The sequence below is a fragment of the Pontixanthobacter sp. genome, from assembly GCF_049682855.1.
Lineage (GTDB): Bacteria > Pseudomonadota > Alphaproteobacteria > Sphingomonadales > Sphingomonadaceae > Pontixanthobacter.
In genome coordinates, this window is sequence record NZ_JBAUIK010000008.1 from 1 (window position 1) to 57,671 (window position 57,671).

Sequence of the window (57,671 nt, forward strand, 5' to 3'; positions counted from 1 at the left end):
GTTAAGCCCTGAAAGAGAACGGAAAAGAAGAGCCGAGACAATAGTTTGGAGAACCAATGTGAGTCCTCAAAATTTGCCATTTTCTTGTTATATTTCAATAGCTTAAGTCGATGGTGCCCAGAAGAGGACTCGAACCTCCACATCCTTGCGAATACATGCACCTGAAGCATGCGCGTCTACCAATTCCGCCATCTGGGCACCGGAGCAAGACGCGCGTAGTGCGGCGTCTTGTGATAGGAGCGCGCCGATAGCTGGGGCGGCGCGTCTGTGTCAACGTAAATGCGACTCTCTTGCGCGGCTCAATGCGCGGCCCAATCCGCGGCGCGGTGCGCGGCGCGGTGCCGTATCCGGGAACTGTTGCAGCGCGCGGGGGATTACGGCATGGGGCACGCATATGAGATGCGGCGCTGGCGGCGCTATTGAAAGAGCAGGTTTCAGGCATGGCAGGCAATAAGAATTTTGACGGTAAACTGGTCGTCATGGTTGGCGGCAGCGGCTATTTTGGCAGCCATATTGCCCAGGACCTGCTGAAGCGCGGGGCGCGGCTGCGGATTGCCAGCCGGAACCCGGAAAAAGGACTCAAGCTGAAACCGCTCGCCAATCTGGGGCAGTTGCAATTTGCCCGCTGCGATGCGACCAATCCCGGCAGTGTTTCCGCCGTCATGCAAGGCGCCGATCTGGTGATCAATCTGGTTGGCAGTTTTGATGGCGATCTGATGCAGCTGATCGGCAAGGGGGCGGGCAATGTCGCACAGGCTGCGGCTGCGGCCGGGGCCTCTGCTATGGTCCATGTCAGCGCAATTGGTGCAGATGCCGAGAGCGAAGCGGAATATGCGCAGGCCAAGGCGCTGAGTGAGCGGCTGGTTCATGACGCCTTCCCCAAAGCGGTTATCCTGCGCCCATCCATCCTGTTTGGTGAGGAGGACGCGTTTATCAACATGTTTGCAGGCATGATCCGCATGTTGCCCGCCTTGCCGGTATTTGCGCCCCATGCACCGATGCAGATGATGTGGGTTGATGATGCCGCCGATGCGGTTGTGACGGCGCTGGCCAACCCGGCCAAGCATGGCGGCAAGACCTTCGAAATCGCCGGGCCAGAACCGATTACCATGCTCGAACTCCACCAGAAAATTGCCGATGCGCAGGGGCGCACCCGCGGATTTATCGAAATGCCCGACACGGTTTCGGGCCTGTTTGCTGCGATGCCGCTGACCCCGATGGGTCGTGACCAGTGGATTTTGCTGAAAGCAGGCAATGTCCCGTCTGGCGATTACCCCGGCATGAAGCAGCTGGGTCTGGACCCGAAACCGCTTGATCTGTTTCTCGAGCGATGGATGAAGCGGTACCGCAAATATGGCCGCTTCACCGTTTCCAAATAAAGACTAAGCAGCCGTGCCGCCGCCCCCTGTTTCGAGTGCGGGAGCGGCATTGGCCGCAACAGCTTCCACTGTCAGAATTGGTCCCTTGGTGGCGGTGATGACAACGCGGGTGCCCACCGCACAGTCCGCACCTCGGCCAATCCATTCGCTGTCGCCCAGCTTCACGCGGCCCTCGCCGCCCTCAATTGCCTGCACCACAACCGCGCTTTGACCGATCAGGCTGCCGCCGCGATTGTTCAGCATCGGGTTGGAGCTTTCAATCGGGCGGTCGCGCAAGAACCGCTTGGCGGAATAGGCCGCGATCAGAGCCAGAAAGACGAAATTGATGACCTGGTAGGTCGTGCCCCAATCGAGCACGAATGTCAGCGCGCCGGTGGCGATCGCAGCGACAGCCAGCCAGATCAGATAGACACCCGGCACCGCAAGTTCGAGCGCAGCGAGCGTCAGCCCCGCCGCCAGCCACGCCCACGCCGCGCCCAGATCACCAAAGAAATCCATCAGCTGTTCCCGGTGCTGCGCGGGACGGCCGCGCGCGGTTTGCTTGGCGCGATCGGCGTCCCCGATCCGCCCATTTCGCCCGACACCGCATCCTTGACCAATTCGCCAATTCCGCCGAGCGAACCGATCAGCTGGGTGGCCTCGACCGGGAACAGGATTGTCTTGGCATTGGGACTGTCGGCGAATTTACCGACAGCTTTGGTATATTCCTGCGCGATGAAGTAGTTGATCGCCTGACTGCCCGAACTGGCAATCGCGTCGGATACCATCTGGGTCGCTTTCGCTTCTGCCTCTGCCGCACGTTCGCGCGCTTCCGCATCGCGGAACTGTGCTTCGCGCTTGCCTTCTGCTTCCAAAATCGCCGATTGCTTGCGCCCTTCCGCGCGCAGAATGGAGCTGGTTTTGTCGCCTTCAGCCTCCAGAATTTCCGCACGCTTCAGACGTTCTGCTTTCATCTGGCGCGCCATCGCCTCGGAAATATCGAGCGGCGGGCGGATATCCTTGATCTCTACGCGCGTGATCTTCAGGCCCCAGGGCGATGTCGCCTGGTCGACCACGCTGAGCAGCCGCGCGTTGATCTCGTCACGTTTGGACAATGTCTCGTCCAAATCCATCGAACCCATCACGGTGCGCAGATTGGTGGTCGTGATCGCCATGATCGCGCCGTAGAGATTGGACACCTCATACGCCGCCTTGTCTGCTTCCAACACTTGGAAGAAGACCACCGCATCCACGCCAACCATCGCATTATCGGCGGTGATGATTTCCTGCCCGGGGATATCCAGCACCTGTTCCATCATATTGATCTTGTGGCCAATGCGGTCAACAAACGGGATCAGAAAATGCAGGCCCGGTTCCGCTGCTGTCGTGAACTTGCCAAGCCGCTCAATCGTATAGACAAAGCCCTGCTTGACCACGCGGACTGTCGAGAACAGCACCGCGACCAGCAGCGCGACCATGAGGATAAGAATGACGACGTCCATTGTATTCTCCGCAGGGGGGTTACTTTCTGGCCATAAGACTAGCGCGTGACGGCGCCGCTGTGAAGCGAAACCGGTTTTGCGCAGCGGGGAGTTTCGCCGCATCGCGGTACAAGCCCCGCAGGAATGGCCCGTGTTGGGATAGGACGCTCAGGACATTTCTCATAGCTGTGACCTTTCACGTTAAATAGCTGCAATTCAACCACATATGCCGCCAAGGCGCGGTGGTAGTGTGACCTTTGGCGGCAACTGCCCGCACCGGCCCGCCCGTCATGCTAAAAGGTTTTTGGCGGCGCGTACCCATGCCCCGCAATAAGGCAGAAAATCGGCATGTAGGACAGCGCCAGATCAAAGACGGCCCGGCCCCTGAGGCTAGGCCGCATTCGCCGCCAGACGCGATGCCTCGCGGAATGAGACCAGCCGCCGCTGGCCTTCATCCCATAGCGCCAGCCGCAACGTGCCAAAGGTTTGAAACATTGTGAAACGGTTCATATGGCGCAGAGCGGGATAGGCTCTGAGCACTTCGGGTAGCCGGTAAAACGGGATCCGGCTGGAGAGATGATGCACGTGATGAATGCCGATATTGCCAGTGAACCAACGCAGGATCAGTGGCAATTCCAGATGCGAGCTGCCCATCAGCGCGGCGTTGTGAAACGACCAGTCCTTGCCTTCGTCCCAATGGGCATTTTCAAACTGGTGCTGGATGTAGAACAGCCAGACCCCGGTCGATGCCGCAGTCAGCAATACGGGGAAGAATACCAGCGACACGGCCAGCAACCCGAATTGCCAGACGAGCGCCGCCAATATCACGCCGGTGACGATGTTCGTCGCCATCGCGCTGATCCAGTATGTCCAACCTTCCTTCATCAGCCCGACGGGCAAGCGGTGGCGCAGCAGGAACAGATAGGCTGGCCCAGCACCCAGTAAAATCAGCGGGTGACGGTACAGCCGGTATAGTGACCGCTGAACAGGTGTGAGCGCGTGGAATTCGCGCACTGTCAGCGTGTCCACATCGCCCGATCCGCGCGCATCCAGATTGCCGGTGGCGGCATGATGCAGCGCGTGCGACCGCTTCCAGCAATCATAGGGCGTAAATGTAAACACGCCGAGCATCCGCCCGGTCCAGTCATTGCCAAACCGGCTGGGCAGGAACGCGCCGTGGCCGCAATCATGCTGAATGATAAACAACCGCAGCAGCAGCAATCCGGCCAGCGGAGTGAGCGATAATGCCAGCCAGTGGCCCGCCGCCACAGCAGCGAGCATAATGCCGAACAGGCCGACAAATGGCAGGAACGTTACCGCCAGTTCCCACATGCTGCGGCCCGGACGCGATTGTTTGAACGCTTTCAAATCGCGCATCAGCTGGCGCGGATCGAACGGCATCTCGGGGGCATCGGTTGGGTCGGGCATCAGTGTCCTTCGCGCGAAGCGATTACGTGGCAGGTATTGCGGAATGAGGCAGTATGACGCAGCATTACGCCGTAGCGATCATTCCGCCATCGAGCACGATCGTCTGGCCGGTCATCCACGATGAGGCATCGCTGGACAGGAAAATCGCAGTACCGGCAATATCTTCCGGTTTGCCCATCCGCCCGCGCGGAATCTTGCTGAGCGTGAACTGCGTCATCGCGTCATTTTCGACGATTTGCTTGGTCATATTGCTGGGGAACAGGCCCGGTGCGATAGCATTCACATTGATCCCGCTGCTGGCAAGGTCCGCGCCGAGATGCTCGGTCAAATGGATCACGGCAGATTTGCTCGCGGAATAGGCATAGGTCGGCATGCCCGAATTGCGGATGCCATTGATCGAGGCGATGTTGATGACGCGCGCAGGATTGTCCTTGCTGCCAGCCGCTTTCAGCAAAGGCAGGAATTTCTGGGTCGCGAAGAAAATCGATTTGATATTGATGTCCATCACCTTGTCCCAGCCGCCTTCGGGAAATTCTTCAATCGGCGCGCTCCAGTTGGAACCGGCATTGTTGATGAGAATGTCGATCTTGCTTTCATGCTTGGCAATCTGTGCGGCGAAGCTCTCGATCCCCTCGACACTGGCCATATCGCCGGGAATGGCGGTGCAATCGCCATATTGTGACAGCTCCTGCGCCATCGCATGAAGCCGCTCTGCCTTGCGCGCGGTTATATAGACCTTCGCGCCGTTTTCCAGCAGGCCGCGCGCCATCATCGCGCCGATGCCGCTGGAACCGCCAGTGACTACCGCGACTTTGCCGGCCACGTCGAACAGGGTTTTCATCGTCATTGAGAATGTCCAATCGGTCTTGCTGTGTGAACAACGGGGAAGGTCTGATTATAATGCAGCGCCATACAGGCGCAGCAGGTCAGCCCAAGCTTTCTCAGCCGCCGCTTCTGCGTAAACCGGCGAGTCGGGCACTGTCCAGCCGTGATCACCGGCATAGACTTCGATCTGTGCCGTCCGGCCAGCCGCTTTTGCGGTTTTGGCGAGCACAGTCTTCTCCTGCGGTTTTTCCGCATCATCATCCTGCGCGATAGCGATCAGCAATTGCGCATCCATCGTATCGAACAGCTGATGCGGGCTCATCAGATTATCCTCGCGCACCAGACCCCCGCCGTGGAAACTGGCAGCCGCCTTGACGCGGCCTGGTACCGCCGCAGCGGTCCACATCGTCAGCGGACCGCCCATGCAATAACCCTGCACGCCGATACCCTTGCTGGTATCCACACCGTCCTGCGCATCGATCCACGCCACCGCTGCTTTACCGTCACGCATAATGGCCATCGGAGTATGTTTCTGCCGCATTTCGCGCGCGATCGGCCAGCCGTCATTGCCCGCGAAATCGGCAAAATCGGTCCAGATCTCGCCCGCACGGTCGCGGTAATAGGGGTTGAGAACCAGCACCGCATAGCCGCGCCCGGCCAGCCGCCGCGCCATGTTGCGCTTGCTTTCGCGCAGACCCGCAATATCCGGCCACATGATCACCGCTGGCGACGGTCCGCTGGCGGGGACCACCCAGAATGCGTCCATCGTGCCATCGGCGGTATCAAAAGTGACGCTGCTTTCGCTCATTGCCGGCAAGCTGACGCCTTCGCCCGTAGTGTCATCCATCGGGCCAGCCATCGGGGCACAGGCCGCAACCGCCATTCCGCCGCCAAGCAGACCCGCTTTCACCCCAAACTGTCGGCGGTTGAGGCTTTCTTTGGCCCAGCGGGTGATTTTGGCTTCGTCGCACATCGGTGATCTCCTTCAATGTCCCGCCCACCATGCTGCGCCGCGCGCGCATCCGCAAGTGGCAAGGGCGACAATTGTGCGGCGGCATGGTGCGCCGGCATGGTACGCCGGCATGGTGAGCGATTGTTGCCCCGAACGGGCATATAGACTCTGCTGCGGCTTTGCGGCACATAAATGCGCACCGGCGACTGAATACAGCGCCGGATTTGAACCAGTTCCTTGGGAGAGGGTACCGCATGAAAAACGCCGCACTGGCCGCGCTGGCATTATTGACCGCCACCGGCGCGCTGACATCCTGCAATGATGCCATGAGCGAGAGCGGCATTGATGCAAAGCGGCTGCTCTTAGCGCAAAGCGATGATGCCAACTGGCTGACTTACGGGCGCAATTACGAAGAACAACGGTTCAGCCCGCTGGAGCAGATAAACACCGAAACCATTGGCGATCTGGGCCTGGCATGGTCTGCCGATATGGATACCGCACGCGGTCAGGAAGCAACCCCGCTGGTGATTGACGGCGTCATGTATTTCACCACCGCGTGGAGCAAAGTGAAAGCGTATAACGCCGCCACTGGCGAGGAATTATGGAGCTATGATCCCCAAGTTCCCGGCGAAACCGCGGTCAAGGCCTGCTGCGATGTGGTCAATCGCGGACTGGCGACATGGGGCGATCATCTGTTCCTCGGCACGCTTGACGGCCGCCTCGTCAAATTGGAGCGAGACACCGGTAGTGCCGTGTGGGAGAAACTCACTGTCGATCAGGACAAAAGCTATACCGTAACCGGCGCACCGCGCGTGATCGACGGCAAAGTGCTGATCGGTAATGGCGGCGCGGAGTTTGGCGTGCGCGGATATTTTGCCGCCTATGATGCGGGCAGCGGCGATGAACTGTGGCGGTTCTACACCGTACCCGAAGGCAATGAAGATGAAAGCTCCCCCGAATATCTGCAAAAGGCCGCAGCGACATGGTCGGGCGATGTGCTGGGCAGCGAAAACGGTATTGGCGGCGGCGGCACCGTATGGGATGCGGTGGCCTATGATGCGGAGCTGGACCTCCTTTATATCGGCGTCGGCAATGGCTCCCCGTGGAACCGCGCGTACCGCAGCCCAGGCAAGGACGGCACCGGCGAAGGCGATAATCTATACCTCTCCAGCATCGTCGCAGTGCGCCCTGAAACCGGTGAATATGTCTGGCATTACCAGACTACACCGGGCGAAACATGGGACTTTACGGCAACCCAGCACATCATGCTGGCCGATCTTGAGATTAACGGGACCGAGCGCAAAGTTTTGATGCAAGCGCCCAAAAACGGCTTTTTCTATGTGCTTGACCGCGAAACAGGCGAATTCATCAGCGGTGACCCTTATGTGCCGGTGAACTGGGCCACCGGCATTGATGATAATGGCCGGCCGCTTGAAAACCCCGAAACGCGGATCGACAAAACCGGCAAGCCGGCAATCGTCGCCCCCGGCGCATTGGGCGGCCATAATTGGCACCCGATGGCATTTCATCCCGGCGAAGGTCTGGTCTACATCCCCGCCTTTGAAGCCGCGATGGTCTATGCCCCAGAAGCAGACTGGAAACCCGATACCAATCGCGGCTTCAATGTCGGGTTCGATCTGGCCGCAGGCGATTTACCGCCGGATGAAGGCTTCCGCCGCGAAGTTGCCGGAACGCTGAAAGGCACTCTGGTGGCGTGGGATCCGGTCGCGCAAAAACCGCGCTGGACTGTCGAGCATGAAGGGCCGTGGAATGGCGGCCTCCTTGCCACCGGTGGCGGCCTGGTGTTTCAAGGCACAGCGGGCAGCGAATTTAACGCATATAATGCGGCCACTGGCGACAAGCTCTGGAGCTTTGCCGCGCAAACCGGCGTCGTTGCCCCGCCGATCACCTATACGGTGGATGGCGAACAATATATTGCGGTCCTCGCCGGTTGGGGCGGCGCATACGCGATTACTGTCGACGGCGATCTGCTCAACCGCAAGGCACCGGTGCGCAATGTCAGCCGGATGCTGGTGTTCAAAATTGGCGGCACGGCAGAATTACCCGCCGAGGTTGAAGTCGCCAAAATCCCGCTCGACCCGCCGCCCAGCCGCGCCTCTGCCGAGGTGATCGCGGCAGGCGGCAAAAGCTATGCCCGCTATTGCGCGGTATGCCATGCACCGGGCGCGGTTGGTTCGACTGTCCTGCCCGATCTGCGCCGCAGCGGGACTTTGGACAACAAAGCCCTGTGGCAAAGCGTGGTCCATGACGGAGTGCTAAAAGACAACGGCATGGCCAGCTTCTCCGGCTCGCTAACGCCCGACCAGATCGACGCAATCCGCGAATGGGTGATCTTCCGCGCCAATCAGGACAAAGTGATGGCAAGCGAGCAGTAAGCTCGGCACGGCTTCACGGCCAGATATTCACGATAATAGAGGCGGGCCGGTGCACTATGCAGCGGCCCGTTTCGCGTCGGCGTCCGTCTCCTAAGCCCCTATTGAGCACCGACGGGCAGGCTAGTCCCGCGATAGGAAATGATGGTCTCGCCCTGCCACTCATAGGCGATGGCGTAAAAACCGGCTGCTTGCCAAGATTGAAGGACTGCGTCCGCTTCATTACCGAAAATTTCAGCACGTGTAATTATGGACGCATTTCCAATTGAACCCGATTCTGACAGCCCACCAACATTAGCTCCATATCCTCGATTGTAGGAATCTAGAGCCAAAAGCGAAAGAAACACGTCGCTGTTCATCATAGTTTGTACGCCTCAGTTGAAAAGTTGCTTAAGCCAATATCAGTGAGAGACTCATCGTATCCTGGAGCAGCTTCATATCGGCCATTTGAGTTTTCTATCATCGGAATTAAGCCTCCACCTGATTGAGCTTGCTTACGAAACCACCCCAACCTTTGCGCAATACCAGTAGTGACCGGAGCATCGGTCATCTGCACAGTGATGCGTTTGAGCGAAGTGCCATCACCAAAGCTGGCCGCCAGATCATCGGGGTCCACCTGCGCCACGCTGGTGGGATCAGACAGATCGCCAAAGGTCACCAGCATTGGATAGGCCTTGCGGTTTCTGATATGGCCGCGATTGCGATAATAGCGCGGCAGCTCGATCTCTCGCGTGCGCTTTAGCATATCCTCAAAAGTCGCCTCGTAATTCTTGCCATCGCTCGACCTGACAGAGGGGGTCAGCAAAAACATAACCTGCTTGGCCCAGTCTACCTCACTCTCTGACCGCAGCAGTGCAAACAGCGTCTGCCCATCACCCACATCAACCGCCACCGCTTCCCCGCGTAGGCGCTGGCTCACCCGCCCCGGCGTTGGAATAGAATACTCGCCCGCAATACTGGTCTGGACCTCAATCACGCTGGACCCGGTTTTGAGACCATCCGGCGTCTCCACCTCCACCGTAAGCCGGTACCGGTAGTCGGGTGTAGAATCCGCCAAAGCATCGCAGCCCGAAAGGGCAAAGGCAGTACATAGAAGAACAAGCAGTCTTTGGATCATTTGCAAAGTATTAGATCAAGTATTTGAATAAACCTCTAACTCCTATTTTCCTACTTAGTACCGCGCGTTTACTGAGTGCGAATGCTCTACCCCCTCTCAAAATCCGGCGTTCTGGCGTGTTTTTGTGGGCCGCATGACGGGTGCAGTATTGTTACCCTTGGACTGTGTCCCACCTGTCCCTTTCCTACAGCTTTTGTCAGGGTTCGCGGCGTGAAGCTGAACATCAGTCAGAGCTTCGTCGACAAGCTACTGCCCCAAACCTCGCAACTGCTCAGCAAAATAGTCATTGAGCGGCCCAATATGGGGACATCCCTTCCCTGTACCTTCGCGACTCACATCTGCCACGCTACTCACCTCGTGTGAACACCACCATCATCATTGGCGAAGACCGCAGCGGGCAGCCGTGCACCATTGATATGGAAGAGCTGCTGGCTACCCGCTTGTTAGTTCAGGGCAATAGCGGATCGGGCAAATCGCATTTGCTGCGCCGCTTGCTCGAAGAAAGCGCCGATATGGTGCAGCAGGTGGTGATCGACCCTGAAGGCGACTTTACCTCGCTCGCGGATATATTCCCGCACATCGTGATCGACGGCGCGGCGCATTCTGCGCCCGAGATCGAGGCGCTGGCGCGGCGGGTACGTGAACACCGCGCATCGGTTGTGCTGGCTCTCGAAGGGCTCGATGTCGAACAGCAAATCCGCTGTGCCGCGCAATTTATCGGCGCGATGTTTGATGCCCCGCGCGAGCATTGGTACCCCGCTTTGGTGGTGGTGGACGAGGCGCAAATGTTCGCCCCCGCCGTTTCTGGCGAGATTAGCGAAGACACCCGCCGCCTATCGATGAATGCCATGACCAATTTGATGTGCCGCGGGCGCAAGCGCGGGCTGGCGGGGATCGTCGCAACGCAGCGTCTGGCGAAGCTGGCCAAGAATGTCGCGGCGGAAGCCTCCAACTTCCTGATGGGGCGCACGTTTCTTGATATTGATATGATCCGCGCGGCGGATTTGCTGGGCATGGAACGGCGGCAGGCAGAACATATTCGCGATCTGGATCGGGGCAGTTTTCTGGGCCTTGGTCCGGCGATTGCGCGCCGCCCGCTTTCGATCCATATTGGCCCCACCCGGACGGGCACGGGCCGCAATGCGAGCGGATTGATGCCTCTGCCGCAAGCGAAACCGGCAGAGATGGAAGCCCTGCTCCATGCCGAACTGGAGCAGGAGGCCGCGCCGCCGCCCGTAGAGCGCCCAGTACCGCAGCACCCTGCGCAAAGCCTGTCACGCAATCTCGATATTCTGGATGCGCCGCCAGAACCGGTCGAGGCTACGCCAGCAGAAAGTGGCGGGTCCGCATGCGATGACATGCCATCGCAGCACGATATTATCCGCACCGCTTTGCGTGCGCTCGCCGCCGATCCGGACAGCACCTATCAATCGGCATCCGGCCTGTTCCAGTCCTTCCTGACGCGGTGCCGCGCAGCGGGCGCACATGCGGCGCATATAGACATGGAGCAATTCCGGCGTGACTTCGCTTTCGCTCTGGCGCGGATCGACCGGTTGGATGCAGCGCAGCAGCGCACCGCCGAGCATATGGCAGCAGATGTCGATAGCGATATTCTCGCGCCCTATCTGGTTATTCTCCGGTCCGCTTTTGAAGGCAGGCATGCGCCTGATGATGACGAGCTGGCCGCCGCCTATGGCACCAGTTCGCCCGGCCGTATCCGCCGCTTGCTCGACCATATCGAAACGCTGGGGCTGATCGTCATTCGCGAGGAATATGGCGGCGGACGCACCCTGCTGGTTCCCGGAATAGAGACCGCCGCCGCAGCACAAACTGCTTAGCGCCGCATCCTGCGCGTGGTACGTTCCGCGCTGCAACGAATCGCGGCCTGATGCATTGGGTAACAACAGGCAAACGCATATGCTCGGCGCCCCTGCCCGGGCAGACTAGATCGGAGAGAATAATGACCACCACATATCACAACCTTATTAACGGCGAGATGGTCAGTACCGCTGGCACAATGGAGGTGCTCAACCCCGCCACCGAACAGGTCATCGGCCTTGTCCCGTCCTGCGGGGCGGAAGAGCTGGACCGCGCCGTTGCTGCTGCGCGCGCAGCATTCAAGACATGGTCTAAAACGCCGATTGATGAGCGCCGCAAAGTGATCCAGGCGATGTCCGCCGCGATCAAGGAAAATGCCGAAGAGCTGTACCGTTTGCTGACCAGCGAGCAGGGCAAGCCGCATGATCAGGCCAAGAGCGAGATTTACGGCGCAGCAGGCATGATGGCAGGGCAATCCACGCTCACTCTCGAAGATGAAATCAACGAGGATAGCGATACCCGCCTGTCGCGCACCCGCCGCGTACCGGTGGGCGTGGTCGGCGGCATTGTGCCGTGGAACTTCCCCGTCATGATGGCGATGCAGAAAATCGCGCCCGCCATGCTCAGCGGCTGCACCATCGTGCTTAAGCCTTCCCCGTTTACTCCGCTGGCGACATTGCGCGTTGCGGAACTGATCAAGGACATCGTCCCTGCTGGCGTGGTCAATATCATTACCGGCGAGGATACGCTTGGCCCGCTCATTACCGAGCATGAGGGGATCGACAAGATCACCTTCACCGGCTCCACCGCCACGGGCAAGAAAATCATGGAAGGCGCGTCAAAAGATCTGAAGCGCATCACCTTGGAACTGGGCGGCAATGATGCCTCTATCGTCCTGCCCGATGCCGATGTCGAAAAAGTCGCCGAGCAATTGTTCTGGTCCAGCTTCAGCAATGCAGGCCAGGTCTGCATTGCGGCCAAGCGCGTCTATATCCACGAGGATATTTATGACGAGCTATCCGCCGCCATCGCCGAAGTGGCAAAAGGTGTGAAAGTTGGCGATGGCAGCGAGCAGGGAACCGGTGTCGGCCCGATCCAGAACAAGAAACAGTTCGAGCGGGTGTGCGAGCTCATCGAGGACGCCAAAACCAATGGCTATAAATTCCTGGTTGGCGGCGATGTTGACCCCTCTGGCAGCGGTTATTACGTGCCGATCACCATTCTCGACAATCCGCCCGAAGATGCGCGGATCGTGGCCGAGGAACAGTTTGGTCCGGTCATGCCGTTGATGAAATTCAGCACCGAGGATGAAGCGATCGAGCGCGCCAATGCCTCCCAATACGGGCTGGCCGGTGCAGTGTGGACCGGCGATCCCGAAAACGGCGTGAAAGTCGCCGAACAGCTGGAAACCGGAACAGTCTGGGTCAATGAATATATGCACCTTTCCCCGTTCGCCCCCTTCGGCGGCCACAAACAATCGGGCTTCGGCGCCGAATATGGCAAGGAAGGCCTGCTCGAATTCACCTATCCGCAAGTGATCACCGTGAAGAAAAACGCAGCGGTGTAACGTGCTTGTTTTCATCTGAAATGATGGGGCGGTGTTCTGCAAATGATGCCGCCCTTTTCATATCCTCTGCCCAAATTAAAACACCAGATTTGCTAGCAACCGCCCGGGCAGCAGCGCGAACAACCCGGCGATGACAAGCCCGACATACAGTCCGCGCATGGTCGCTTCATGACTGGCGACATTTCCCGTGCGCGCGGCATGGACAGCCCACGGAATACTGATCAGCGTAAGCACTGCGAAAGCGTGGATGAAGCTGTATCCGCTGCCTGCAATGCCTGTGCCCGGCCTGCCGATCCAGAAACTGGTGATGGCTGTGACCACCATCAAAACGGCGTAGGTGCGGCCCAAAACCTTATGCAGCCGATCGCCTTTCTTACGCGCGAGCAGCATGCCCCCGATCACCAGGCTCGGCAGCACAGTGGCCAAATGGATCACGATCGGTATAGTCACAGCTATATTGTCTGCAGTCTCTCCGTCCGCCTGCGAATAGGCAGCGAAACCGCCAGTGAAGCCGGAGAGAACAGTCAGCAGAAGCGTGATGATAACCGTTATCACCGCTGTTATCCAGACGCCGGGTCGCCCTCGTCTTTGTGAACCACCGGCTTTGTGCGTGCGCGCGAAATTGTTTCCATTCTTCATATATCATTCCATCTTGGCAGCGTTGAGAATTGCCGACATGATGGTGATCGTGATAACTGGCTCAACTCAGACTACGCGAATGGCCGCGCTGATACGCGGGCGGAGCAGCACATTTACCACTCGCCCATTCACGAAGCGGCAAAATATGGACCGGATGCGATGGATCGCCCGCTAACCAATTATATCGCCGAGATAGGTGTGATAGCTCTGGCTGGCTTAGGGCTGGCTTTGCTCGGTCCATTTGGCACCGATGCTTTGCCTCTTGGCGTCCGGTTCCTGTACTGGATTGGCGGGTTGATAACCGCTTGGGCTGTGTTTAGATTGATCGTAATTGCGATGCGCGAAGTTACTCAGCTGTTGGGGATTTCGGACATATTTTCCTACCTGCTCGCGACCCCTTTGCTGGGCGGTCTGATCCTGATTGTGCAAAGCTGGCTAGCACACGGTTCACGATCGAGTCTTGTTCAGGCGGAATTATCCATCTGGAGCTATCTCCAGACACTCGGATTGGGTTTGGTATTTTTTGTATTATTCTGGCTGATCTATTACCGCGCGGCCAATCATTCTGCGCGGGCGAATACTGCCCGGCCTAGTGACGAGAATGCTCGCACCAAACCAGCGGGGCTTTCAAACACACTATTGCATCGAAAACTGCCTGCCGGTTTTGGACCGATTGTCGCGCTGTCAGTTGAGGATCATTATATCCGCGTCCACGCTTTCCAGCATAGCGTACCAGCGTACAGCGAAATGTTGCTGATGAAACTGTCTGACGCGATCGCGCTGATCGGCCGCGATACCGGCCTGCAAACCCATCGCAGTTGGTGGGTCGCGCAGCCCGCAGTATTCGGCCATACCCGCAACGGGCGCAATATTACTCTTACGCTACCTTGCGGAATAAAGGCCCCTGTATCCAGACGAAACGTGGCCAAGGTCCGCGCGGCAGGCTGGCTGGATTAACGCGTTACAATTTCATTCTCGCGCTTTGTCCGTCATCCACTTTGATAATCGCACCGGTCACGCATTCGCTCGCCGGGCTGACCAGATAGAGCAATGTCGAATCCAATTGCGCCGCCACCGGCACGCGCCTTCGGGCAACATGCTCGCTCGGGTCACCAATGCGGGCGAACATCCCGTCGGTCATTTCGGAAACAAACATGCCCGGCGCAATCGCGTTGACGTTGATACCCGCATAGGCCCATTCCACGCTCAGCGCCTCGGTCATGCGGGCAATCGCGCTTTTGGTGACGGCATAGAGCGCCGCACCGCCGCCATCATAACGGTAATGCGCGGCCGAGCTGATATTGACGATATTGCCGGGCGTCCTGGCATTGATCAGCCGCCGCGCGACTTCGCAGGATAGCAGCCACGGTGCCCGCAGATTTACGCCGAGCACCTGATCGACCAGCGCGGCCGGCATTTTATGCGCGCGCATTGCATCGGGCATGCCGGCATTATTGACCCGAATATCAACCGGGCCCAGCGCAGCCTCCGCCGCATCCACAGCACCCACCAAGGCATCTGCATCCAGCGCGTCCATCGGGACGGCAATCGCCGTGCCGCCCGCACCGGTGATTGCCGCCACCAGCGCATCCAGCCGGTCCGCCCGCCGCGCACATAATGCGACCGCTGCCCCTTGGCTTGCCAGAACACGCGCAAAGCGTTTACCAAGCCCAGAGGAAGCGCCGGTAACCAGAGCCACCCGCCCGCAAAGATCGGCGGAAATATTGGGCATCGGGTAATCGCTCATGCCGGTATCTTTCTGTGTCTATCCACCGAATATAACGGTGCGCCCACGGTTTAGCAGAACGCGTTCTTCCAGGTGCAGGCGGACGGCCTCCGCCAGGACGCGGCTTTCGATATCGCGGCCTTTGCGGACCAGATCATCGGGGCTGCTCCCGTGAGAGATCGCTTCCACCGATTGGTGAATAATCGGCCCCTCATCCAGATCGGCAGTGACGTAATGGGCGGTTGCACCAATCATTTTCACCCCGCGCGCATGGGCCTGGTGATACGGCTTGGCCCCTTTGAAACCGGGCAGAAAACTGTGGTGGATATTGATGCAGCGCCCGGCAAAATGCGCCGCCTGTTCGTCCGACAGGATTTGCATATAACGCGCCAGCACGACCAGCTCCGCACGCGTTTCTGCGGCTATTGCGCGCACCTGCGCTTCCTGATCCGCCTTGGTCTGGCGCGTCACCGGCAGATGGTGAAACGGCAGACCAGAAAGATCGGTATGGCTGATCGCTTCGGCGGGATGGTTGGAAATGATTGCCACCGGATCCATCGGTAATTCGCCAATCCGCCAGCGATAGAGCAGGCTGGCAAGACAATGGTCAAATTTGCTGACCATGATCAGCACCCGCCTCGGCCGGTCGCGCAAACCGAGTGTCCACTGCATCCCGAACGCGTCTGCGATTGCCGCGAAATCTGCACGCAATGCGCGCCGGTCGGCGCCCCCCGGGTCAAATTCCACGCGCATGAAAAACGCATCGCTGGTCTGGTCGTTAAATTGCTGCGCCTCCAGCACATTGCCCCCGCGCTGGAACAGAAAATTGGTCACCCGCGCGGTGATACCGGGCTGGTCTGCGCAGGACAGAGTAAGGATAAGCGGCTGGGTCATGCTGCAAATTGCGCGCTTAGCTGCGGCGCAGCGCCGCTTCGCTTTGGGTCATGAGTTCCTGCATGATATCCGCCACCGGCTCTTCGGTTTTGAGCATGCCCACCGATTGCCCGGCCATGATCGACCCGCTTTCCACATCGCCCTCCACGACCGCGCGGCGCAAAGCGCCCGCCCAGAAATGCTCGATCTGCAATTGCGCCTCACCCATTTCGATCTCGCCCGCATCGAGCATTTTCGCGACTTCGATCTGTTTGGCGGTAAATTCCTCCGAACCTCTATTTTTCAGCGCACGCACCGGAATAACCGGCAGGCGCGGGTCGACCTGAACACTGCTGACGGCATCGCGGGCATTGGCGCGGAAAAATGCCTTCTTGAAATTTGCATGGGCGATGCTTTCTACCGCGCAGGCAAAGCGCGTACCCAATTGCACCCCCACCGCGCCCATTTCCAGATAGCTGGCAATCGCCTCGCCCCGGCCAATGCCGCCAGCGACAAACACCAGATGATCCTCGGCCAGAGCGGGCAGAAATTCCTGCGCCAGAACGCTGGTCGAAACCGGGCCGATATGGCCGCCCGCCTCCATCCCCTCGATCACCAGAGCATCACCGCCGCTGCGCAGCAGCTTTTTCGCCAGCGCCAAAGTCGGTGCGAATACGATGACTTTGGCACCGAACGCCTTGATCGCCTCGACACTGCCTTTGGGCGGAATGCCGCCAGCCAGCACCACATGCGTAACCCCGTGTTTCGCGCAGACCGCTATCAGATCGGGCAATTGCGGATGCATGGTGATCAGATTCACGCCAAAAGGTTTCCCGGTCAGCGCCCTGGTGGCGGCAATTTCCGCATCGAGCAGATCGGGAGTCATTGCGCCGCAGGCAATCACCCCAAAACCGCCCGCATTGCTGATTGCCGACACCAGCTGGCGTTCGGAAACCCAGCTCATTGCACCGCACAGGATCGCATAGTCAGTGCCGAGAAAATCGGTTCCGCGTTTCATCAGTCTGGCTGTGCTTGAAAAATGGCTCATAGTGGCTCCGCATAACGTATCCCGCGCTGTACGGCCTACCCGTGGCAGGGGCAAGAACCCGTGTCGCGGGATCACGCCCGATAAATCGCTTTAGTCGATCATACTAATGCTATTAATCGGTTCGCTAAATGGAAAGAATCGCGCTATCACGGGTTGGTATAGTGCGAAAATTCTAACAGGAGTCCATAATGGCAGAAGCAGATCCACAAATTTCAGGGTGCCCGTTCAGCGCGGCCAAGGGGGAAGTCCGTAACCTTCACGGCCGGACCAACAAAGACTGGTGGCCAGATGCCGTTCAGGTAGACGTTTTGCGCCAGAACGGCGGATCGGTCGATCCGCAAGGCGATGATTTCGATTATGCCGAAGCGTTCAATGCGATCGACTACACAGCATTGAAAGCCGATCTGACCGCTTTGATGACCGATGACCAGCCCTGGTGGCCCGCAGATTACGGCCATTACGGTCCGTTCTTCATCCGTATGGCATGGCACGCAGCCGGCACTTACCGTACCGGCGATGGCCGTGGTGGTTCAAGCAGCGGTCAGCAACGCTTTGCTCCGCTCAACAGCTGGCCGGATAATGGCAACCTCGACAAGGCACGCCGCCTGTTATGGCCGATCAAGCAGAAATACGGCAAGCATATCAGCTGGGCTGATCTGTTCATCCTGACCGGCAATGTTGCCATTGAAAGCATGGGCGGACCGGTGTTTGGTTTTGGCGGCGGCCGCAAGGACGTGTTCGAACCTGAAACCGTCTATTGGGGTACCGAAGAGCTGTGGGTGGATACAGGCGCGGAAACCCGTATCCAGCCGGACAAGGAGTGGGAGATCGAAGGCCCGCTCGCAGCCATTCAGATGGGCCTGATTTACGTGAACCCAGAAGGGCCGGGCGTTAACCCTGACCCGCTGCTGTCGGCACGCGACATGCGCGAGACATTCGCCCGGATGGCGATGAATGACGAGGAAACCGTGGCGCTGACCGCGGGCGGCCACGCATTCGGCAAGGCGCATGGCGCGAAACCATCCGACAGTTTCGGCGAATCGCCGGAATCAGAGGCGTTGGCGCTTCAGGGGTTCGGCTGGCTGACCGATGAAGAGGAAATCGGCAAAGGCCATATCACGACATCTGGTATTGAAGGCCCGTGGACGAACACACCGACAAGCTGGAACGGCGATTATTTCCGTCTGCTGATGGATTATGACTACGAGCTGGTGCATTCGCCAGCCGGTGCCCAGCAGTGGCAGCCGATCGGCCAGAAGGAAGAGGACATGGCGCCGGACGCACGCGATCCGTCGAAGAAGGTCCCGACCATGATGACAACGGCGGACATGGCGCTGAAAATGGATCCGGAATATCGCAAGATTTCCGAACGGTTCCGTAATGACCAGGCGGCGTTGGATGATGCCTTTGCCCGGGCATGGTTCAAACTGTGCCACCGCGATATGGGGCCAAAAGCCCGGTATCACGGTCCTGAAGTACCCGAAGAAACGCTGATCTGGATGGACCCGGTTCCGGCAGGCAGCGTGCCATCGGATACCGCAGTCGCAGATTTCAAAGCCAAGGTTCTGGATAGCGGCCTGAGCATTGCCGGGCTGGTGAAAGCCGCTTGGGCATCGGCATCAACCTATCGCAATTCGGACCACCGCGGCGGTGCCAACGGTGCCCGCGTTCGTCTGGCCCCGCAAAAAGGCTGGGCTGCGAATGATCCGGAAGAGCTGGACAAAGTGCTCACCGCACTGGACGGTATTCGGGGCGATCTGTCGATGGCGGATGCGATTGTTCTGGCTGGTGCCGCAGCGATCGAGAAAGCCGCCAGCGATGCAGGAAGCAGCGTGTCGGTAAATGTGACGACCGGCCGCGGCGATGCGACTGACGAGCACACCGATGCGGAAAGCTTCGAACCGTTGGAGCCGTTTGCCGATGGTTTCCGCAACTATCTCAAAAGCAAAGCCAGCGTGAAGACGGAAGAATTGCTGGTGGACAAGGCGCATCTGCTGGGCCTGTCGATGCCTGAAATGACTGCGCTGGTTGGCGGCATGCGGGCACTTGGCGCGGTGGCGGGTAATACCGGCCACGGCGTGTTGACCGACCGTGCAGGCCAGCTGACGACAGACTTCTTCGTGAACCTGCTCGATATGGGCAATAAATGGGAAGTGGTTGACGATAGCGGTGACGAGGAATTTGTCGGCCGCGACCGCGCGACCGGCACCGAGAAGTTCCGGGCAACCCGGACTGATCTAGTCTTCGGTTCCAACTCGCAATTGCGCGCGCAGGCTGAAACGTTTGCGGAAAGCGGCAATGAGCAGCTGTTCCTTGATACATTCGTATCCGCATGGACCAAAGTGATGGATGCTGACCGTTTCGACATCGCCTGAACGGCGATCAAAACTGAACCCGTAACGGGTCGCAAGGAGCCTCCCCCTAGTCCGCTATGGGGAGGCTTTTTGTCACAAGCGCCATCAACACCAGCCGTCGCGCTTTGGCTTTGGCGCGGCACCGTTTCGCACTGTGCGGCGCGGGTGCCTTAAAGATATTGGGCAGCTGCAAGCGGGCATTGCCGCCTCCCTGCGGCCGGACCGCCCGATAAATCTTCTGCTGCCGGCCTAATTGCCATAGCCAATCACGACTTTGCCCGCGGCATCTCTCGCGATGCGGCGGGCCTCATCTGTGGTGCCCGCGCATGCCAGCGCCGCGCCCATCCGCCGATACGGGCGCGAAGTCGGTTTGCCGAAAATACGGATATCCGCGCCCTCTGCCATCGCTTCGGCTAGGCCGGAATAGCTTAGGGCTTCACTGTCGCGGTCCGCCAATATCACTGCGCTGGCGGAAGGCCGCGCGCGGATCATATCGGGCACGGGCAGGCCCATAATAGCGCGCGCATGAAGATCGAATTCAGTGAGGTTCTGGCTCAGCAAAGTGACCATGCCGGTATCATGCGGACGCGGGCTGAGTTCGGAAAAGATCACCTCTTCGACGCCTTGATCATTTCTGACCACGAAAAATTCCACTCCGAACAGACCGTACCCCGCCCCGCCTCCGGCCAGAGCATTGACCGCTTTGCGCGCCATATGTTGCGCTGTAGCAATCGCGGCAGCCGACATCGGCGCGGGCTGCCAGCTTTCCTGATAATCACCGCGTTCCTGCCGGTGACCGATGGGCGGGCAGAAGCTCACCCCATCTTTATGCCGCACGGTCAGCAGCGTAATCTCATAATCGAAATCAACAAACTGTTCGACAATCACCCGCTTGCGGTCACCGCGCATATTGGCAGCGGCATAGTCCCACGCAGCGGATAATTCATTGACGCTACGCACAGTGCTTTGCCCTTTCCCGCTAGAGGACATGACCGGTTTTATGACGCAAGGCAGTCCGGTAAATTCCGCGCCCGCCAGCACGTCCTCCAGGCTCTCGGCATATTTATACCGCGACGTGGCCAGGCCCAATTCCTGCGCTGCCACATCGCGGATCGCATCGCGGTTCATGGTCAGCTGCGCGGCGCGGGCAGAGGGGACGATATTGACGCCTTCCGCTTCCAAATCGGCCAGCACTTCGGTCCGGATCGCCTCTATTTCGGGCACCACATAATCGGGCGCGTGCTTGGTAATCGCAGCTCTTAGCGCGTCCCCATCGAGCATCGAAAACACTTCGCGCGTGTCGGATAGCTGCATCGCGGGCGCGTTGTCATAGGCATCGCAGGCAATGACATAGGCCCCCAGCCGCTTGGCCGAGATGACAAATTCACGGCCCAATTCGCCGGAACCAAGCAGGAGGATTTTTGCTGTGTGGGGCATCTTCAACCTGCCACAGCAAAGGGCAGCCAGCATATGCTCATATCAATTGAACAGCTCGGAATCTTGCTCATAAAACCTGCCTTTATATCCCTTTGCAGGTGTACCAAGGGTCTGTTCAAAAATCAGCTGGCAGAACTTCATTCCCGGCCTCAATCGCAGGGGTACACGGCCGTGATTGATCACTTCAAGTTGGATCAGTCCGCTGAAACCTGCGTGAATGGTAGGAGCCGTGATATGCACAGCTATACCAAAGCGCGCCAGAGAACTTTTGCCTTCCACCCGAGCGGCGATTTTTGCCTTAAGGTCAAGACCTACTTTTTCTTTTGTCCAGGCCAAAACGAGCTCGCCCGGCTGCAAAAGAAAACCGCCCCCATCAATGTCCTGTGTGGTAGTCAGTGCTTTTATGACCGACGCTGGCTGGAAACCATCTGAACCAGGGTCAACTTCCTGATACAAACCATCAGTCAAAGCGGAGAAAACGCTGATTGTCGAACCGAGAGTTAAATCAATGCTTGTCGAACTATACGCATCACCGTTTGGCGGCGGATCGATGCGAATTAGCTGCTGATCAAGAGCAATCTGAATTTCCCTGTCGGTTAAAATCATCGCCTATGCCGTTGCAGCTTCAGATCGGGATGGAGAAAGCGCATCTTTCGGAACCCGAATGCGCCAGAGACCTTTCATAGTTTCACGTGGCAATTCAATAAGAACAGAGTCGCCCCCATTAGCGATAGGTTCCCCAACTTCCAGCAGGGAATCAAAGACTGAGTCTTTATCAATGATAATCATTTCTTCGCCAACCGTGGTGTTGATCGTAGCGATGACTTCACTGGGATGAATTGCAGGCTCAGTCTTTGAAATTTGTAACCACATATATCTCTCCTATACGACCAAGTAGCATGGTGTTTCACTAAATGCTGAGCCATGGCGGCGGTCATCCACAGATTAGTCTTATGGAACAAAAAGGCAACATTATTCCGCCGCATCCAGCCCGTAAGCCGTGTGCAGCACCCGCACGGCCAGCTCGGTCTCGTCTTCGTCGATAATCACGCTCACTTTGATTTCCGACGTCGTGATTGCCTGAATATTGATGCCCCGATCCGCCAGGGATTTGAACATCGTGCTGGCGACACCGGCATGGCTTTTCATGCCGACACCGACCACGCTGATTTTGGCGATGTGATCATCCGTAATGATCCGGTTGAAGCCGATGGCATCGCGCTGATCTTCCAGCAGAGCCTGCGCCCGTGCCAGATCAACCTGCGGCACGGTAAAGGTCACGTCCGTTTCACCCTTGTCGCGGCCAACATTTTGAATGATCATATCGACATTGATCGATGCGCCCGCCAGCGGTGCGAAAATATTGGCCACCGCGCCGGGTTTGTCGGGCACGCGGGTGAGGATGATTTTCGCTTCGTTCTTGTCATGCGCGATACCGGTTACGTGCTGGCGTTCCATATCGCCTTCCTCCAAAATTGCGTTCATCTCTTCATCGGAGACAATCAAAGTGCCCGGCAAATCATCCGCCGGTGGGGCATCGTCGCCCAGGAAACTGGAAAGGACCTGGACCCGGACCCCTTCTTTCATCGCCAGCCCGACAGAGCGGGTTTGCAGAACTTTCGCCCCGACAGAGGCCAGCTCCAGCATTTCTTCATAGGTGACCGCTTTTTGCTTGCGGGCCTTGGCCACGATGCGCGGATCGGTAGTGTAGACCCCGTCCACATCGGTATAAATATCGCACCGGTCCGCGCCGATCGCAGCGGCCACCGCCACCGCCGAGGTATCCGATCCGCCGCGCCCCAGCGTGGTGATCCGCCCATCATGCGACACCCCCTGAAAACCCGGAATAACCGCAATTTCGCCGCGTTCCAGCGAAGCGACCAATTCGGGCGCATCGATAGTTTCAACGCGCGCTTTGGAATGCGCCTCAACCGTCCGCAGCGGCATTTGCCAGCCGAGCCAGCTGCGCGCCTTGCATCCCAGCGATTGCAGTGTCAGCGCGAGCAGACCCGAGGTCACCTGCTCCCCGCTGGCCACAACCACATCATATTCTGCCGGATCATGCAGAGCATTCGCCTCGCGGCAGAAATTGACCAGCCGGTCTGTCTCCCCCGCCATCGCAGAGACGACAACCGCGACCTCATGGCCGGCGGCTTGCTGACGGCGGACAATACTCGCCACGCGGCGAATGCGTTCCGTCCCGGCCATCGACGTGCCGCCAAATTTCATCACTATGCGCGCCAAGCTGCGTTATCCTGTACTGGTGCGAGTTTCGCGGCGGTGTTAAGGTCGCCTGATGAGCGATGCAACTGTAAGCAGCACAAACTTGTCTTTAGCCCCCTCAAGCAAAGGGGCCACGATCCGTCCTGACGAGGCAGCGCATTTTGGGGCGCTGGCTGCGGATTGGTGGGATCCACAAGGATCATCGGCCATGCTGCACCGGCTCAATCCGGTACGGCTGCGCTATATTCGCGAGGCGATCGATATGCATTGGGGCGGTGATATACGCAGTGTCACACCGCTTGCTGGCAGGACAGTGCTCGATGTCGGCTGCGGCGCGGGGCTGCTGTGCGAGCCATTGGCGCGCATGGGCGGTACGGTGACCGGGGTGGATGCTGCGCCTGAAAACACTATTGCCGCCGCGCATCATGCAGAGGGCGCCAGCCTCGATATTCGCTATATTGCGGGTGAGATTGGCGCGCAGAATATCGGCACGTTTGATCTGGTCACCAGCATGGAAGTGATCGAACATGTCGCGGATAAACGGAATTTCCTGCGCGAATTGAAGGACCGGCTCGCCCCGGGCGGATTGATGGTTTTGTCAACGCCGAACCGCACGGCAGCATCGCGGCTGCTGCTGGTCGAAGGCGCGGAGGCCGTCGGCATGATCCCCAAAGGCACGCATCATTGGCAGGATTTTATCACGCCCGATGAATTGCGCGGTGTGCTGGCAGATATCGGCATGGAAATGGGCGAGCCCACGGGTATCGCATTCAACCCGGTGAAAGGTCTGCATCTATCGGGCAATCTGGCACTGAATTACATTGCCACGGCGCGGATGGTATAAAAGCGCGCAGATATGGTGGCGCTGCTATTCCTGCGCCTCCCGCCATGCCGCCGCCCGAACCGGATCGTCGGTGAAAATACCCGTGACACCGGCCGCGGCGAGCCTGTCCATCAGCGCGCGGTCATTACCCGTCGCGGCCTCTGCGCCATTGCTGCGCAATGCAGGCGGCAGAAAGATATTTTCCTTGCGCACGGTCCAGGCGTGAACGCCGCCAAGGCCCGCAGCTTTGGCATTATCCGCAAGATCAGCCGGGTTGCCATCGGCCTTCAGGACCAGATTAAAATGCACACCCACCACATCGGCATAGGCAGCGATATCGGCAAGGCCGCTGGGCGTGGCCATTTCGGCATAGGTCAGTGCAGGCTCGTCTGCCGGGCCGCCTTCATCCGAAATGAGCTGCACCAGTGTGAAATCGCTGCGCTGGTTCAACCGCTGTAGCGGCCCGATTTCAAAACACTGGATGAATATCGGATCGGCGGGCGAGATGCCCAATTCTTTCAATTCGGCAAGCAGCAGATCGACCAGATCAATGCCCTCCTCCTGCAATAGGAAATCGGGATGCTTCAGTTCCGGATAAAGGCCTATGCGCCGCCCAAGAGCTTTCTCCTTCGCCCGCACCAAAGCCACCACTTCCTTGAACGTTGGCACCTGATACAGACCGTCAAAATCCGCGTTCGTGCGGCGTATTGCGGGCAAACGCTCCTTCGCGCGCAAAGTTCGCAATTCGGAAAGCGTGAAATCCTCCGCGAAATAGCCGGAAATCAACTGACCATCGATGGTTTTGCTGCGGCGGCGATCGTCAAACTCTGGGCGGGTTGCCACATCAGTGGTGCCGGATATTTCGTTCTCGTGCCGCGATATCAGCACGCCGTCGCTGGTCACGACCAGATCGGGCTCTATGTAATCGGCGCCCTGATCGATCGCCCGCTCATATGCGGCCAGCGTATGTTCGGGCCGTTCACCGCTGGCCCCGCGATGCGCGATAATCAGCATGTCATTGCCGGCATCCCGGGCGAAAGATGCAGGGGCCATGATTGTCCCCGCCAGCGCAATCAGGCTCACAATAAAGCAGCGGACCATTCATCTTCCTTGAAACCAACCAGCAAACCGCCCCCGCAACCATTGGCATACTCGGCTACGGGCCGTTTGATCATACTGGGGTTATCAGTCATCAATGTGACAGCTTTGGGCGCATCGATAGCATTCTTGTCTGCGCTGCCAAGCTTGCGAAACGCCGTGCCGCGTTTATTGAGCACGACATCGACACCCTTGGCATCGACCCATGCGGAAAGCCGATCCGCGTCGGCCCCTTCCTTTTTATAATCATGGAAAGTGTAAGCGATGCCATGCGCATCCAGCCATGTGCGTGCTTTCTTGATCGTGTCGCAGCCGGGAATGCCATACACAGTGATAGTGGTCATTGGTTGTTTTTCCGATTTTATCAAAATGGGGAGATGACGGGAGCGGGTATTTCATCTTGCCATGCACCGCATAGTGCCACTGTCCTAAAGAGGAAAGCAGGCATGCGGCAAACCATCCCATGTGAGATACGCAAAAGCCAATCCGCCAATATCGGCGGCCAAACCCGCGCCAAATCAAGAAAGAGCACCCAGACAAGACGCCCGGATGCTCTTCCTGTTATCCCGCTATCTGATCGGTTAGCGGTGTGGACGGCCGCCTATCGCATGTCTGGCTCGCGCGCATTTTGACCGATCTCGCCCTCGCCCGAACCCATTACCAGCGCGCCGCCACGCGCAGAGAATTGCTCTGCGGGGACCAGCGTGCGGGTGCCCTGTGCATCGACGAGGACTTGCTCAATCTCGCCCCGGCCATTGGCCACCAATTCGCGCACCTGGCCGATAGGTTCACCTGACGGGGCCAGCACATCCATGCCCGGAGCGACACCAAATGCGCCCTGCCCGCTGGCTGCGCCGCTGCCAGCGACTGCCAATGGCACAAAATTCATTCCCCCGTTACCGCCCGCCTGACCCGCACCGCTGCCCGCAATGGTGCCCGCAATGCTACCCATCGCTGCCGATGGCAAAGGCGCAGCAGCGCCCGCCGCACGCCGTGCTGCCGGTGCGGCCGAATCGCGAAGGGTGCGCGCACTGTTTTGCACCCGGGATGCGCCGCCATCCGCTACGCCCGAAAGGGTGTCCGTTCCGATCAGTTGAGCCTGCGCGCTGCCGCTACCCGATGCTTCGCCGCCGCCCGACGCTTCCCCACCAGCGGTCGTCATAGGGATATTGGCGAGCTGCGAAACATTGCCGGTCACTCCGCCATTCACGCTACGGCTGGCGCTGACACTGCCATTGCTGCGGTCGATATTCTGGTTGCCCGATGTTGCAGCATTTCCATCAACCGCCCCGCGCGTGGTGCTGTCAGCCGAATCGGTCGCTGTGCGCACCGTGCGGGTAACAGTGCGCACCGGCGCGGACGATTCCATGCCCGATCCAATGGCCCCGCCCAGAGTGCCGCCAAGATTACCGCCCAGGCCGCCGCTGCCGCCAAGAAGCTGCGCTTGCGCCGGTACCGAGATGAGAGTGAGCGCCGATGCGGCGAGAAATAGAGCTTTCATTATGTGTCCTTCCTTACAGTCTCAGCGGGAACGTCCTCCCGCTCAGGGACACAACGGATTGCGGGTCTGATTTAATGCATCATCATGACGGTATTTTTTGTTCTTTCTATTTGCGGGCGCATCCCGCGCAGATCAAACCGTTGCCATAGATGCGGTCCGGGCCCTTTTTGCCAAGGTCCAGTGCCTGGGCATTAAGCGTGCGGCGCCAGTTTCCCCCGCGCGGGAGGGCCGCAGCAATCCGTGCCGCCACGAGCGGCGTCGCAAAAGAGGTACCGCGCAATTTCGCCCGCCGCCCTTTCACATCGAGCGCGTAAACATCAGCCCCCGGTGCGGCATAATCGAGATGTAATGCGCGCCCCGCTTCGATCAGCGGCCGGTTGCGCCGGTCCACCCCGGTAACCGCAACCACATTGCCATATGATGCCGGATAGGCTGCGGGTGCAGCGGGGCCATCATTGCCAACCGCTGCCACCACCACCACGCCTGTTCGCTGCGCTGCGGTGATCGCCCTTTGGACCACAGCGTTTGGCGGGCCGACCAGACTTATCGTGATAACCCGGCTGCCCTTTGATACCAGCCAGCCCAGCCCGCGCGCAATGGCCAATGCGTTGCCCCCTGCAGGATCGGTCCCGTACACATCGGCGACATGCACGGTGCGTATACCCGTTGTCTTGAGCAATGACGCAACCGCGCTCCCGTGATTGCTCGCAGCGGGCGCCCCTGTGGCAAAACCTTTGATAGATGCGGCACCGACCACGGCACCGGGTGCCCCGTCAATGACGCCTACCGGTACTGATACGCTGCCGCCGGTTGGTACAGCGCCGCCAGTCTGTGCGGCAACCGATAGATTGCCCTGCGTGAAGTGCAGCGTGTCGGCGCTGATGTCCGCTTCTGGCATCAGCGCGGCAAGGGCGGCTTCCGCTTCCGCCAGACGCATTCCCTCTGGCGCCGAGATGCGGGTGACCGAAAATCCCAGTTCGGCGATGTCAGTTTCGCCCAATATAGCAAAGCCGTTCGCCTGCGCGCGCGCCACGTCGCCGCCCGCCGCGCCCATCACCAGCAGCTCTCCGCGGCGCGCGGGCGCTCCATTGATATCAATATCGATGCTGTCCGGGTTCTGGCGGACCAATCGATCGATGGTGCGCAGCCGCTGCCGCGCCAGGCGCCCGACCTGCTCAACCGCCCTGCTTTCAAGATCGGCCACGTCATCAGTAACCGAGCGCAGAATATCGCCTGCATCCGGCACCGCCACTTGCGGGACGCCTAACTGCGCAGCAACCGGCGCAGCGCCGATCATCGCAGCGGCCGAAAGGACCAGCCCACGTCTGAATGTGAAAAATTTCTCGGGCGTATGTTGCGGCATAGGTTTTTAATTCCATAAATTGCATTAAGCATGGATGAAACGGGCCAGCTCATCCGTTTAATCCATGAAAGGCAAAGACACTGAGTAACCGTTTTGAGCAGGATATGCTTGAATTTCTGCCCCGGCTGCGACGGTTCGCAATCGGACTTGCAGGCAATTCCGCCGACGGTGATGATCTTTGCCAGATGACGATCGAGCGTGCGCTGACCAATCGCCAGAAATGGCAGGAAGGCACGCGGCTCGATAGCTGGATGTACCGAATTATGCGCAATATCTATATTGATGAAGGACGTGCCTCAACCAGGCGGAGCCAGACATTTGTCGGTGAGGAAGCCGGATTGTCCGTGGGCGGCGATGGTGGTCAGGAGGCGCAGGTCGAACTGACCCAGGTCGACCGTGCACTGGCCAGATTGCCAGGGGACCAGCGCGAAGCCGTGCTGCTCGTGATGGTCGAAGGCTATTCATACAAGGAAGCTGCCCGAATTGTCGGGTGCCCGGTTGGCACACTCAATTCCCGTCTGGTGCGCGGGCGCGACGCGCTGATGGATATTCTGAAAGAGGCATCATGACGATCACACCCGAAGAACTGGCCGCTTTTGCCGATGGCGAGTTGGCCGGTGCGCGCGAGGCGGAGATCGCCGCCATGATTGAAGCCGATCCTCAACTGGCCGCGAATATTGCCGCGCACAACGCTCTGAAACAGCAGTTGGGTGCGCATTTTGCGCCGATTCTGGAACAGCCATTGCCGGACCGCCTGACCGCGCCGTTGCGCAAGGATGACAATGTGGCCGATTTTCAGCCAGCCAAGACGCCACATGCGCCGATGGCCGCAAATGACGATAGCGTGCCTTTGAAACGGTGGGGCTGGATCGCAGGACCTGCTCTTGCAGCGTCGCTGGCAGTGGCGATATTCCTGCCGCGCGGCGGAGATGGGGCTGAAGGCTATGCTAATGCGCAGCTGGCCGCAGCGTTGAATAGCCAGCTGGTCGCTGACCAGGGCAGCGATGCGGATACCCGGATCCTGCTGAGCTTTAGAAATGAGAGCGGGGAGTTCTGCCGGGCATTTAGCGGCTCAGATGCATCAGGTATTGCTTGCCGTGACCCGTCCGGCTGGCAGCTCCGGCACTCCGGATCAGCGGGTGAACAGCGCAGCACCGAATTTCGTCAGGCGGGCAATGCACTGACCGATCTGATGGCAGCTGCGCAGAATATGGCTGTTGGCCCCGCGCTTGATGAAACCGAGGAAGCCGCCGCCAAAAAGAACGGCTGGCAGTAAAGCTGGCCGGGCCGGCAACCGGATACACATATCGGTCCGCAAAGATTGCGCCGGATATGGTGCGTGCAATATGACCGGATATGACGGTGCAGCCCCAGCGATCGATCCGCAGTGCGGTATCGCACCCCGGTTTCGCCGACACCGCGCAAAAAGAAAGGGCCGGCACATATTTGCCGGCCCTTTCGCGTGTGTATGTGTGTATGGGGGCGCTCAATTATTTTAGCCGACAGTCACGCTGCCCATACGGTATCCGCGCTCTGCCATTTCTTTGACATAATGGCGGCGCTCGCCAGCCAGTTCAAACGTGTATTCTTCCCACGCATCGCGAATATCCTCAATATCGCTGGCACGCCTCAAATCACTGCTCAGTTCTTTCTGGGCTTCGTTGATGTCGCCGCGATAATCAAACCAGAAATTATTCTCGATCCCTGCGATCGGGTTGGTGATGATCCGCTGTTCTTCTTCGCGGGCCAGCGATTCCTCGATCAGAAGCGGCGCGGCCGCGTTTGCGGCGATCGAAACAGCGCCGAATGAAAATGCGATAATGGCGGCGAATGTATTTTTCATAGTTGGTCTCCAATTCAGATCTGCGGCCACCGCGGGGCGGCCGGTCAGGAAAGAAACGAACTGGACGGCATATTTAATCCCTCCTTTAAAAAAATTATGTGTGCGCGCCGCCAGAGCGGTCACCGTTTGCCTTTAATTCCCAGGCACCAAATGCGCGTCGGCAATCGCTACGGCTAACGCATCGGCGGCATCGGGGCCTGATACGGCGGCTGCTGGTAACAATACTTTCAGCATCGCCTGCACCTGCGCCTTTTCCGCCGCGCCGGTGCCGACAACCGCTTTCTTGACCAGCCGCGCCGCATGTTCATGCACAGTCAAATCCGCCATGCCGCACGCCGCCAGCACCGCGCCGCGTGCCTGCGCAAGTTTCAGCGTGCTTTGCGGGTTTTTGTTGAGGAACATTTCCTCCGCTGCTGCGCGGTCCGGCTGATATTGGGCGATCACGGCTGATATCCCGTGCTGCAACGCGGCAAGGCGCACAGCCATCGGCGCTTTTGCATCGGTTTTTATCTGGCCATTGACAACATGGATGAGCCGCGAACCCTCCGCCCGGATCACTCCCCACCCCGTACAGCTTAACGACGGATCAAGGCCGAGAATAATCACCGCGCCGGATCAGTCGTCCAGCTGTCCCATTACTTCATCCGAAATTTCATAATTGCCCGAGACATTCTGCACGTCATCATCATCATCCAAAGTGTCAATGAGCCGGAGCAGAACCGCAGCATCCTTGGCATCGAGATCGACCGTGAGATTCGGCTTCCACGCAAGTTTTACGGTGGCCGGTTCACCAAGAACTTTCTCCAGCGCCGTGGCGACCTCGTGCAGTTCATCGCCGCTGGTCCAGATCTCGTGACCATCTTCGGAGGATTGGATGTCCTCTGCGCCCGCTTCCATCGCGGCTTCCAATACGGTATCCTCGCCGCCGGCTTCGGCACGATATTCGATATAGCCAAGCCGCTCAAACCCGTGCGCAACCGATCCGGCGGTGCCCAGATTGCCGCCATTTTTGGCAAAGGCGGTCCGCACGGCGGTGGCCGTACGGTTGCGGTTATCGGTCAACGTTTCGACAATGATCGCGCTGCCGCCGGGGCCATAACCTTCATAGCGGACCTCTTCATAATTTTCGTCATCACCAGCGGTCGCCTTGTCAATCGCGCGCTGAATATTGTCTTTGGGCATCGACTGCCCCTTGGCCGTATTCACCGCGAGCCGCAGACGCGGGTTCATATCCACATCGGGCGTGCCCATTTTCGCCGCGACAGTAATTTCGCGGCTTAATTTGGAAAACAGGTTGGACCGTTTCTTGTCCTGCGCACCCTTGCGGTGCATGATATTTTTAAATTTGGAATGGCCTGCCATAGGAATCCACCATCAGTTTTTCAGTTGCCCAGCCGATAGCCGAGCAGGAGCGGCGCGTCACCCCGTAACCTCTAAACCCTCACCGCAGTCCCGCTGGCGCTAACCATCAGCATCGATCCGGTATCGCCGATCACTTCATAATCAAGATCAATCCCGACCACTGCATTGCCGCCCAGTGCCGCGCATTCTGCCTGGATTTCTTCAATCGCCTGCTTGCGCGCATCAGCCAGAATGCGTTCATAGGAACCCGATCTGCCACCAACAATATCACGGATATTGGCAAACAGATCGCGGAACAGATTTGCGCCGACAATCACTTCGCCGGTGACGATCCCCAGATAGTGCTGGATCGGACGCCCTTCCAATGTGGGCGTCGTGCTGACAGTAATTCCGCGGGCGTCTTTCCAGGGGCCGGCCATATGTTAACTCTCCAATATGTTAGCGTCACTATACTGTGTTACTAACATAATACGCCTGGAAAATCAACCGATGCCAAGCGCCGCCTTATACGTATCAAGAACCATTTCCATTTCGCTGCGATCATCGGGTTTCATTTTGCGCAAGCGCACAATCTGGCGCATGATTTTGGGATCATACCCCACTGCTTTAGCTTCAGCGTAAACGTCCCGCACGTCATCAGCGATGCCTTTCTTTTCTTCTTCCAGGCGTTCGATGCGTTCGATCAGCAGGCGCAGGCGGTCGTCAGTGGCTTCGGCCATTATGTCACTCCAAATGTATGAGAATCGGTTGGCCACCTGATAGCGGGCCGCCGCGTGCCGGTGAAGAGGGCGCGCAGATCACTTATCCGCAATTGCTGAAATAGTCTGCGGGTCCTGGTTTTTTGCCACGCTGGCTTTCATGCGGGCAAGCTGTTCGTCCGTGGCGGGTGTTTGCCGGGACGCTTTCCATTCATCCTGCGGCATGCCGTGGATCACTGCGCGCGCGGCGGCCTTATCACCTTCAAACCCCGCATCGACAAGCCAGTCGGCCAGGCAGTTGCGGCAAAACCCGGCAAGCCCCATCAGATCGATATTCTGCGCATCATGGCGGTGCTGCAGATGAATGACGAGCCGCCGGAACGCCGCCGCCGCGACTGTATCGGGTAACGCGTCCAAACCCTGTTTCGCATTCGTATCCATCTGCAATGTCCCCCCGTGTTTCGGCTTCCCGTGGCAATGGCTGTCTGCCATAGGCGGAAGCTATGGAAAAGCACGAACCCAAATATCTTGACCCCCGCGGCCGCAAGGTCAAAGTTCTGGCAACCGTTGGCCCGGCCAGCCGCGACCCGGCAATGCTGCGCAAGCTGGTGCGCGCGGGCGTGGATGCTTTCCGCGTCAATATGAGCCACGGCGAACATTCAGACCATTCCCAGACGATTGACGATATTCGCACGCTCGAGAAAGAGCTGAACCGCCCGATCGCGATTTTCTGCGATTTGCAGGGCCCCAAATTGCGGGTCGGGACATTCAAGGATGGCAAGGCCGTGATCCGCCATTCGGGCCATTTCACGCTCGACCGCAATCCTGAACCCGGCGATGAAACGCGCGTGCAATTGCCGCATCCCGAATTGTTCGGCCTGCTGGAAAAAGGCCAGCGGCTGCTGATCAATGACGGCAAGATCCAGCTGACAGTCATTCGCGCCGACGAGAATGAAATTCTCTGTTCGGCCACCGTCGGCGGGGTTATTTCGGACCGTAAGGGCGTGAATGTGCCCGATGCGGAAATTCCGATTCCCGCGCTGACCAACAAGGACCGCAAGGATCTCGCCTTTGCGGTGGAGAAAGGCGCAGACTGGATCGGGCTGTCTTTTGTCCAGCGGCCCGAAGATCTGGCCGAGGCGCGCAAGCTGATTGGCGGGGCCAATGGTGCCGGGGCGGCATTATGCGCCAAGATTGAAAAGCCGATGGCGGTCCGGCGGCTCGATGAAATCATCGAAATGTCTGACGGGATCATGGTCGCGCGCGGCGATCTGGGGGTGGAACTCAACCCCGAAGAGGTACCGCCGCTGCAAAAGAAAATCGTCAACAAAACACGGATTGCGGGCAAGCCGGTGATCGTTGCGACGCAAATGCTGGAATCGATGATTGAAAGCCCCGCCCCAACCCGCGCGGAGGTGTCCGATGTTGCCAATGCGGTCTATGACGGGGCCGATGCGATCATGCTCAGCGCGGAAACCGCAGCGGGCGACTGGCCCGAAGAAGCGGTCACGATTATGGACCGGATCGCCGCGCAAGTGGAACGCGATGACGCCTATCTGGAGCGGGTGCGTTTCCTCGATACCCCGCCCGACCGGACCACAGCCGATGCGCTCAGCCATGCCTGCGCGACGATTTCCGACACGGTGAACATCGCGGCGATTACCGTCTTCACGGGATCGGGCAGCACCGCGCGGCGGGTGGCGCGCGAGCGGCCTTCGGTGCCGATGCTGGTCCTCACCCCGCGCCTCAAAACCGCGCGGCGTCTGGCGCTGTTATGGGGCGCACATGCGGTGATGACGCGCGACATTGGCAGTTTTGAGGAAATGATCGCCAAGGGCAAACGCATGGCGCTGCGCCACGGGTTCGGCGCGGCGGGCAGCAAATTGATCGCGCTCGCCGGGGTTCCCTTCGGCACACCGGGCAGCACCAATCTGATCCATGTGGTGACGCTGGCGGGTGACGAGCTGGAACGCCACGAAAGCTAAGCCCGGCTATGGAATTTAACGACCTGCTTAGCCGCTATTTCGCGACATCGGATTTTGCCGACATAACCCCCGCCGCGATGGCCGCCGGGACAGAGCGGATGCGGGTCGATCTGGGTCTGGAGACAGATCGCGGCAAACGGTTTGCGATCTGGTCGCTGCTCTATATGCTCGGTGAAGCGCCTGAACTGACAGCCACTTTCAAAGATGCGGGCGAACAGGACGCCGCACGCAATTTCATGGATATGATGGCAGCGGCTGAGGGGGCGTAAATACGCGGCGCACGCCAGAGTTTATTCGGGCAGGAAACCCAATTCAAACACCATCGGGCGCAATTTTTCGGTGAGCGCGGCATAGGCGGCTTTGAACGGATCGAAATCGATCAGCTCGATATCGCCATATGCCTCCAGCGCGCGGCGCACCTGATACCATCCGGCATCGGCGCGGCCCAGTTTGAATTCTTCCCTGATCTTGTTGGGGAAGCGGGTGGCGTGGAACGTCCTGAACAGCGTGCGCCCTTCATCCAGCACCGCCTGCGCCTCGGGCGAAAAGTCCATATCCGCCATATAGCGCACCATAAAATCACTCTCGAACCGCTCGGCTCCGACTTCGCTTTCGGTAAAGGGGATGAAGTGATTGGTGAGGCTCCAGTCGCGATCATTCCAGTGCAGCCCGTCCGCACCAGCGGTCAGGTTGCTGCCGTTGAACAGCATCCAGACGAGACAATCGGATTTGAAAATGTCGGAGAGCGGCGCTGAGGGTTGCAGGAACTGGTCGCGGTCATTGAGCCATGTCGGTTTGATGAGGCGGCGGACGGCGAAGACTATGGCGGCTTGCCAGAGGTTTTCCTCGGTGACGAAAAGCCCGTGTCCGCCATTGAAACCAGAAGAAAACAAGGCTGTTTTGTTAGCCTGCTGCAAGTCGTTGCTGTTGCACCACATGTAAGCGATCGCGTCATCTGACCATCGTGTTCCACGCAGATCCTTCGTGGCGGTTGCTGTGGTTAGTGCGTTCTTAAGCGGCACAACCTGTTCGCGGTTTGAACGCGGGCGCACGATCCACTTTGTTAGTAATTTCTGTCCTGTGCTCGTAACGAATTTTTTCTCACCCTCTTCTTGGCCATCTTTGTCGAGAACGCGAGTTTCAATGTCAGCCACGGCGAGATTGACCGACGTATCCCAGACCAAAAACGCAATTGGAAAATTACCCGGAACGCTGTCAAATGCGCGGCTATGAACAACAAAGCCCGCCATGAATTTCGCCTGCCATGTTGTTCTGAAATGTTCCAAAGTCGGCGAAATGACATATTTTAGTGTCGAGAACATCGCGAGCACGGCCATCGGAAGTTCCAAGTCGATCCGAGCCACGAATTGTGCAAAAAGTTCATTGGTTGCTTTGCCGTAATCTGCCTTCAAACTTACGGCCAATCGAGTCTTGGCAACATTTTCTTTCGCACCAGAGCCATCAGATGCAACGCCTTTTGCGGTGTTATCGTTCGTTGCCTCCGCATATGGCGGATTAATCAGCACCAGAATCGGCTTCGCGCCCTTCTTGCCCTCGCGCGCATCGGCAATCGCTTGCCGCAGCGCCTGCGGCAGCTTGCCCGACAGCGCGTAATCAATCTCGCCAAAATCGGTCACATCGTCATTCAGATAATCATATTGGAAAATCTCCGCACCGGCGAAGGCCGGGTTGCTGCGCATAATCGTCACGTCTTCCTGATCCAGCGTGGACATATAGACGTTGCGCAGATTGCTATGCTTCGCCTCCAGATTGCCGACGCCCGCGCACATATCCCACACGATATATTTGCTCTGCCAATCCGCGCCCAGCGTGGCGTTCAATTGGTCATAGGCTTTGTCGACAATATGCAGCGGGGTGTAGAACGCGCCCTTGAACTTCTGATCATCCATCGGCAGCAGACTGTCGCGCCGTTCGAGCAGGTAGTGCCGGTGCTTTTGTTCGGGCGGGCGGTGATAGATGTTCCAGAAATTGCGGTATCCGCGCTCGCTCGCCAGCTCATATTGCTCGGACCCGATGATAAATACCGGCTTGTCCCCGCTGAACAGCAGCCGCGCGGGCAGATTGCGCATCGCTTCATTGGTGCCGTCATGCATGATATCGGCAAAAAACAGCACGGCGTAATCCGCCTCATTCTTCACGCCGAGTTCGTGGCCGACCATCGCCACCCATTTATCGAACACCTGCCGCAGATTGTTGGGCGTGATCGGGGTGCGGATGATCCGCCCCTCACGCACGGCATCCCTGGCGGCCTTGATAAACTCCGCCTCATATCCGTCGATCTGGTACAGGATGAAATGGGTTTCGATGGTGGGGGCGATCTGCGCCGCCATCACCTTATCCGCCGCCGAACCGGATTTGGGCCAGACGATGGACTTGTCTTCCAGCAGCGGAAGGGCGTGCTCGGTCGCCATCAGCGCGGCCTTTTCGCGGTCAATCACGCACAGGAAACCGGGGATTGGCTCCCCCCGTTTGCGCGCGGCGCGGACATAGGTGAGCAATTGCGCGAACATCAGCAGCGGCGGGGTTGGGGATTCCTTGGCTTCGAACCAGATTTCGGGCGTCTGGATATCGACCAGCCCCTTGAACACGCCCTTCAGGCCGAGCGCCTTGATATAGGCGTCCTTGACATCCTCTTCGGTTTTGGCGCGTTCCAGGGCTGTGCTCAGGTCCATTATATGATCGCGCCTTATGTCCCGCCGCAGCCGATATAGTGCCGGTGCCCTATCCCTATCACCCATCCGCTGTAAATCCACATGAAATGCGGTTCAGGGCGGTGCCGCGCAATTCCCCATTTTCCTACAGCGGCAGGAGCTGCTACCCGGCACACCGCTTTTGCAGATCGCCCATTGTTTCAGAAAACCACAAGGCGCAGACCGACCCCTATACCGGCCCCCTACCCCGTAAGTCGCTTTGGCCTGGGCCGCTATAAGTTACTGAATTAGTTGATTTATCTTAAATGACGACCGGTTGACACATTGTCAATTGTGTCAACCGGGTGTCAAGCAAGGATCAACCCACTATCGGGCAGTCCAATTTACAGGATTGTCAAATCTTCGATAGCGGGAAAGTCGCGCGACATGACATTGCCAGCAGAATCAACCTGGGTACCCTTACCCATGCGAACCACTGCTTTCTTTCCTCTCAAAGCTTTAGGCAGCTCGCCCGCGGCAACCCACGGTTTGCACGGTTCCGCAGTGCACAGCGCCGTTTTGTCTTCTCCGTCTTGGCTGTATTCCAAATAGCAACTATCGCCGCAGCTTATCGCTTTGAGGGTGATTGCACTATCCAGCCCGGCCATGGGCTTAGCGGGCGCAGTTTTCTCGGCCCCAGCTGCGGGCGTATCCTTCGGGGCCATTGCTGCCTCCGCAGCAGATGTATCCTGCGGGGCTGTTTCGGCGACTTTTTGTTCGCTCGTAATGTCTGCGCCGGCGGCATTATCGGGCGCCGAACCGGCGTTATCAGAACATCCGGCAAGCAGCAAACCAACCGGAAGAATGACGCGGACCAATCTAAGCATAGCAGGACCTTTACGAGGATGTGTATAGAGACTGCCCTTTGGACCACATATTACCCCGCTACAACAAAAATAACGCAGCACAGACATTTTGCGATTGATGCCAGCGGGCCGAACGCCGTCGCTGTGCGAAATAGCATTGTGATGGAGGGGGTTCAGCAGGAACTTGACGCGCGCTCCAACCGCCGCCGCGCGGTGTCCTCGCCCAGAACCGGCAGCAGCTCGCCCATATCGGGGCCATGATCCTGCCCGGTGAGAGCCTGGCGTAGCGGCAGGAACAGCCCCTTGCCCGTGCGGCCCGTGCTGCCCTTCAGCGCGCTGGTGAGCGCGCCCCACGGATCATCGCCCCAGCTAAGGACTGTGGCCGCCTGTGCCAGATAGGCGCGGTCTTCATCGGAAAATTCGGGCAGGTTGATCGGTCCGGTGACGATTTTCCAATAGGCATGCGCGCCGCTGACACTGTCCAGATTGGGGCGGACCGCATGCCAGGCTTCCTCGCCCATCGCTTTGGGCAGACGGTCCTTTACAGCGGCGTACTCCATCTGGTGGACCAGAGCGGTATTGATCCGCTCCAGATCGGCATCGTCGAATTTTGCCGGGGCTCGGCCAAAGGTGGAGAGGTCAAAAGTGTCGACCAAAACAGCCGTGTCGGCCACCGGCTCCACCGGCTGCGAGGTGCCGAGCCGCGCGAGCAGAGCGATGATCGCTTGCGGTTCGATGTCGCGTTCACGGAAGGTATCGCAGCCGAGCGACCCCAGCCGTTTGGACAGTTTGCCTTCCTTGCCGGTAAGCAGTGCCTCATGCGCAAAACGCGGCGGGGCGGCATTCATCGCCTCGAACATCTGCACCTGCACGGCGGTGTTCGACACGTGATCCTCGCCCCGCAGCACATCGGTGATACCCATTTCGACATCATCCACCGCGCTGGGAAGCATATAGAGCCAGCTGCCATCGGCGCGCCGGATCACCGGATCGGACAGAGTGGCGGGATCAAATTTCTGCGAGCCGCGCACGCCGTCTTCCCACGCGATGGGTGAGGCGTGATCGAGCTTGAACCGCCAATGCGGGGCGATGCCTTCTGCCTGTTTGGCGGCATGATCGGCATCGTTCAGATCGAGCGCAGCCCGGTCATAGATCGGCGGCTTGCCCCGGCCCAGTTGCACTTTACGTTTCAGGTCCAGTTCCTGCGCGGTTTCATAGGCGCGGTAGACACGGCCTGCATCGACCAGTTTCTGAAACGCTTCCTCATAATGGGCGAGCCGCTGCGACTGGCGCTCCTCCCCGTCAGGGTGCATTCCCAGCCACGCCAGATCGGCACGAATCGCATGGGTGTATTCGTCCTTGCTCCGCTCCGGATCGGTATCATCGATCCGCAGCATGAACTTGCCCGAGCCGCCATCCTGACTGGCTTTCTGCGCCAGCATCCAATTGTGCAGCGCGGTGCGGATATTGCCGACATGCAGGCGGCCAGTGGGGGACGGGGCAAAGCGTGTGATAGTGGTCATGGCTGCGCAATTAGCCCCTGGCGCGGCGCGCGACAAGCCGATGCTTTGCCGCCAGTCTTGGGCAATGCCTCAGCCAGAGCTTTCCAACGCTGCGCTGCTGGTCTAGCACCCGGCGCATGAGCACCGAAACAGCACTCGCCAATGCGGTACACGATGCCGGTCTGCCCGGTGCCTGCGCCATGATTGTGGAGAGCGGCGGGGTGCGCTTCAGCGGGGCATGGGGGATGGCAGATGTCAGCACCGGCACGCCGATGAGGCCCCATACCGTGTGCCAGATTGCCTCCATGACCAAGGCGCTGGTCTCGCTCGCCGCGATGCAATTGGTGGAGGCCGGCGCGCTGACATTGGACGGGCCGATTGGCAGCATCCTGCCCGAACTCGCCGACGCGCAGGTGATGACCGGACTGGATGCCGATGGGAAACCGCAATTGCGCCCTGCCAGCCGCCCGATCACCTTGCGCCATCTGCTCACCCACACGGCGGGTTTGGGGTATTTCTTTGTCCAGCCGCAGGTGCTGCAATATTTCGGCGCGGTCGGAATGCCGGTGCCCGGTTCGAGAGCCAGCATCACCATGCCGCTGATGTTCGATCCGGGCGAGCGGTGGGAATATGGCGTTGCCACCGATTGGGTCGGGCTGGCGGTGGAGGCTGCAAGCGGGATGACATTGGGCGCGTATCTTGATGCGCATATCTTTGCGCCGCTGGGCATGACGAAAACCGCCTTTCGCCCGCAATTCGAGGATGGAATGGCCCGCGTCCACCGGCGCGATGACGCAGGACATCTGGTGGCAACGCCGATGAATCTGGGCGGCGGCGAGTTTCAGAGCGGCGGCGGCGGATTGTCCTCCACCGCGCACGATTATGCGCGCTTCCTGCAAATGGTGCTGCGCGGCGGGGAATTGAACGGTAACCGGATCGTGTCAGAGGCGGCCATAGCCGAAATGTCACGCAACCAGATCGGCGATCTACGGGCGGGCTATATGGGCTCGGCGATGCCCGATCTGGCCCAGCCGTTTGACACCTTTCCCGATCAGCACACCGGATGGGGTCTGGGCTTCCTGATCAATCCTGAACCGGTCGCAGGCGGGCGCTCTGCCGGCAGTCTGGCCTGGGCGGGAATTTTCAATTCCTATTACTGGATTGATCCCGCCGCCGGTGTCGCGGGCGTGTTTATCAGCCAGCTGTCCCCGTTTGGCGATCCGGGCGCACTGGCGGCGTTCGGGGTGCTGGAGCAGATGGCGTATGCGGATCAAAGGAACGCATCTAAATAAAGCGACGCGCCCGGACGGTATTGCGCAGCCCCCGGCAAGGCAGTCTGCCGGGCCCTGTGAGTATCCGCAATAGTGCGGATTTTACCGCGTGACCGGGATCACAGTCACCGCCAAGCCAGATCGGTACATTGCCGCAAGGAATGCCAATCGAAGGAGGTCACAATGGCAAGCAGCTGGCAGAAAAGTCTCGCACAATTGGGATATACCCCGATCAGATTACCCAGCGCAGATTTCGACATATTCACGCTGGTTTACGAACATGACAGCCGGCGCGGCCATGATAATGCGTTTCATATTCTGACCGCAGGGGCAACCGGCACTCGGCCCGTGCCCAGGCGCAATATCGCCGCAGCAATGATAGAGGGCACCGCCAAACGAATCCATAATATATCCATCGGGCTGAGCATCCTTCAGGGCCTGCTATCGGCGCTGGGCGGCGCTAAGATGGGGCTGTCTATTGGTTTTGAAAATGCCAGCGAAGTGACATTCTCCTACGCTGATGTGACCAAGGATATCGTGTCTGCGGTTGAGCTGGAGATGTTTTTGCGCACCGCGAAAGCGCCGGATAGCGGACTGCTCAAAGGCTGGCTTGATGACAATCTTTGGATAATGACATCGGTGCTCAAATCGAAAAAGATCGAAGTCACAGCCAAAGATTCACATGGCCAGAACCTCGAGCTTGATGTGCCGGTGATCCGCGATGCTATCGGCGGAAATCTAAAAGTAAGTCGGCCGAGTTCGAGCAGTACCGGGATCGCCTTCGAAGGCGAAGTCCCGCTTCCTTTCGCAGCACAAGTCTACAAAGTGCGGCGCTTTTCAGGTGATGATCCTGACAGCCTGTCATTGCGCGAAGCGAAGGCGGGTTCGGTTGTGCTGAAATCGATGGCCGCCAAATCGGCTGACGATATGCAGATTGCTGATGACATCCCGCTGATCCTGCCTGACGTTCTTGAAAACGGGATCGGCACGTCAGAAATGTAGAATAGATGTGTGGTGAACACAAAAAACCCCGCCGGAGTATGTGCTCCGGCGGGGTTCTTTATGTGGCAGGGCCTCATGCCTATTCAGCGTCAGGCGTTTCCGGTGCAGCGCCGCCGCCCATAGCTGCCGCCATTGCGGCTTCGTCCATCGGGGCATCAACCGGCGCGTCCGTTTCCGGCGCTTCGGAGATATCACCGGCGGCCTCGGCAGCGGCGATAGCCTCCTGCTGCTTCTTCCACTGGGCCCGCAAAGCCGCATCACGGCTGGACGCGGTAACCCGCATACGGTTCATGCCCGCGCCGGTACCCGCTGGGATCAGACGGCCCACGATCACGTTTTCTTTCAGGCCGATCAGCGTATCCTTCTTCCCTTCAACCGCGGCCTGCGTCAGCACGCGCGTGGTTTCCTGGAAGGATGCTGCCGAGATGAATGAACGGGTTTGCAGCGATGCCTTGGTGATACCCAGCAGAACCGGGACGCCTTCGGCCTTTTTCTGCTTCTTATCGAGTTTCGCATTATACTCGTCCATTTCCGCACGGTCGACTTGCTCACCCGGCAGCAGCGTCGTGTCACCGCCAACGGTAATCTCAACCTTTTGCAGCATCTGGCGAACAATCGTTTCGATGTGCTTGTCGTTGATTTTCACACCTTGCAGACGGTACACTTCCTGAATCTCGTCAACGAGATATTCAGCCAGTGCCTCCACACCCAGAACATCGAGGATGTCATGCGGGTTCGGGCTGCCCGAAATCAGCGTGTCGCCTTTTTTCACGAAATCGCCTTCCTGAACGTCGATGACTTTCGTCTTGGCGATCAGATATTCGACCCGGTCCTGATTTTCGGCATCGGCCTCCGGAACAATCGCGATCTTGCGTTTGGCCTTATATTCGCGGACGAATTCGATCTTGCCGGAGATTTTGGCAATGATCGCATTGTCTTTCGGGATGCGCGCTTCGAACAGTTCGGCAACGCGCGGAAGGCCGCCGGTGATATCACGGGTTTTGGCCGCTTCGCGCGATGCACGGGCAAGAATATCGCCCGCCTGCACTTCCTGACCGTCATCAACCGACAGAGAGGTACCCGGTGCCAGCATGTAACGCTGGGCATCGGTTTCGCCATCCGCACCGATCACTTCACCTTCGCCGAGCAGAGTGAGGCGCGGGCGAAGATCTTCCTTCTTCTTCCGGCCGGTTGCACGGTTTTCCGTGACCACACGCTGGGCGATACCGGTGGCATCATCCACCCGTTCTTCCATCGTCGTACCGTCGATCAAATCCTGGAACGTGACGCGGCCCGATTGCTCGGTGATGATCGGCAGCGAGAACGGATCCCATTCTGCCAAACGATCGCCTTCCTTGATCTTTGCGCCCGCCTTGTTGAGAATAACTGTACCATAGGGCACTTTGTGCATCTCACGCTCACGGCCCTCGGCATCGATCACCACGATTTCACCATTACGCGCGAGCGAGAGCATACGGCCCTGCTTGTCGGTAATCGTGGGCATGTCGCGATATTCGACCGTCCCGTCAGAAATTGCTTCCAGATGCGATGTTTCATTGAGCTGCGCCGCGCCGCCAATATGGAATGTCCGCATGGTCAGCTGCGTGCCCGGTTCACCGATGGACTGCGCGGCGATGACGCCGACAGCTTCACCGATATTGACCGGAGTACCCCGGGCAAGATCACGTCCGTAACATTTGCCGCAGACACCCTGATCAGCCTCGCACACCAGCGGCGAGCGGATCTTGGCGGACTGAACCTCTGCCGCTTCGATTTCGGCCACCATCGGCTCGTCCAGCAAAGTGCCAGATTTGACGATAACCTCGCCGGTTTTCGCATTGATCAGATCTTCTGCAGTCGTCCGGCCCAGAATACGCTCACCGAGTGAGGCGATCACAGAACCACCCTGAACGATGGCGCGCATTTCCAGCGCATTATCGGTCTTGCAATCTTCCTCGACGATCACGCAGTCCTGCGACACGTCAACCAGACGGCGAGTCAGATAACCGGAGTTAGCTGTCTTCAGCGCCGTATCCGCGAGGCCCTTGCGCGCGCCGTGGGTGGAGTTGAAATATTCAAGAACGGTCAGACCTTCCTTGAAGTTGGAGATGATCGGTGTTTCGATAATCTCGCCCGAGGGTTTCGCCATCAGACCGCGCATACCCGCCAGCTGCTTCATCTGCGCTGGCGAACCACGCGCACCGGAATGCGCCATCATATAGATCGCGTTGATTGGTGCCTGGCGGCCATTCTCATCAATCGGCTGCGCCTTAATCTCATCCATCATCGCATCGGCGACCGTGTCACCGCAGCGCGACCAGGCATCGATCACCTTGTTATATTTTTCCTGCTGCGTGATCAGGCCGTCCTGATATTGCTGCTCATAATCAGCCACCAGAGCCTTGGTTTCCTCGATCTGGCCATCCTTGGAATCGGGGATGATCATATCATCCTTACCAAAGGAGATACCGGCCTTGAACGCATGGGTGAAGCCCAGCGTCATGATCGCATCAGCGAACAGAACCGTGTCTTTCTGGCCGGTGTGACGATAGACCTGGTCAATCACATCACCGATTTCCTTCTTGGTGAGAAGGCGGTTGATAATGTCGAACGGTACCTTGTGGTTCTTCGGCAGACATTCACCGATCAGCAAGCGGCCCGGCGTGGTCACGAAACGCTGGAGAACGATTTTCCCGTTTTCATCGGCTTGCGGTACGCGCGTGATGATCTTGGAGTGGAGCGATACCGCTCCCACTTCCAGTGCGTGATGGACTTCGGCCATGTCGGCAAAACGCGGCAGTTTCTCGATCTGCTCGCCATTCTCTTCGATGAATTCGGGCGTTTTTTCCTGCCGGTCCATCGACAGGTAATAGATCCCCAATACCATATCCTGCGACGGAACGATGATCGGCTTGCCATTGGCGGGGCTGAGGATGTTGTTCGTGGACATCATCAGCACGCGCGCTTCCAGCTGGGCTTCCAGCGATAGCGGCACGTGAACCGCCATTTGGTCCCCGTCAAAGTCAGCATTGAACGCGGAGCAAACCAGCGGGTGAAGCTGGATCGCCTTCCCTTCGATCAATACCGGCTCGAACGCCTGAATCCCAAGCCGGTGCAAAGTCGGCGCACGGTTAAGCATCACGGGGTGTTCACGGATGACTTCATCCAGAATATCCCAGACTTCCTTACGCTCTTTCTCGACCCATTTCTTGGCTTGTTTCAGGGTCATGGACAGACCCTTTGCATCAAGCCGGGCATAGATAAACGGCTTGAACAGTTCGAGCGCCATCTTCTTGGGCAGACCGCACTGGTGCAATTTCAGTTCCGGGCCGGTGACGATAACCGAACGCCCCGAATAATCGACGCGCTTACCGAGCAGGTTCTGGCGGAAACGGCCCTGCTTGCCTTTCAGCATATCAGACAGCGATTTCAGCGGGCGTTTGTTGGCACCGGTAATCACCCGGCCGCGGCGGCCATTGTCGAACAGCGCATCGACAGCTTCCTGGAGCATGCGTTTTTCGTTGCGCACGATGATGTCGGGCGCGCGCAGTTCGATCAGCCGCTTCAAACGGTTGTTCCGGTTGATGACGCGGCGATAGAGATCGTTGAGATCGGATGTCGCGAAACGGCCACCATCCAGCGGCACCAGTGGGCGCAATTCTGGCGGAATAACCGGCACGACTTCAAGGATCATCCACTCAGGACGGTTGCCCGAGTCAATGAAGCTCTCGACGACTTTAAGGCGTTTGATAATCTTTTTTGGCTTGAGCGTGCTCTTGGTGGTCCGCAGCTCTTCCATCAGATCATCGCGTTCTTGCTCAAGATCGAGATCCATCAGCATGAACTTGACGGCTTCCGCACCGATACCGGCGGAGAACGCGTCTTCGCCATATTCGTCTTGCGCTTCGACCATTTCGTCTTCGGTCATCAGCTGGAATTTCTCCAGCGGCGTCAGCCCCGGTTCAGTGACGATGTAGCTTTCAAAATAGAGCACCCGCTCCAGCTGCTTCAATTGCATATCGAGCAGCAAACCGATGCGTGAAGGCAGCGATTTGAGGAACCAGATATGCGCAACCGGCGCGGCCAGTTCGATATGCCCCATCCGCTCGCGGCGGACTTTGGTCACAGTCACCTCAACGCCGCATTTCTCGCAGACGACGCCCTTATATTTCATCCGCTTATATTTGCCGCACAGACATTCATAATCCTTCACCGGACCGAAAATGCGCGCACAAAACAGGCCGTCACGCTCGGGCTTGAACGTACGGTAATTGATGGTTTCCGGCTTCTTGATTTCGCCGAATGACCAGCTGCGGATACGCTCCGGCGATGCCAGACCGATCTGGATTTGGTCGAATGTTTCCGGCTTGGCCAGCTGGTTGGTGAATTTGGTTAGGTCGTTCATAATGTAGCTCCGTTTCCCTCACTCAGGAGGGTCAGGGTCAATCCTTCAATCGGCTTATTCTGCGGCGATCTTCATGCCGTCATCATCATCCTCATCACCATCGGAGAGCGAGGACAATTCGACGTTGAGACCCAGGCTGCGCATTTCCTTGACGAGCACGTTGAAGCTCTCCGGGATACCCGCTTCGAATGTATCGTCGCCCTTGACGATGGCTTCGTACACCTTGGTCCGTCCGATCACGTCATCCGACTTCACGGTGAGCATTTCCTGCAGCGTATAGGCTGCGCCGTAGGCCTGGAGTGCCCAGACCTCCATCTCACCAAACCGCTGTCCGCCAAACTGCGCCTTACCACCCAGCGGTTGCTGCGTGACCAGCGAATACGGGCCAATTGACCGCGCGTGGATCTTGTCATCGACCAGGTGGTGCAGCTTGAGCATATAGATATAGCCCACTGTCACCTGACGGTCGAACGCATCACCGGTGCGGCCATCAAACAGCGTCACCTGGCCCGAACCGGGCAGACCCGCTTTTTCAAGCATGGTGGTGACGTCGCCTTCGCGCGCGCCGTCAAATACCGGCGTGCCCATTGGCACACCATTGGTTAGATTGCCTGCCAGCTCGACAATCTCTGCGGTCGAACGCGCATCGATTTCGCTGTGATAATCATCGCCATAAGCATGTTTGAGCCGTTCGATCACGGCTTCGGGCGGCGCCGCCTTCGCGTAATCTTCTGCCGCGTTTGGATTGCCGCGTTTCCATTCGACCAGAGCTTCGGTGACCTGCTGGCCCAGACCGCGTGCGGCCATACCCAGATGGGTTTCGAAGATCTGCCCGACATTCATACGGCTGGGAACGCCCAGCGGGTTCAAAACGATATCGACCGGCGTACCATCTTCGAGGAACGGCATGTCTTCCTGCGGCAATATGCGGCTGATCACACCCTTGTTTCCGTGCCGTCCGGCCATCTTGTCGCCCGGCTGCAGTTTCCGTTTCACCGCCACGAAGACTTTGACCATTTTCAGCACGCCCGGCATCAATTCGTCGCCGCGTTCCAGCTTTTCCTTACGATCTTCGAACTTGTCGTCGATGATCTTGATCGCTTCGTCATATTGCGTTTTTACAGCTTCGATCTGCTGCTGGCGGCCATCATCGGCCACCGCAAATTTGAACCATTCAAACTTGTCGAGCTCATCGAGAGTTTCCTCGGTGATCTCGCCGCCTTTCTTGATGCCTTTCGGCGCGGCAGACGCAGTCTGACCGATCAGCATATCGCGCAGACGGTTGTAGGTCGCCCGGTTGAGGATCGCGCGCTCATCGGCGCTATCCTTGCGCAAACGCTCGATTTCCTCGTTCTGGATCGCCCGTGTACGGTCATCGACCTCGATACCGTGACGGTTGAACACGCGCACTTCAACGACCGTGCCGGCAACACCTGGCGGCAGACGGAGCGACGTGTCGCGCACATCGGAGGCTTTCTCTCCGAAAATGGCACGGAGCAGCTTTTCTTCCGGCGTCATCGGGCTTTCGCCCTTCGGTGTGATCTTACCCGCCAGAATATCACCCGGATGCACTTCTGCGCCGATATAGACAATGCCTGCCTCATCGAGATTGCGCAGAGCCTCCTCGCCGACATTCGGGATATCACGCGTGATATCTTCCGGGCCAAGCTTGGTATCGCGGGCCATGACTTCAAATTCCTCGATATGGATCGAGGTGAAGACATCATCCTTCACGATGCGTTCGCTGATCAGGATACTGTCTTCATAATTATATCCGTTCCACGGCATGAACGCGACAAGGCTGTTTTTGCCCAGCGCCAACTCGCCCAGATCGGTTGATGGACCATCAGCGATGATATCGCCGGGTTCAACCACATCATTCACCTTAACCAACGGGCGCTGGTTGATGCAGGTGTTCTGGTTGGACCGCTGGAATTTCTGCAACGTGTAAATATCGACGCCGGACTGGCCGGCTTCCACATCACCGATTGCACGGATCACGATGCGCGTTGCATCCACTTGGTCGACGATACCGCCGCGGGTGGCCGAAATCGCCGCCCCCGAATCGCGCGCCACGGTCTCTTCCATGCCGGTTCCGACAAACGGTGCCTCGGCTTTGACCAGCGGCACCGCCTGACGCTGCATGTTCGATCCCATCAATGCGCGGTTGGCATCATCGTTTTCAAGGAACGGGATCAGCGAAGCGGCAACCGAGACAAGCTGCTTGGGCGACACATCCATCAATGTGATCTGATCGCTTGGCAGCATGACAAATTCGCCGGCCTGACGGGCCGAGACGAGATCTTCCACAAACGTACCGTCTTCATTGAGTGCAGCAGAGGCCTGCGCAACCGCGTGCTTCTGCTCCTCCATCGCCGACAGATACGCTACTTCACCGGTGACCTTGCCGTCTTTTACAGAACGATAGGGCGTTTCGATAAAACCGTATTTGTTGACGCGGCTGAACGATGCGAGGCTGTTAATCAGACCGATATTCGGGCCCTCTGGCGTTTCAATCGGGCAAATCCGGCCATAATGGGTTGGGTGAACGTCACGGACTTCGAAACCGGCACGCTCCCGCGTCAGACCGCCAGGGCCGAGCGCAGAGACGCGGCGTTTATGCGTAACTTCGGATAGCGGATTGGTCTGATCCATAAATTGCGACAGCTGCGAAGAGCCGAAGAATTCGCGAACCGCAGCCACTGCCGGTTTCGCATTGATCAGATCGTTGGGCATAACGGTCGAGACATCGACCGAGCTCATACGCTCCTTCACCGCGCGCTCCATCCGCAGCAGACCGACGCGGTACTGGTTTTCGAGCAGCTCACCCACCGAACGGACCCGGCGGTTGCCGAGGTTATCGATATCATCGACCTCGCCCTTGCCGTCTTTCAGATCGACCATTTCCTTCACCACGGCGAGGATATCTTCCTTGCGCAATGTGGTGACGGTGTCTTCCGCGTCGAGTTCAAGACGCATGTTGAGTTTCACCCGGCCCACGGCGGACAGGTCATAGCGTTCTGCATCGAAGAACAGCCCTTCGAACAGGGCTTCGGCTGTTTCCTTGGTTGGCGGCTCGCCCGGACGCATGACCTTGTAAATCGCCTCCAGACCCTCATCGCGGTTCTCGGCCTTGTCAGCCGCCAGAGTGTTGCGGATCCACGGCCCGGTATTGATCTCGTCAATATCAAGCAATTCGAGCTGGTCGATCCCCGCATTGTCGAGCACTTCGAGATTTTCTGCCGACACCTCGTCACCGGCTTCGATATAGATCCGTCCGGTTTTCTCGTCGATCAGGTCGCGCGCGGCATAACGGGCGAACACTTCCTCGGTCGGTATGAGCAGGTCGGTCAGGCCGTCTTTGGCGGCCTTGTTCGCCGCACGCGGGCTGATTTTCTGGTTGGCAGGAAAAATTTCCTCACCGGTTTTGGCATCGACCAGCGCAAAGGCAGGTTTTGTGTTGCGCCATGCATCAGCGACGAATGGCATTTTCCAGCCACCTTCAGCGCCCGCCCCTGCACCGGGGGCACCAGCAACACGGTCCCATGTGACAGTGTTGTAGAAGTGATCGAGGATCCCTTCATGATCGAGGCCCAGCGCGAAGAGCAGGCTGGTCACCGGCAATTTACGCTTCCGGTCAATCCGGACATTGACGATGTCTTTGGCGTCAAATTCAAAATCGAGCCATGACCCGCGATACGGGATCACGCGCGCGGCAAACAAAAGCTTGCCAGAGGAGTGCGTTTTGCCGCGGTCATGGTCAAACAACACACCCGGCGAACGGTGCATCTGGCTGACGATGACACGCTCTGTTCCGTTAATGATGAACGTGCCGTTATGCGTCATCAAGGGCATGTCGCCCATATAGACGTCTTGCTCTTTTATATCCAAAACCGAGCGCGTTTCGGTTTCCTGATCCACTTCGAACACGATCAGGCGCAAAGTCACTTTCATCGGTGCGGCGTAAGTGATCCCGCGCTGGCGGCATTCGGTGGTGTCGTATTTCGGCGGCTCGAGCTCGTAATGCACGAAATCCAGCTCGGCAGTGCCGGCGAAATCACGAATCGGGAACACGCTGCGCAGCGTCTTTTCCAGACCGGACACGTAATCAATCGACGGATCGGAGCGCAAGAACTGCTCATAGCTTTCGCGCTGAACTTCGATCAGATTGGGCATTTGTACAACTTCGTGCACATCGCCAAAAATCTTACGGATACGCTTCTTAGCCGTACCGGTGTTTGCGCCCGATTTACGGCCGGATGCCTGCGGTGCTTTCGCCTTGGTCGCCATAGGGGTAGTTCGCCTATCAATTGATGACGCGCCAACGCGGCGGCGCGCCTATTACACTGTGTCTGCGCGGATCGACACTTCCATGCGGGACGCACAAAGGCCGCAGCGTTACGCGCCCGTTTCAGGCGCTGCTGCAGCTTTGTAAAACGTCGCGGCTATGGAAACGCGCCTTCCTTCCTGGACTGATCCCCGCGCAAGGACCCGTCACTCTCGAAGAGCGCGATTGACAGCCATATAGGAAGTGCGCGCCGTCCTGTCAAAGGGCAATACCGCCCCCGCCGCAACCGAGTGAGTTATCGCTTTTCCATACGCTGCATATTGTTTTGCGATATTATTGATTGACAATAAATCGAATCATCTTTATTGAATGTCGATATCGAACATATTGGAGAACAACAAATGACAAATCGTACACAAAATTTCGCCGCCGCAATCGCCTCATTGGCCATTGTGATCATGACTTTCACACCATTGATTAGTGTACCCCCGGCAGAGGCGGGTGAGCTCACTGCGCATGTCATGGTTCTGCCGCAAATCGCCTGACCTGATCTGATCGCGGCCTTGTAAATGCCACCCAAACCGGGAATTTTTTATGACTTTCAAACCCAATGATCCGCTGCTTCTTGTGGGCAAAATTCTGGTTATTCTGGGCCAAGCTCTCATGGCTCTAACAGTGGCTGCCTTACTGATCGCACTGCCCGTATTGTGGCTCAATCTTGGTAATATTGCAGCCGAGATACAAACCGAGTTCCCCAGCGCAGCAGCCTTCCCAACTGGCGCTATATCGGGAGGCATAGCAATTGCCCTTATCATGGCGGGGCTGATGTTTTTCTTCTTCCGCAAGATTATGCATATCATTGAAACTGTCGGCGCAGGCGATCCGTTCGCCCCTGAAAACGCCAACCGCTTGGGCGCAATGGCGTGGGCGATGCTGGCCGTGCAATTGCTGGCAATCCCGCTGGGCGGGCTGGCGCTGTATATCGCCAAGATTGTCGACGAATATGGCGAACATGCCGATATCACAGTGGATGCCGGCCTTGATTTGAGCGGGATCATTATGGTGGTCACTTTGTTCATCCTCGCCCGCGTATTTCGTCACGGCGCTGCGATGCGGGACGATCTGGAAGGAACTGTTTGATGACCGGCGACACAGGCCCCGCAATCGCACCCAATGGGAAAATTACCGTGAAACTCGACGATCTGCTGCACGAACGCCGCATGACATTGACCGAATTGGCGGAACGTGTCGGCCTTACTCTCGCCAATCTGTCAATCCTTAAAACCGGCAAGGCCAAGGCGATCCGGTTCAGCACACTCGAAGCGATTTGCCGCGAACTTGCATGCCAGCCGGGTGATTTGCTCGGATATGATTAATTCTTGGAACCATTCGGGCGCCAGCTGGTTGAGGTACCCATAACAAGGGGAATATCAATGAAAAAACTAGCACTCGTAACATTGCCGCTCGCTTTCGCCATCACCGCTTGCGGGGAGCCTGATGCCCCAGCCGTGGAAGAAGCGGGTGACCGGATGGATGAACAATCCGAGGTCATGGAAGAGCAGGCTGACGAACTTGAAGATGCCGGCATGGAAGCCGAAGCGGACGCGATGGAAACAGAGGCAGAAATTCTGGAAGACAAAGCGGACGAAATGTAATCGCAAGATTGTCCAATCATAACATTGCGCAATCATAATATTGTGCAATTGCATCAAGGCCCGTCATGAAAATGGTGGGCCTTTTTGCGTGGGGCGCTTGGCAGTATCATACGACCTGCCTATTATCCCCCGCGAATCAACTGGAGGAATTTATCCCATGAAGAAAATCGCATTCGCAATCCTGCCGCTCGCTTTCGCCATTACTGCCTGTGACGGTCCGGCCGAAGACATGGGCGAGGAAATCGATGATGTGACAGAAGCCGAAGGCGATGTCGTTGACGAGCAAGCCGAACTGATGGAAGAAAAGGCAGACGTCGCGGAAGAGGCCGGTGATATGGCCGAAGCTGAAAATATGGAAGCTGATGCAGAAGCAATGGAAGACACTGCTGACGGCATGTAAGCGGTATCGCAGCCCAACATTACCCAGGCCCGCTACACCAAGTAGCGGGCCTTTTTATTGGTGATGCCTTTATCGGTAGCGCGGGGGCCAAACCGGACCGCTTTTGCTTGACTCGCCGCGTCGCTGCGCTATTGGCGCACTCGTTCGCTGGACTGACGGGTTCAGCGGACATCCGTCCAAGACAGTTGGTGATGGCAATCATGCTATCTTAATACCCAGCCTAGACGGGGATCAGAGAATTTTACGCTGCGCCCGCCATGTAACCGGCTGGCCGCCGTATCGCGGATCAGCTTTGATGGCTCCGCATGCTCCTTCCCCATCAATGGACTGCCTGTGCCGGACCCCCGGCACGGGTGATTATGAGCCGGTCGCCGGGCGCGTGCCCTGCGGCCATAGTGAAGGAGTAAGACATGGATCGTTCGCAAAAATCCGACGCGGTCGCCGGTCTTAACGCAACATTCCAAGAGAGCGGCGTGGTCGTTGTGACCCGCAATCTCGGCCTGACAGTGGCACAATCCACTGAACTGCGCGGACAAATGCGTGACGCTGGTGCATCGTATAAGGTTGCGAAAAACCGTCTTGCCAAACTCGCCCTGAAAGACACGGATTATGCCGGCCTGAGTGATTTGCTCACTGGTCCAACAGCCTTGGCAACATCCAGCGACCCTGTCGCTGCCGCCAAAGCTGCCGTGGAATTTGCCAAAAAGAACGACAAGCTCGAAATCGTTGGCGGATCAATGGGCGGACAGATGCTTGATGAAGCTGGCGTGAAGGCACTTGCCTCCATGCCCAGCCTTGACGAGCTTCGCGGCACGATTGTTGGCCTCGTTAATGCACCGGCGACGAAAATCGCCCAACTCGTTAACGCCCCCGCCAGCAAGCTTGCCCGCGTATTTGGTGCCTATGGCGCCAAAGAGGCGGCGTAAGCGGTTTTTTGAATCGAACATTAAATTGAACATCTCTGGGGCGTTTGATGCCCTGCCCAAATTCGTTTGGGGTTATATATCTGGAGTATTATGTCATGGCCGATATCGCCAAGCTTGTTGAAGAACTTTCGAAACTCACCGTCCTTGAGGCAGCTGAACTTGCCAAGGCACTAGAAGAAGAGTGGGGCGTGAGCGCCGCCGCTGCTGTTGCTGTTGCCGGACCTGCCGCTGGCGGTGCTGCAGAAGCCGTTGAAGAGAAAGACGAATTCGACGTCGTTCTGACCGGTGACGGGGGCAAGAAAATCCAGGTGATCAAGGAAGTCCGCGCCATCACCGGCCTGGGCCTCACCGAAGCCAAGGGTCTGGTTGAAAGCGCACCGAAGCCAATCAAGGAAGGCGTCAACAAGGCTGAAGCCGAAGAGATCAAAGGCAAGATCGAAGCAGCCGGCGGTACTGTCGAGCTGAAATAACGGACCGGGGCGCACGCCCCGCCATTACCCTGAACGCGGTTCAGGGTCTTGCTCTGCCCAGCGTAATGCGTGCGGCAGGATCATATGCAGGAATGTCGCAGGTGTCTTGAAGCGCCTGCGGATGGGAGGGCGGTACCCGCGTGGTGCCGCCCTTTTCTCATGCGCCCAGACCCACTGTAAAACTAACCCCTTGGCACGGCGCGGTTTCTGCGCCAGCGTTACACGAGCCAAATAAGGGACCCCGCTATGCTGACCAAGACATACCTTGTTGCCACCGTTGCTGCATCCGCCATGCTCGCGGCCACCCCCGCGCTCGGCCAGAGCGTGGCCATATATAATCCCGGTGCCCCGGGGACAGATGGAACCGTGCTGAGCGCAGAACAAGCGACCGAGCTGGCGGACAATACATATTCACCCGATGATGCGCGGTTTATGCGCGGTATGATCCCGCATCACAGCCAGGCGGTCGGTCTCGCCAATCTGGTCGAGGGGCGGACCAATACTCCCAAGCTCATAGAGATCGCCGGCCGGATCAAAGCCGCCCAGGCGGATGAGATTTCTTTCATGAAGGGGTGGCTGGAGGAACGCGGCGAACAGCCGGTGATGCCGGTGAAAGCGAGCGGTTCCGGCCATGCGGGGCACGCGATGTCTGGTCATGATATGGCGGGACACGATATGGCGGGGCATGACACTGCGGTACATCACGCGATGATGGGCATGGCCTCTGCGGAAGACATGGCCAGGCTCGCCGCATCTACAGGCACCGATTTTGACCGGCTGTTCCTCAACCTGATGATCGAGCACCATCGCGGCGCTCTGCGCATGGTGGATGATCTGCTGGACCAGCCGGGCTCCGCGTCCGATCCGGTATTGCTCGAATTTACCAACGACATAGTCAGCGATCAGGAATCAGAGATAGCGCAGATGACGGCCATGCTCGCAGAACTGTCGGCCGATCCGCGCGCCAATCTGGCCGCCGGTTTCCGCGATGCAGAGAGCGCCGCTCTCAACCTCACACTGGTCCGCTCGCTGCCCAAGCCCGCCGGATTTTTTGATGCAGCCAATCCGGCCGGATTAAAGCCGGCACTCGCCCGCGATGAAGCGGACAGCGGCGAGGAGGCCGGTAATGGTGATGGTGATGGTGATGCTGATGGAGACAGCGCCACCGGCACACCGGCGCGTGATCGGGATGAGGAAAGCAAGACCCGCTTCGCTGAACGCAGCCCGCTGCTCAATTTTGCCAATACCGATATGGCATTTTCGGGCGATATTATGGTCGCGGGCAATTATCACGGTTTCAATATCTACCGGCTTGACAGCGAAGGCTTGCCCAATCTCGCCAGTTCCGTGGTTTGCCCGGGCGGCCAGGGCGATATCTCCATCGCGGATAACCTATTGATCATGTCAGTCGAGCAAACCCGCGGACGCGTGGATTGCGGCCTGCAAGGGGTAACCGGCGATGTCAGCAAAGACCGCTTTCGGGGTCTGCGCATTTTTGACATAAGCGACCTTGCGCGCCCGAAACAGGTCGGTCTGGTCCAGACATGCCGAGGATCGCATACCCATTCGATCGTATCGCAGGACGACACATCGATCATAGTCTATAATTCCGGCACGTCGCGCATTCGTGACGGCGAGGAGCTGGCCGGATGTATCGGCGATGTTGCCGGCGATCAGCGCACCGCGCTGTTCCGGATTGATGTGGTGGAAATTCCCAAAGCCAATCCAGCCGCCGCCAAAATCATCGACAGCCCCGCCGTCTTTGCAGATAGCGATAGCGGGCAGATCGCTGGCCTGTGGCAAGGCGGCGATCACGGCGAGGACACGCAGGAGACAAACCGCACCGACCATTGCCATGATATCACCGTCTTCCCGTCCAAAAATATCGCTGCCGGCGCGTGTTCGGGCAATGGAGTAATTTTCGACATCAGCGACCCGCGCGCGCCCAAACGGATCGACGAAGTCGTCGATAAGGGCTTTGCCTATTGGCATTCCGCCACGTTCAACAACGACGGCACCAAAGTGCTGTTTACCGATGAATGGGGCGGCGGCGGACGGCCGCGTTGCCAGGCATCTGATCCGGTGGATTGGGGCGCAAATGCGTTTTACGATATTGTTGACGGCAAGCTGGAGCCGCGCAGCCTGTATAAACTGTCCGCCCCGCAGAGCGATATGGAAAACTGCGTGGCACATAACGGGTCGATCATTCCGGTGCCGGGCCGCGATATCTTTGTTCAGGCATGGTATCAGGGCGGCATTTCGGTAATTGATTTCACCGACACAGCCAACCCGTTCGAAATCGCCTATTTTGATCGTGGGCCGGTGGATGCAGAGCAGCTGGTGACCGGCGGATACTGGTCAGCCTATTGGTATAATGGCCGCATCTACGGCACCGAGATCGTGCGCGGTCTGGACGTTTTCCGACTGGAGCCGAGCGCGTTTTTGACGGCGGAAGAAATCGCCGCAGCAGAAGTTGCCAATATGGGCGCGGTGTTCAATCCGCAAACGCAGATGCCGGCCACATGGCCAGCCGGTGTCGCCGCCCGCACGCAGGAAAGCCGCATTGGCGGCTGAGCGAACTGGCACACGGTAGCGCCGCTGCATTGATGCAGACGGGACACAAGGGCAAACCGCAGTGATATGAGGCGGCATCACTGCGGTTGACCTTCGCGTGCGAGCGGCAGAACGCGGCCCGATGACGATTATCACCGCAAGTCCTACGCCGTGGCGTACAGAGCTGGGGGCCACATTGCGGCTGTCCTGGCCGCTTGCGCTCGCCAATTTGCTGCAAATGCTGACCTATGCGGTGGATGTGATTTTCATCGCACGGCTGGGCGAGGCACCGCTGGCGGCATCGGCCCTGGCCGTGGCTCTGTTTGGTCTGGTGCTGTGGGCGCTGTCAGGCCTGACGGGTGCAGTAGCGCCAGTGATCGCCGCCGAACTGGGCGAGCGGGCACCGGCTTTGCGCCCGGTACGGCGCGCGACGCGTATGGCGCTGTGGCTGGCCGTGCTGAGCGGGGCGGCAGGAATGCTGCTGTGCCTGATGATCGGGCCGATATCGCGCGCCACCGGGCAGCAGCCGGAGATCACCGCAATGGCGAGCGAATACACTGTCCTTATCGTCTGGTCGATGGTCCCGATGGTCATGGCCAATGTGCTGCGCTGTTTTGTATCGGCACTGGGCCGCCCGATTTTTGCGACCCTGATCACGGCTGCGGGTATCGGCGTCAATGCGCTGGCCAATTATGCTTTTGTATTCGGTAATCTGGGCGCGCCGGAGCTGGGCCTGCAAGGGGCAGCCATTGCGACGATTATCACCGCGCTGGTGACTCTCACTGTCTATATTCTGGCGATCCGTTTTGACACGCGGATGCACCGCTACCGCATATTCGGGCGCTGGTGGGTCCCCGATTGGGCGCGCTTCTGGTCAATTGTCCGCATTGGCACGCCGATTGCGCTGACCATTACGGCAGAGGCGGGTATTTTCGGCGCAGCCGCGTTCCTGATGGGCAACATCGGTACGGCGCAACTGGCCGCGCATACCGTTGCCCTGCAAATCGCCGCGCTCGCTTTCCAGATACCTTTCGGCGTCGGGCAAGCCGCGACGATCCGGGTGGGCTATTTTTACGGGGCGCGGGACACCGCCGGGATGGGCCGCGCAGGCTGGTCGGCCATTATGATCGGGACCGGTTTCATGGCCATATCCTGCAGTGCGATGGTCCTGATGCCGCACACATTACTGCATATTTATATCGATCCTGATGATGCGAAAAATGCCGTGCTGGTCGGTTTTGCGCTGCGTTATCTGGTGATTGCGGCGGCGTTCCAACTGGTCGACGGATTGCAAGCTGTTGCAGCGGGCGCTTTGCGGGGATTGCAGGATACGCGCATCCCGATGTGGATCGCGATATTTTCCTACTGGGTGCCGGGCATCGGGGTTGCGCTCTATCTCGGCTTCGCGGCAGGCTGGGGCGGAACCGGCATATGGATCGGGCTGGCCACAGGCCTTGCGGTGGCGGCAGCCCTGCTGATCTGGCGGTGGGTATTGCGCGATGCGACCGGTCTGACCCGGCGGCCGGTGAAAGCAAAATAAACGGGCGAAAGCAGAATAAACGGGCGAAATCAGTCGCATAAAAAATACCGAAATTTTTCGCACGCACAGCTGTTGACTCTGCATCATCACATCCCCATTTGCCTCTCGCTGGCACTCTCAAGCGGAGAGTGCCAATCATTCTATTCATCCACTCTAACGAAGAGGTCATACACATGGCATTTCGTCCGTTACACGACCGCGTATTGGTCCGCCGTATCGAAGCCGATCAG

At 58.3% G+C, this 57,671-nt stretch carries 53 protein-coding genes and 1 tRNA gene (1 of these 54 running past the window's edge); 23 read left to right on the top strand and 31 right to left on the bottom strand.

What is annotated here, in order from left to right:
• Window positions 1-111: 111 nt before the first annotated feature.
• Window positions 112-198: transfer RNA gene (locus WA922_RS03765), tRNA-Leu, on the bottom strand.
• 242 nt (window positions 199-440) lie between these two features.
• Here WA922_RS03765 and WA922_RS03770 point away from each other — a divergent pair.
• Window positions 441-1,379, top strand: coding sequence for an NAD(P)H-binding protein (locus WA922_RS03770; protein WP_424770343.1), 939 nt, complete (start codon window positions 441-443; stop codon window positions 1,377-1,379).
• A 3-nt stretch (window positions 1,380-1,382) separates the two neighbouring features.
• Here the strand turns inward: WA922_RS03770 and WA922_RS03775 are convergent, their stop codons facing one another.
• The 5 genes from WA922_RS03775 to WA922_RS03795 all read right to left on the bottom strand — a co-directional run bounded on the left by WA922_RS03775 (window position 1,383) and on the right by WA922_RS03795 (window position 6,065).
• Window positions 1,383-1,877: an NfeD family protein gene (locus WA922_RS03775; protein WP_424770344.1), complete on the bottom strand. Its 495-nt coding sequence runs from the start codon at window positions 1,875-1,877 to the stop codon at window positions 1,383-1,385.
• Complete coding sequence (locus WA922_RS03780) at window positions 1,877-2,860, bottom strand: SPFH domain-containing protein (RefSeq protein ID WP_424770345.1); 984 nt, start codon at window positions 2,858-2,860, stop codon at window positions 1,877-1,879. The genes WA922_RS03775 and WA922_RS03780 overlap by 1 nt, the downstream gene beginning before the upstream one ends.
• A 369-nt stretch (window positions 2,861-3,229) precedes the next feature.
• On the bottom strand, window positions 3,230-4,267 hold the full coding sequence (locus WA922_RS03785; RefSeq protein ID WP_424770346.1) for a fatty acid desaturase: 1,038 nt from the start codon (window positions 4,265-4,267) through the stop codon (window positions 3,230-3,232).
• Between the two features lie 64 nt (window positions 4,268-4,331).
• On the bottom strand, window positions 4,332-5,114 hold the full coding sequence (locus WA922_RS03790) for a glucose 1-dehydrogenase (protein ID WP_424770347.1): 783 nt from the start codon (window positions 5,112-5,114) through the stop codon (window positions 4,332-4,334).
• Between the two features lie 48 nt (window positions 5,115-5,162).
• Entirely contained in the window at window positions 5,163-6,065 is a 903-nt protein-coding gene (locus WA922_RS03795; protein ID WP_424770348.1) for a dienelactone hydrolase family protein, read from the bottom strand.
• Window positions 6,066-6,298: 233 nt separating this feature from the next.
• Between WA922_RS03795 and WA922_RS03800 the strand changes: the two genes are divergently transcribed.
• Window positions 6,299-8,440 carry a PQQ-dependent dehydrogenase, methanol/ethanol family gene (locus tag WA922_RS03800; protein ID WP_424770349.1) on the top strand — a complete coding sequence of 714 codons (2,142 nt, stop codon included), beginning with the start codon at window positions 6,299-6,301 and terminating at the stop codon, window positions 8,438-8,440.
• 98 nt (window positions 8,441-8,538) lie between these two features.
• Here the strand turns inward: WA922_RS03800 and WA922_RS03805 are convergent, their stop codons facing one another.
• Both WA922_RS03805 and WA922_RS03810 read right to left on the bottom strand, forming a co-directional pair.
• Complete coding sequence (locus tag WA922_RS03805; protein WP_424770350.1) at window positions 8,539-8,799, bottom strand: hypothetical protein; 261 nt, start codon at window positions 8,797-8,799, stop codon at window positions 8,539-8,541.
• Window positions 8,796-9,554 carry a hypothetical protein gene (locus WA922_RS03810; protein WP_424770351.1) on the bottom strand — a complete coding sequence of 253 codons (759 nt, stop codon included), beginning with the start codon at window positions 9,552-9,554 and terminating at the stop codon, window positions 8,796-8,798. The genes WA922_RS03805 and WA922_RS03810 overlap by 4 nt, the downstream gene beginning before the upstream one ends.
• A gap of 359 nt (window positions 9,555-9,913) precedes the next feature.
• Between WA922_RS03810 and WA922_RS03815 the strand changes: the two genes are divergently transcribed.
• Together WA922_RS03815 and WA922_RS03820 are read left to right on the top strand one after the other, a co-directional pair.
• On the top strand, window positions 9,914-11,392 hold the full coding sequence (locus WA922_RS03815) for a helicase HerA domain-containing protein (RefSeq protein WP_424770352.1): 1,479 nt from the start codon (window positions 9,914-9,916) through the stop codon (window positions 11,390-11,392).
• 122 nt (window positions 11,393-11,514) lie between these two features.
• The gene (locus WA922_RS03820; protein WP_424770353.1) at window positions 11,515-12,939 is read left to right on the top strand and encodes an aldehyde dehydrogenase family protein; all 1,425 of its coding nucleotides are present in this window, start codon (window positions 11,515-11,517) and stop codon (window positions 12,937-12,939) included.
• A 75-nt stretch (window positions 12,940-13,014) separates the two neighbouring features.
• Here the strand turns inward: WA922_RS03820 and WA922_RS03825 are convergent, their stop codons facing one another.
• Entirely contained in the window at window positions 13,015-13,494 is a 480-nt protein-coding gene (locus WA922_RS03825) for a DUF2306 domain-containing protein (RefSeq protein ID WP_424770354.1), read from the bottom strand.
• Window positions 13,495-13,737: 243 nt separating this feature from the next.
• On the opposite strand from WA922_RS03825, the gene WA922_RS03830 reads away from it, so the two are divergent.
• The gene (locus tag WA922_RS03830; RefSeq protein ID WP_424770355.1) at window positions 13,738-14,535 is read left to right on the top strand and encodes a LytTR family DNA-binding domain-containing protein; all 798 of its coding nucleotides are present in this window, start codon (window positions 13,738-13,740) and stop codon (window positions 14,533-14,535) included.
• A gap of 4 nt (window positions 14,536-14,539) precedes the next feature.
• Here WA922_RS03830 and WA922_RS03835 read toward each other — a convergent pair whose 3' ends face one another.
• The 3 genes from WA922_RS03835 to WA922_RS03845 are packed head-to-tail and all read right to left on the bottom strand — an operon-like array spanning window position 14,540 to window position 17,225.
• A complete protein-coding gene (locus tag WA922_RS03835) occupies window positions 14,540-15,325 on the bottom strand; it encodes an SDR family NAD(P)-dependent oxidoreductase (protein WP_424770356.1) in 786 nt (261 codons plus the stop codon).
• An 18-nt stretch (window positions 15,326-15,343) separates the two neighbouring features.
• Entirely contained in the window at window positions 15,344-16,198 is an 855-nt protein-coding gene (purU, locus tag WA922_RS03840) for a formyltetrahydrofolate deformylase (protein WP_424770357.1), read from the bottom strand.
• Between the two features lie 16 nt (window positions 16,199-16,214).
• Window positions 16,215-17,225 carry an NAD(P)H-dependent flavin oxidoreductase gene (locus WA922_RS03845; RefSeq protein ID WP_424770358.1) on the bottom strand — a complete coding sequence of 337 codons (1,011 nt, stop codon included), beginning with the start codon at window positions 17,223-17,225 and terminating at the stop codon, window positions 16,215-16,217.
• Between the two features lie 188 nt (window positions 17,226-17,413).
• On the opposite strand from WA922_RS03845, the gene katG reads away from it, so the two are divergent.
• Window positions 17,414-19,600 (top strand): catalase/peroxidase HPI, encoded by a 2,187-nt coding sequence (katG, locus tag WA922_RS03850; RefSeq protein ID WP_424770359.1) that lies wholly within the window; start codon window positions 17,414-17,416, stop codon window positions 19,598-19,600.
• A gap of 228 nt (window positions 19,601-19,828) precedes the next feature.
• Here katG and purT read toward each other — a convergent pair whose 3' ends face one another.
• From purT to WA922_RS03870, 4 genes are all read right to left on the bottom strand, one after another.
• Entirely contained in the window at window positions 19,829-21,016 is a 1,188-nt protein-coding gene (purT, locus tag WA922_RS03855; protein WP_424770360.1) for a formate-dependent phosphoribosylglycinamide formyltransferase, read from the bottom strand.
• Between the two features lie 42 nt (window positions 21,017-21,058).
• Window positions 21,059-21,622 carry a dCTP deaminase gene (gene dcd, locus WA922_RS03860; RefSeq protein WP_424770361.1) on the bottom strand — a complete coding sequence of 188 codons (564 nt, stop codon included), beginning with the start codon at window positions 21,620-21,622 and terminating at the stop codon, window positions 21,059-21,061.
• Between the two features lie 3 nt (window positions 21,623-21,625).
• On the bottom strand, window positions 21,626-21,889 hold the full coding sequence (locus WA922_RS03865; protein ID WP_424770362.1) for a hypothetical protein: 264 nt from the start codon (window positions 21,887-21,889) through the stop codon (window positions 21,626-21,628).
• A gap of 99 nt (window positions 21,890-21,988) precedes the next feature.
• Window positions 21,989-23,260 carry an aspartate kinase gene (locus WA922_RS03870; RefSeq protein WP_424770363.1) on the bottom strand — a complete coding sequence of 424 codons (1,272 nt, stop codon included), beginning with the start codon at window positions 23,258-23,260 and terminating at the stop codon, window positions 21,989-21,991.
• A gap of 52 nt (window positions 23,261-23,312) precedes the next feature.
• Between WA922_RS03870 and ubiG the strand changes: the two genes are divergently transcribed.
• Window positions 23,313-24,083: a bifunctional 2-polyprenyl-6-hydroxyphenol methylase/3-demethylubiquinol 3-O-methyltransferase UbiG gene (gene ubiG / locus WA922_RS03875; RefSeq protein ID WP_424770364.1), complete on the top strand. Its 771-nt coding sequence runs from the start codon at window positions 23,313-23,315 to the stop codon at window positions 24,081-24,083.
• A gap of 24 nt (window positions 24,084-24,107) precedes the next feature.
• Here ubiG and WA922_RS03880 read toward each other — a convergent pair whose 3' ends face one another.
• The 4 genes from WA922_RS03880 to WA922_RS03895 all read right to left on the bottom strand — a co-directional run bounded on the left by WA922_RS03880 (window position 24,108) and on the right by WA922_RS03895 (window position 28,024).
• A complete protein-coding gene (locus WA922_RS03880) occupies window positions 24,108-25,163 on the bottom strand; it encodes a glycerophosphodiester phosphodiesterase family protein (RefSeq protein ID WP_424770365.1) in 1,056 nt (351 codons plus the stop codon).
• On the bottom strand, window positions 25,142-25,504 hold the full coding sequence (locus WA922_RS03885) for an arsenate reductase (RefSeq protein WP_424770366.1): 363 nt from the start codon (window positions 25,502-25,504) through the stop codon (window positions 25,142-25,144). Before WA922_RS03885 ends, WA922_RS03880 begins: the two co-directional genes overlap by 22 nt.
• A 257-nt stretch (window positions 25,505-25,761) precedes the next feature.
• The gene (locus WA922_RS03890; RefSeq protein WP_424770367.1) at window positions 25,762-26,661 is read right to left on the bottom strand and encodes a hypothetical protein; all 900 of its coding nucleotides are present in this window, start codon (window positions 26,659-26,661) and stop codon (window positions 25,762-25,764) included.
• Window positions 26,662-26,767: 106 nt separating this feature from the next.
• Window positions 26,768-28,024: a S8 family serine peptidase gene (locus WA922_RS03895; protein ID WP_424770368.1), complete on the bottom strand. Its 1,257-nt coding sequence runs from the start codon at window positions 28,022-28,024 to the stop codon at window positions 26,768-26,770.
• A gap of 104 nt (window positions 28,025-28,128) precedes the next feature.
• Between WA922_RS03895 and WA922_RS03900 the strand changes: the two genes are divergently transcribed.
• Together WA922_RS03900 and WA922_RS03905 are read left to right on the top strand one after the other, a co-directional pair.
• Window positions 28,129-28,593, top strand: a complete 465-nt coding sequence (locus WA922_RS03900; protein WP_424770369.1) for an RNA polymerase sigma factor — start codon at window positions 28,129-28,131, stop codon at window positions 28,591-28,593.
• On the top strand, window positions 28,590-29,300 hold the full coding sequence (locus WA922_RS03905; RefSeq protein WP_424770370.1) for an anti-sigma factor family protein: 711 nt from the start codon (window positions 28,590-28,592) through the stop codon (window positions 29,298-29,300). Before WA922_RS03900 ends, WA922_RS03905 begins: the two co-directional genes overlap by 4 nt.
• 219 nt (window positions 29,301-29,519) lie before the next feature.
• Here WA922_RS03905 and WA922_RS03910 read toward each other — a convergent pair whose 3' ends face one another.
• The 6 genes from WA922_RS03910 to WA922_RS03935 form a co-directional block, all read right to left on the bottom strand.
• Window positions 29,520-29,867, bottom strand: coding sequence for a hypothetical protein (locus WA922_RS03910; protein WP_424770371.1), 348 nt, complete (start codon window positions 29,865-29,867; stop codon window positions 29,520-29,522).
• Between the two features lie 132 nt (window positions 29,868-29,999).
• Complete coding sequence (ruvC, locus tag WA922_RS03915; protein WP_424770372.1) at window positions 30,000-30,473, bottom strand: crossover junction endodeoxyribonuclease RuvC; 474 nt, start codon at window positions 30,471-30,473, stop codon at window positions 30,000-30,002.
• Between the two features lie 9 nt (window positions 30,474-30,482).
• Window positions 30,483-31,229, bottom strand: a complete 747-nt coding sequence (locus tag WA922_RS03920; protein ID WP_424770373.1) for a YebC/PmpR family DNA-binding transcriptional regulator — start codon at window positions 31,227-31,229, stop codon at window positions 30,483-30,485.
• 71 nt (window positions 31,230-31,300) lie between these two features.
• The gene (locus WA922_RS03925; RefSeq protein ID WP_424770374.1) at window positions 31,301-31,648 is read right to left on the bottom strand and encodes a heavy metal-binding domain-containing protein; all 348 of its coding nucleotides are present in this window, start codon (window positions 31,646-31,648) and stop codon (window positions 31,301-31,303) included.
• A 63-nt stretch (window positions 31,649-31,711) separates the two neighbouring features.
• Window positions 31,712-31,948, bottom strand: a complete 237-nt coding sequence (locus tag WA922_RS03930) for a DUF2312 domain-containing protein (protein WP_424770375.1) — start codon at window positions 31,946-31,948, stop codon at window positions 31,712-31,714.
• A gap of 78 nt (window positions 31,949-32,026) precedes the next feature.
• Window positions 32,027-32,368 carry a DUF1244 domain-containing protein gene (locus WA922_RS03935; RefSeq protein WP_424770709.1) on the bottom strand — a complete coding sequence of 114 codons (342 nt, stop codon included), beginning with the start codon at window positions 32,366-32,368 and terminating at the stop codon, window positions 32,027-32,029.
• A 62-nt stretch (window positions 32,369-32,430) separates the two neighbouring features.
• On the opposite strand from WA922_RS03935, the gene pyk reads away from it, so the two are divergent.
• Together pyk and WA922_RS03945 are read left to right on the top strand one after the other, a co-directional pair.
• Complete coding sequence (gene pyk / locus WA922_RS03940; RefSeq protein WP_424770376.1) at window positions 32,431-33,912, top strand: pyruvate kinase; 1,482 nt, start codon at window positions 32,431-32,433, stop codon at window positions 33,910-33,912.
• Window positions 33,913-33,920: 8 nt separating this feature from the next.
• On the top strand, window positions 33,921-34,181 hold the full coding sequence (locus WA922_RS03945; RefSeq protein ID WP_424770377.1) for a hypothetical protein: 261 nt from the start codon (window positions 33,921-33,923) through the stop codon (window positions 34,179-34,181).
• Window positions 34,182-34,202: 21 nt separating this feature from the next.
• Here the strand turns inward: WA922_RS03945 and WA922_RS03950 are convergent, their stop codons facing one another.
• From WA922_RS03950 to gltX, 3 genes are all read right to left on the bottom strand, one after another.
• The gene (locus WA922_RS03950; RefSeq protein WP_424770378.1) at window positions 34,203-36,605 is read right to left on the bottom strand and encodes a hypothetical protein; all 2,403 of its coding nucleotides are present in this window, start codon (window positions 36,603-36,605) and stop codon (window positions 34,203-34,205) included.
• Between the two features lie 362 nt (window positions 36,606-36,967).
• Window positions 36,968-37,450 carry a hypothetical protein gene (locus WA922_RS03955; protein WP_424770379.1) on the bottom strand — a complete coding sequence of 161 codons (483 nt, stop codon included), beginning with the start codon at window positions 37,448-37,450 and terminating at the stop codon, window positions 36,968-36,970.
• A 152-nt stretch (window positions 37,451-37,602) separates the two neighbouring features.
• Complete coding sequence (gene gltX, locus WA922_RS03960) at window positions 37,603-38,952, bottom strand: glutamate--tRNA ligase (RefSeq protein WP_424770380.1); 1,350 nt, start codon at window positions 38,950-38,952, stop codon at window positions 37,603-37,605.
• 116 nt (window positions 38,953-39,068) lie between these two features.
• On the opposite strand from gltX, the gene WA922_RS03965 reads away from it, so the two are divergent.
• Window positions 39,069-40,223: a serine hydrolase domain-containing protein gene (locus tag WA922_RS03965; protein WP_424770381.1), complete on the top strand. Its 1,155-nt coding sequence runs from the start codon at window positions 39,069-39,071 to the stop codon at window positions 40,221-40,223.
• A 162-nt stretch (window positions 40,224-40,385) separates the two neighbouring features.
• Window positions 40,386-41,204 carry a hypothetical protein gene (locus tag WA922_RS03970; RefSeq protein WP_424770382.1) on the top strand — a complete coding sequence of 273 codons (819 nt, stop codon included), beginning with the start codon at window positions 40,386-40,388 and terminating at the stop codon, window positions 41,202-41,204.
• A gap of 79 nt (window positions 41,205-41,283) precedes the next feature.
• Here the strand turns inward: WA922_RS03970 and rpoC are convergent, their stop codons facing one another.
• Both rpoC and rpoB read right to left on the bottom strand, forming a co-directional pair.
• Window positions 41,284-45,609 (bottom strand): DNA-directed RNA polymerase subunit beta', encoded by a 4,326-nt coding sequence (rpoC, locus tag WA922_RS03975; RefSeq protein ID WP_424770383.1) that lies wholly within the window; start codon window positions 45,607-45,609, stop codon window positions 41,284-41,286.
• A 54-nt stretch (window positions 45,610-45,663) separates the two neighbouring features.
• Window positions 45,664-49,899, bottom strand: coding sequence for a DNA-directed RNA polymerase subunit beta (gene rpoB, locus WA922_RS03980; RefSeq protein ID WP_424770384.1), 4,236 nt, complete (start codon window positions 49,897-49,899; stop codon window positions 45,664-45,666).
• 399 nt (window positions 49,900-50,298) lie between these two features.
• Here rpoB and WA922_RS03985 point away from each other — a divergent pair, with 399 nt between their 5' ends.
• From WA922_RS03985 to WA922_RS04030, 10 genes are all read left to right on the top strand, one after another.
• On the top strand, window positions 50,299-50,442 hold the full coding sequence (locus WA922_RS03985; protein WP_424770385.1) for a hypothetical protein: 144 nt from the start codon (window positions 50,299-50,301) through the stop codon (window positions 50,440-50,442).
• A 49-nt stretch (window positions 50,443-50,491) separates the two neighbouring features.
• Window positions 50,492-51,037 carry a DUF2975 domain-containing protein gene (locus WA922_RS03990; protein ID WP_424770386.1) on the top strand — a complete coding sequence of 182 codons (546 nt, stop codon included), beginning with the start codon at window positions 50,492-50,494 and terminating at the stop codon, window positions 51,035-51,037.
• A complete protein-coding gene (locus WA922_RS03995) occupies window positions 51,037-51,273 on the top strand; it encodes a helix-turn-helix domain-containing protein (protein WP_424770387.1) in 237 nt (78 codons plus the stop codon). Before WA922_RS03990 ends, WA922_RS03995 begins: the two co-directional genes overlap by 1 nt.
• Window positions 51,274-51,330: 57 nt before the next feature.
• The gene (locus tag WA922_RS04000) at window positions 51,331-51,552 is read left to right on the top strand and encodes a hypothetical protein (RefSeq protein ID WP_424770388.1); all 222 of its coding nucleotides are present in this window, start codon (window positions 51,331-51,333) and stop codon (window positions 51,550-51,552) included.
• Between the two features lie 157 nt (window positions 51,553-51,709).
• Entirely contained in the window at window positions 51,710-51,952 is a 243-nt protein-coding gene (locus WA922_RS04005) for a hypothetical protein (RefSeq protein ID WP_424770389.1), read from the top strand.
• Window positions 51,953-52,362: 410 nt separating this feature from the next.
• Entirely contained in the window at window positions 52,363-52,878 is a 516-nt protein-coding gene (rplJ, locus tag WA922_RS04010; protein ID WP_424770390.1) for a 50S ribosomal protein L10, read from the top strand.
• Window positions 52,879-52,973: 95 nt separating this feature from the next.
• Entirely contained in the window at window positions 52,974-53,348 is a 375-nt protein-coding gene (gene rplL / locus WA922_RS04015; protein ID WP_160612224.1) for a 50S ribosomal protein L7/L12, read from the top strand.
• 246 nt (window positions 53,349-53,594) lie between these two features.
• Window positions 53,595-55,922, top strand: coding sequence for a DUF305 domain-containing protein (locus WA922_RS04020; RefSeq protein WP_424770391.1), 2,328 nt, complete (start codon window positions 53,595-53,597; stop codon window positions 55,920-55,922).
• A gap of 121 nt (window positions 55,923-56,043) precedes the next feature.
• Window positions 56,044-57,441, top strand: a complete 1,398-nt coding sequence (locus tag WA922_RS04025; RefSeq protein WP_424770392.1) for an MATE family efflux transporter — start codon at window positions 56,044-56,046, stop codon at window positions 57,439-57,441.
• A gap of 173 nt (window positions 57,442-57,614) precedes the next feature.
• Window positions 57,615-57,671 carry the start of a co-chaperone GroES gene (locus tag WA922_RS04030; RefSeq protein ID WP_424770393.1) on the top strand. It continues 231 nt past the right edge of the window, so 57 of the gene's 288 nt are visible here — the first part of the coding sequence; it begins with the start codon at window positions 57,615-57,617; its stop codon lies beyond the right edge, outside the window.

Coding starts and splice junctions, on each gene's coding strand:
- WA922_RS03770 (WP_424770343.1), top strand. CDS start 441: ATGGCAGGCAATAAGAATTTTGACGGTAAACTGGTCGTCATGGTTGGC.
- WA922_RS03775 (WP_424770344.1), bottom strand. CDS start 1,877: ATGGATTTCTTTGGTGATCTGGGCGCGGCGTGGGCGTGGCTGGCGGCG.
- WA922_RS03780 (WP_424770345.1), bottom strand. CDS start 2,860: ATGGACGTCGTCATTCTTATCCTCATGGTCGCGCTGCTGGTCGCGGTG.
- WA922_RS03785 (WP_424770346.1), bottom strand. CDS start 4,267: ATGCCCGACCCAACCGATGCCCCCGAGATGCCGTTCGATCCGCGCCAG.
- WA922_RS03790 (WP_424770347.1), bottom strand. CDS start 5,114: ATGACGATGAAAACCCTGTTCGACGTGGCCGGCAAAGTCGCGGTAGTC.
- WA922_RS03795 (WP_424770348.1), bottom strand. CDS start 6,065: ATGTGCGACGAAGCCAAAATCACCCGCTGGGCCAAAGAAAGCCTCAAC.
- WA922_RS03800 (WP_424770349.1), top strand. CDS start 6,299: ATGAAAAACGCCGCACTGGCCGCGCTGGCATTATTGACCGCCACCGGC.
- WA922_RS03805 (WP_424770350.1), bottom strand. CDS start 8,799: ATGATGAACAGCGACGTGTTTCTTTCGCTTTTGGCTCTAGATTCCTAC.
- WA922_RS03810 (WP_424770351.1), bottom strand. CDS start 9,554: ATGATCCAAAGACTGCTTGTTCTTCTATGTACTGCCTTTGCCCTTTCG.
- WA922_RS03820 (WP_424770353.1), top strand. CDS start 11,515: ATGACCACCACATATCACAACCTTATTAACGGCGAGATGGTCAGTACC.
- WA922_RS03830 (WP_424770355.1), top strand. CDS start 13,738: ATGGATCGCCCGCTAACCAATTATATCGCCGAGATAGGTGTGATAGCT.
- WA922_RS03835 (WP_424770356.1), bottom strand. CDS start 15,325: ATGAGCGATTACCCGATGCCCAATATTTCCGCCGATCTTTGCGGGCGG.
- purU (WP_424770357.1), bottom strand. CDS start 16,198: ATGACCCAGCCGCTTATCCTTACTCTGTCCTGCGCAGACCAGCCCGGT.
- WA922_RS03845 (WP_424770358.1), bottom strand. CDS start 17,225: ATGAGCCATTTTTCAAGCACAGCCAGACTGATGAAACGCGGAACCGAT.
- katG (WP_424770359.1), top strand. CDS start 17,414: ATGGCAGAAGCAGATCCACAAATTTCAGGGTGCCCGTTCAGCGCGGCC.
- purT (WP_424770360.1), bottom strand. CDS start 21,016: ATGCCCCACACAGCAAAAATCCTCCTGCTTGGTTCCGGCGAATTGGGC.
- dcd (WP_424770361.1), bottom strand. CDS start 21,622: ATGATTTTAACCGACAGGGAAATTCAGATTGCTCTTGATCAGCAGCTA.
- WA922_RS03865 (WP_424770362.1), bottom strand. CDS start 21,889: ATGTGGTTACAAATTTCAAAGACTGAGCCTGCAATTCATCCCAGTGAA.
- ubiG (WP_424770364.1), top strand. CDS start 23,313: ATGAGCGATGCAACTGTAAGCAGCACAAACTTGTCTTTAGCCCCCTCA.
- WA922_RS03880 (WP_424770365.1), bottom strand. CDS start 25,163: ATGGTCCGCTGCTTTATTGTGAGCCTGATTGCGCTGGCGGGGACAATC.
- WA922_RS03885 (WP_424770366.1), bottom strand. CDS start 25,504: ATGACCACTATCACTGTGTATGGCATTCCCGGCTGCGACACGATCAAG.
- WA922_RS03890 (WP_424770367.1), bottom strand. CDS start 26,661: ATGAAAGCTCTATTTCTCGCCGCATCGGCGCTCACTCTCATCTCGGTA.
- WA922_RS03895 (WP_424770368.1), bottom strand. CDS start 28,024: ATGCCGCAACATACGCCCGAGAAATTTTTCACATTCAGACGTGGGCTG.
- WA922_RS03900 (WP_424770369.1), top strand. CDS start 28,129: ATGCTTGAATTTCTGCCCCGGCTGCGACGGTTCGCAATCGGACTTGCA.
- WA922_RS03905 (WP_424770370.1), top strand. CDS start 28,590: ATGACGATCACACCCGAAGAACTGGCCGCTTTTGCCGATGGCGAGTTG.
- WA922_RS03910 (WP_424770371.1), bottom strand. CDS start 29,867: ATGAAAAATACATTCGCCGCCATTATCGCATTTTCATTCGGCGCTGTT.
- WA922_RS03920 (WP_424770373.1), bottom strand. CDS start 31,229: ATGGCAGGCCATTCCAAATTTAAAAATATCATGCACCGCAAGGGTGCG.
- WA922_RS03925 (WP_424770374.1), bottom strand. CDS start 31,648: ATGGCCGGCCCCTGGAAAGACGCCCGCGGAATTACTGTCAGCACGACG.
- WA922_RS03930 (WP_424770375.1), bottom strand. CDS start 31,948: ATGGCCGAAGCCACTGACGACCGCCTGCGCCTGCTGATCGAACGCATC.
- WA922_RS03935 (WP_424770709.1), bottom strand. CDS start 32,368: ATGGATACGAATGCGAAACAGGGTTTGGACGCGTTACCCGATACAGTC.
- pyk (WP_424770376.1), top strand. CDS start 32,431: ATGGAAAAGCACGAACCCAAATATCTTGACCCCCGCGGCCGCAAGGTC.
- WA922_RS03945 (WP_424770377.1), top strand. CDS start 33,921: ATGGAATTTAACGACCTGCTTAGCCGCTATTTCGCGACATCGGATTTT.
- WA922_RS03950 (WP_424770378.1), bottom strand. CDS start 36,605: ATGGACCTGAGCACAGCCCTGGAACGCGCCAAAACCGAAGAGGATGTC.
- WA922_RS03955 (WP_424770379.1), bottom strand. CDS start 37,450: ATGCTTAGATTGGTCCGCGTCATTCTTCCGGTTGGTTTGCTGCTTGCC.
- gltX (WP_424770380.1), bottom strand. CDS start 38,952: ATGACCACTATCACACGCTTTGCCCCGTCCCCCACTGGCCGCCTGCAT.
- WA922_RS03965 (WP_424770381.1), top strand. CDS start 39,069: ATGAGCACCGAAACAGCACTCGCCAATGCGGTACACGATGCCGGTCTG.
- WA922_RS03970 (WP_424770382.1), top strand. CDS start 40,386: ATGGCAAGCAGCTGGCAGAAAAGTCTCGCACAATTGGGATATACCCCG.
- rpoC (WP_424770383.1), bottom strand. CDS start 45,609: ATGAACGACCTAACCAAATTCACCAACCAGCTGGCCAAGCCGGAAACA.
- rpoB (WP_424770384.1), bottom strand. CDS start 49,899: ATGGCGACCAAGGCGAAAGCACCGCAGGCATCCGGCCGTAAATCGGGC.
- WA922_RS03985 (WP_424770385.1), top strand. CDS start 50,299: ATGACAAATCGTACACAAAATTTCGCCGCCGCAATCGCCTCATTGGCC.
- WA922_RS03990 (WP_424770386.1), top strand. CDS start 50,492: ATGACTTTCAAACCCAATGATCCGCTGCTTCTTGTGGGCAAAATTCTG.
- WA922_RS03995 (WP_424770387.1), top strand. CDS start 51,037: ATGACCGGCGACACAGGCCCCGCAATCGCACCCAATGGGAAAATTACC.
- WA922_RS04000 (WP_424770388.1), top strand. CDS start 51,331: ATGAAAAAACTAGCACTCGTAACATTGCCGCTCGCTTTCGCCATCACC.
- WA922_RS04005 (WP_424770389.1), top strand. CDS start 51,710: ATGAAGAAAATCGCATTCGCAATCCTGCCGCTCGCTTTCGCCATTACT.
- rplJ (WP_424770390.1), top strand. CDS start 52,363: ATGGATCGTTCGCAAAAATCCGACGCGGTCGCCGGTCTTAACGCAACA.
- rplL (WP_160612224.1), top strand. CDS start 52,974: ATGGCCGATATCGCCAAGCTTGTTGAAGAACTTTCGAAACTCACCGTC.
- WA922_RS04020 (WP_424770391.1), top strand. CDS start 53,595: ATGCTGACCAAGACATACCTTGTTGCCACCGTTGCTGCATCCGCCATG.
- WA922_RS04025 (WP_424770392.1), top strand. CDS start 56,044: ATGACGATTATCACCGCAAGTCCTACGCCGTGGCGTACAGAGCTGGGG.